General features: G+C 41.7%; 53 protein-coding genes (1 of these 53 cut by a window edge). 30 read left to right on the top strand and 23 right to left on the bottom strand.

All coding sequences use genetic code 11. The features are described 5' to 3' along the window. Positions 1 to 180 precede the first annotated feature (180 nt). Entirely contained in the window at positions 181 to 552 is a 372-nt protein-coding gene (locus PHAL_RS0117620; RefSeq protein WP_016709755.1) for a hypothetical protein, read from the bottom strand. 66 nt (positions 553 to 618) lie between these two features. Between PHAL_RS0117620 and PHAL_RS0117615 the strand changes: the two genes are divergently transcribed. The 21 genes from PHAL_RS0117615 to PHAL_RS0117515 all read left to right on the top strand — a co-directional run bounded on the left by PHAL_RS0117615 (position 619) and on the right by PHAL_RS0117515 (position 24,045). Next, positions 619 to 1,386 (top strand): hypothetical protein, encoded by a 768-nt coding sequence (locus PHAL_RS0117615; RefSeq protein ID WP_016709754.1) that lies wholly within the window; start codon positions 619 to 621, stop codon positions 1,384 to 1,386. A 143-nt stretch (positions 1,387 to 1,529) separates the two neighbouring features. Continuing rightward, positions 1,530 to 2,687, top strand: coding sequence for a hypothetical protein (locus PHAL_RS0117610; protein ID WP_016709753.1), 1,158 nt, complete (start codon positions 1,530 to 1,532; stop codon positions 2,685 to 2,687). 4 nt (positions 2,688 to 2,691) lie between these two features. Beyond that, entirely contained in the window at positions 2,692 to 3,087 is a 396-nt protein-coding gene (locus tag PHAL_RS0117605; protein ID WP_016709752.1) for a hypothetical protein, read from the top strand. A gap of 40 nt (positions 3,088 to 3,127) precedes the next feature. Then, positions 3,128 to 4,066 (top strand): hypothetical protein, encoded by a 939-nt coding sequence (locus PHAL_RS0117600; RefSeq protein WP_016709751.1) that lies wholly within the window; start codon positions 3,128 to 3,130, stop codon positions 4,064 to 4,066. 76 nt (positions 4,067 to 4,142) lie between these two features. Further along, on the top strand, positions 4,143 to 4,610 hold the full coding sequence (locus PHAL_RS0117595; RefSeq protein ID WP_016709750.1) for a hypothetical protein: 468 nt from the start codon (positions 4,143 to 4,145) through the stop codon (positions 4,608 to 4,610). Position 4,611: 1 nt separating this feature from the next. After that, on the top strand, positions 4,612 to 5,034 hold the full coding sequence (locus tag PHAL_RS0117590) for a phage virion morphogenesis protein (RefSeq protein WP_016709749.1): 423 nt from the start codon (positions 4,612 to 4,614) through the stop codon (positions 5,032 to 5,034). An 11-nt stretch (positions 5,035 to 5,045) separates the two neighbouring features. Continuing rightward, entirely contained in the window at positions 5,046 to 5,489 is a 444-nt protein-coding gene (locus PHAL_RS0117585; RefSeq protein WP_016709748.1) for a phage tail terminator protein, read from the top strand. After that, positions 5,486 to 5,686 (top strand): hypothetical protein, encoded by a 201-nt coding sequence (locus tag PHAL_RS0117580; protein ID WP_016709747.1) that lies wholly within the window; start codon positions 5,486 to 5,488, stop codon positions 5,684 to 5,686. Before PHAL_RS0117585 ends, PHAL_RS0117580 begins: the two co-directional genes overlap by 4 nt. Then, positions 5,686 to 6,585: a hypothetical protein gene (locus tag PHAL_RS0117575; RefSeq protein WP_016709746.1), complete on the top strand. Its 900-nt coding sequence runs from the start codon at positions 5,686 to 5,688 to the stop codon at positions 6,583 to 6,585. Before PHAL_RS0117580 ends, PHAL_RS0117575 begins: the two co-directional genes overlap by 1 nt. Positions 6,586 to 6,589: 4 nt before the next feature. Further along, positions 6,590 to 6,772, top strand: a complete 183-nt coding sequence (locus tag PHAL_RS24155; RefSeq protein ID WP_138973970.1) for a hypothetical protein — start codon at positions 6,590 to 6,592, stop codon at positions 6,770 to 6,772. Between the two features lie 8 nt (positions 6,773 to 6,780). Further along, positions 6,781 to 7,107: a hypothetical protein gene (locus PHAL_RS0117565; protein ID WP_029216221.1), complete on the top strand. Its 327-nt coding sequence runs from the start codon at positions 6,781 to 6,783 to the stop codon at positions 7,105 to 7,107. A gap of 20 nt (positions 7,108 to 7,127) precedes the next feature. After that, positions 7,128 to 7,472: a hypothetical protein gene (locus PHAL_RS0117560; RefSeq protein WP_016709743.1), complete on the top strand. Its 345-nt coding sequence runs from the start codon at positions 7,128 to 7,130 to the stop codon at positions 7,470 to 7,472. Next, positions 7,432 to 10,311, top strand: a complete 2,880-nt coding sequence (locus tag PHAL_RS0117555; RefSeq protein WP_016709742.1) for a tape measure protein — start codon at positions 7,432 to 7,434, stop codon at positions 10,309 to 10,311. The genes PHAL_RS0117560 and PHAL_RS0117555 overlap by 41 nt, the downstream gene beginning before the upstream one ends. A 54-nt stretch (positions 10,312 to 10,365) precedes the next feature. Then, on the top strand, positions 10,366 to 11,169 hold the full coding sequence (locus tag PHAL_RS0117550) for a hypothetical protein (protein ID WP_016709741.1): 804 nt from the start codon (positions 10,366 to 10,368) through the stop codon (positions 11,167 to 11,169). 75 nt (positions 11,170 to 11,244) lie between these two features. Further along, entirely contained in the window at positions 11,245 to 11,913 is a 669-nt protein-coding gene (locus tag PHAL_RS23185; protein WP_020465259.1) for a hypothetical protein, read from the top strand. Further along, a complete protein-coding gene (locus PHAL_RS0117540) occupies positions 11,834 to 12,424 on the top strand; it encodes a hypothetical protein (RefSeq protein WP_016709740.1) in 591 nt (196 codons plus the stop codon). Before PHAL_RS23185 ends, PHAL_RS0117540 begins: the two co-directional genes overlap by 80 nt. Next, positions 12,408 to 12,818 carry a DUF6950 family protein gene (locus PHAL_RS0117535; RefSeq protein WP_016709739.1) on the top strand — a complete coding sequence of 137 codons (411 nt, stop codon included), beginning with the start codon at positions 12,408 to 12,410 and terminating at the stop codon, positions 12,816 to 12,818. The genes PHAL_RS0117540 and PHAL_RS0117535 overlap by 17 nt, the downstream gene beginning before the upstream one ends. Continuing rightward, positions 12,811 to 17,310 (top strand): phage tail protein, encoded by a 4,500-nt coding sequence (locus PHAL_RS0117530; RefSeq protein WP_016709738.1) that lies wholly within the window; start codon positions 12,811 to 12,813, stop codon positions 17,308 to 17,310. Before PHAL_RS0117535 ends, PHAL_RS0117530 begins: the two co-directional genes overlap by 8 nt. Next, entirely contained in the window at positions 17,241 to 20,513 is a 3,273-nt protein-coding gene (locus PHAL_RS24430; protein WP_016709737.1) for a collagen-like protein, read from the top strand. Before PHAL_RS0117530 ends, PHAL_RS24430 begins: the two co-directional genes overlap by 70 nt. A gap of 3 nt (positions 20,514 to 20,516) precedes the next feature. Then, positions 20,517 to 23,420, top strand: a complete 2,904-nt coding sequence (locus PHAL_RS0117520; protein ID WP_016709736.1) for a hypothetical protein — start codon at positions 20,517 to 20,519, stop codon at positions 23,418 to 23,420. Next, positions 23,410 to 24,045, top strand: a complete 636-nt coding sequence (locus tag PHAL_RS0117515; protein ID WP_016709735.1) for a hypothetical protein — start codon at positions 23,410 to 23,412, stop codon at positions 24,043 to 24,045. Before PHAL_RS0117520 ends, PHAL_RS0117515 begins: the two co-directional genes overlap by 11 nt. 260 nt (positions 24,046 to 24,305) lie before the next feature. Here the strand turns inward: PHAL_RS0117515 and PHAL_RS0117510 are convergent, their stop codons facing one another. From PHAL_RS0117510 to PHAL_RS0117495, 4 genes are all read right to left on the bottom strand, one after another. Then, the gene (locus PHAL_RS0117510; protein ID WP_016709734.1) at positions 24,306 to 24,677 is read right to left on the bottom strand and encodes a hypothetical protein; all 372 of its coding nucleotides are present in this window, start codon (positions 24,675 to 24,677) and stop codon (positions 24,306 to 24,308) included. Positions 24,678 to 24,874: 197 nt separating this feature from the next. Next, positions 24,875 to 25,447, bottom strand: coding sequence for a tRNA-(ms[2]io[6]A)-hydroxylase (locus PHAL_RS0117505; RefSeq protein WP_016709733.1), 573 nt, complete (start codon positions 25,445 to 25,447; stop codon positions 24,875 to 24,877). 122 nt (positions 25,448 to 25,569) lie between these two features. After that, complete coding sequence (locus PHAL_RS0117500; protein WP_016709732.1) at positions 25,570 to 26,202, bottom strand: sulfotransferase family protein; 633 nt, start codon at positions 26,200 to 26,202, stop codon at positions 25,570 to 25,572. A gap of 123 nt (positions 26,203 to 26,325) precedes the next feature. Then, complete coding sequence (locus tag PHAL_RS0117495; protein ID WP_016709731.1) at positions 26,326 to 26,700, bottom strand: MAPEG family protein; 375 nt, start codon at positions 26,698 to 26,700, stop codon at positions 26,326 to 26,328. 145 nt (positions 26,701 to 26,845) lie between these two features. Here PHAL_RS0117495 and PHAL_RS0117490 point away from each other — a divergent pair, with 145 nt between their 5' ends. Beyond that, on the top strand, positions 26,846 to 28,204 hold the full coding sequence (locus PHAL_RS0117490; RefSeq protein WP_016709730.1) for a DUF2254 domain-containing protein: 1,359 nt from the start codon (positions 26,846 to 26,848) through the stop codon (positions 28,202 to 28,204). A 4-nt stretch (positions 28,205 to 28,208) separates the two neighbouring features. On the opposite strand, the gene PHAL_RS0117485 is transcribed toward PHAL_RS0117490, so the two are convergent. From PHAL_RS0117485 to ggt, 3 genes are all read right to left on the bottom strand, one after another. Further along, positions 28,209 to 28,922, bottom strand: a complete 714-nt coding sequence (locus PHAL_RS0117485; RefSeq protein WP_016709729.1) for an SIMPL domain-containing protein — start codon at positions 28,920 to 28,922, stop codon at positions 28,209 to 28,211. 107 nt (positions 28,923 to 29,029) lie between these two features. Then, a complete protein-coding gene (locus tag PHAL_RS0117480) occupies positions 29,030 to 30,724 on the bottom strand; it encodes an NAD-dependent malic enzyme (RefSeq protein ID WP_016709728.1) in 1,695 nt (564 codons plus the stop codon). A 161-nt stretch (positions 30,725 to 30,885) separates the two neighbouring features. Continuing rightward, positions 30,886 to 32,676, bottom strand: coding sequence for a gamma-glutamyltransferase (ggt, locus tag PHAL_RS23180; protein ID WP_016709727.1), 1,791 nt, complete (start codon positions 32,674 to 32,676; stop codon positions 30,886 to 30,888). A gap of 88 nt (positions 32,677 to 32,764) precedes the next feature. On the opposite strand from ggt, the gene rrtA reads away from it, so the two are divergent. Then, positions 32,765 to 33,352: a rhombosortase gene (gene rrtA / locus PHAL_RS0117470; RefSeq protein WP_016709726.1), complete on the top strand. Its 588-nt coding sequence runs from the start codon at positions 32,765 to 32,767 to the stop codon at positions 33,350 to 33,352. A gap of 23 nt (positions 33,353 to 33,375) precedes the next feature. Here rrtA and PHAL_RS0117465 read toward each other — a convergent pair whose 3' ends face one another. From PHAL_RS0117465 to PHAL_RS0117435, 6 genes are all read right to left on the bottom strand, one after another. Then, complete coding sequence (locus tag PHAL_RS0117465) at positions 33,376 to 35,868, bottom strand: prolyl oligopeptidase family serine peptidase (protein WP_016709725.1); 2,493 nt, start codon at positions 35,866 to 35,868, stop codon at positions 33,376 to 33,378. A gap of 105 nt (positions 35,869 to 35,973) precedes the next feature. Beyond that, positions 35,974 to 37,128 carry an endonuclease/exonuclease/phosphatase family protein gene (locus PHAL_RS0117460; protein ID WP_374954838.1) on the bottom strand — a complete coding sequence of 385 codons (1,155 nt, stop codon included), beginning with the start codon at positions 37,126 to 37,128 and terminating at the stop codon, positions 35,974 to 35,976. Positions 37,129 to 37,142: 14 nt separating this feature from the next. After that, the gene (locus tag PHAL_RS0117455) at positions 37,143 to 38,078 is read right to left on the bottom strand and encodes a YeiH family protein (protein WP_016709723.1); all 936 of its coding nucleotides are present in this window, start codon (positions 38,076 to 38,078) and stop codon (positions 37,143 to 37,145) included. A 205-nt stretch (positions 38,079 to 38,283) separates the two neighbouring features. Further along, on the bottom strand, positions 38,284 to 39,432 hold the full coding sequence (locus tag PHAL_RS0117450; protein ID WP_016709722.1) for a 5-(carboxyamino)imidazole ribonucleotide synthase: 1,149 nt from the start codon (positions 39,430 to 39,432) through the stop codon (positions 38,284 to 38,286). Between the two features lies 1 nt (position 39,433). Then, positions 39,434 to 39,916 carry a 5-(carboxyamino)imidazole ribonucleotide mutase gene (gene purE / locus PHAL_RS0117445; protein WP_016709721.1) on the bottom strand — a complete coding sequence of 161 codons (483 nt, stop codon included), beginning with the start codon at positions 39,914 to 39,916 and terminating at the stop codon, positions 39,434 to 39,436. A 199-nt stretch (positions 39,917 to 40,115) separates the two neighbouring features. Continuing rightward, positions 40,116 to 41,702, bottom strand: a complete 1,587-nt coding sequence (locus PHAL_RS0117435) for an ABC-F family ATPase (RefSeq protein ID WP_080571550.1) — start codon at positions 41,700 to 41,702, stop codon at positions 40,116 to 40,118. A 333-nt stretch (positions 41,703 to 42,035) separates the two neighbouring features. On the opposite strand from PHAL_RS0117435, the gene PHAL_RS0117430 reads away from it, so the two are divergent. Next, the gene (locus tag PHAL_RS0117430; protein WP_016709718.1) at positions 42,036 to 43,247 is read left to right on the top strand and encodes a porin; all 1,212 of its coding nucleotides are present in this window, start codon (positions 42,036 to 42,038) and stop codon (positions 43,245 to 43,247) included. Positions 43,248 to 43,303: 56 nt separating this feature from the next. On the opposite strand, the gene PHAL_RS0117425 is transcribed toward PHAL_RS0117430, so the two are convergent. After that, the gene (locus PHAL_RS0117425) at positions 43,304 to 43,501 is read right to left on the bottom strand and encodes a hypothetical protein (RefSeq protein WP_016709717.1); all 198 of its coding nucleotides are present in this window, start codon (positions 43,499 to 43,501) and stop codon (positions 43,304 to 43,306) included. 109 nt (positions 43,502 to 43,610) lie between these two features. On the opposite strand from PHAL_RS0117425, the gene PHAL_RS0117420 reads away from it, so the two are divergent. After that, positions 43,611 to 44,132 (top strand): TetR/AcrR family transcriptional regulator, encoded by a 522-nt coding sequence (locus PHAL_RS0117420; protein ID WP_016709716.1) that lies wholly within the window; start codon positions 43,611 to 43,613, stop codon positions 44,130 to 44,132. A 432-nt stretch (positions 44,133 to 44,564) separates the two neighbouring features. Here PHAL_RS0117420 and PHAL_RS0117415 read toward each other — a convergent pair whose 3' ends face one another. Next, on the bottom strand, positions 44,565 to 45,437 hold the full coding sequence (locus tag PHAL_RS0117415; protein ID WP_016709715.1) for an alpha/beta hydrolase: 873 nt from the start codon (positions 45,435 to 45,437) through the stop codon (positions 44,565 to 44,567). Positions 45,438 to 45,521: 84 nt separating this feature from the next. Then, positions 45,522 to 46,013: a GNAT family N-acetyltransferase gene (locus PHAL_RS23175; protein WP_158217510.1), complete on the bottom strand. Its 492-nt coding sequence runs from the start codon at positions 46,011 to 46,013 to the stop codon at positions 45,522 to 45,524. Positions 46,014 to 46,107: 94 nt separating this feature from the next. Between PHAL_RS23175 and PHAL_RS0117405 the strand changes: the two genes are divergently transcribed. Further along, entirely contained in the window at positions 46,108 to 46,320 is a 213-nt protein-coding gene (locus tag PHAL_RS0117405) for a hypothetical protein (protein ID WP_016709713.1), read from the top strand. A gap of 275 nt (positions 46,321 to 46,595) precedes the next feature. Beyond that, positions 46,596 to 48,113 carry a hypothetical protein gene (locus PHAL_RS0117400; RefSeq protein ID WP_016709712.1) on the top strand — a complete coding sequence of 506 codons (1,518 nt, stop codon included), beginning with the start codon at positions 46,596 to 46,598 and terminating at the stop codon, positions 48,111 to 48,113. Positions 48,114 to 48,182: 69 nt separating this feature from the next. On the opposite strand, the gene htpX is transcribed toward PHAL_RS0117400, so the two are convergent. The 5 genes from htpX to bioB form a co-directional block, all read right to left on the bottom strand. Continuing rightward, positions 48,183 to 49,043, bottom strand: coding sequence for a protease HtpX (gene htpX, locus PHAL_RS0117390; protein ID WP_016709710.1), 861 nt, complete (start codon positions 49,041 to 49,043; stop codon positions 48,183 to 48,185). 180 nt (positions 49,044 to 49,223) lie between these two features. Then, positions 49,224 to 49,907 carry a dethiobiotin synthase gene (gene bioD, locus PHAL_RS0117385; protein WP_016709709.1) on the bottom strand — a complete coding sequence of 228 codons (684 nt, stop codon included), beginning with the start codon at positions 49,905 to 49,907 and terminating at the stop codon, positions 49,224 to 49,226. After that, positions 49,904 to 50,707 (bottom strand): methyltransferase domain-containing protein, encoded by an 804-nt coding sequence (locus tag PHAL_RS0117380; protein ID WP_016709708.1) that lies wholly within the window; start codon positions 50,705 to 50,707, stop codon positions 49,904 to 49,906. The genes bioD and PHAL_RS0117380 overlap by 4 nt, the downstream gene beginning before the upstream one ends. Beyond that, complete coding sequence (locus tag PHAL_RS0117375; protein ID WP_016709707.1) at positions 50,704 to 51,846, bottom strand: 8-amino-7-oxononanoate synthase; 1,143 nt, start codon at positions 51,844 to 51,846, stop codon at positions 50,704 to 50,706. The genes PHAL_RS0117380 and PHAL_RS0117375 overlap by 4 nt, the downstream gene beginning before the upstream one ends. Then, positions 51,846 to 52,886 (bottom strand): biotin synthase BioB, encoded by a 1,041-nt coding sequence (gene bioB / locus PHAL_RS0117370; protein WP_016709706.1) that lies wholly within the window; start codon positions 52,884 to 52,886, stop codon positions 51,846 to 51,848. Before bioB ends, PHAL_RS0117375 begins: the two co-directional genes overlap by 1 nt. Before the next feature lie 95 nt (positions 52,887 to 52,981). On the opposite strand from bioB, the gene bioA reads away from it, so the two are divergent. Continuing rightward, positions 52,982 to 54,271 (top strand): adenosylmethionine--8-amino-7-oxononanoate transaminase, encoded by a 1,290-nt coding sequence (gene bioA / locus PHAL_RS0117365; RefSeq protein WP_016709705.1) that lies wholly within the window; start codon positions 52,982 to 52,984, stop codon positions 54,269 to 54,271. A 63-nt stretch (positions 54,272 to 54,334) separates the two neighbouring features. Here the strand turns inward: bioA and PHAL_RS0117360 are convergent, their stop codons facing one another. Further along, positions 54,335 to 54,769 carry an AAA family ATPase gene (locus tag PHAL_RS0117360; RefSeq protein WP_016709704.1) on the bottom strand — a complete coding sequence of 145 codons (435 nt, stop codon included), beginning with the start codon at positions 54,767 to 54,769 and terminating at the stop codon, positions 54,335 to 54,337. Between the two features lie 287 nt (positions 54,770 to 55,056). Here PHAL_RS0117360 and asnS point away from each other — a divergent pair, with 287 nt between their 5' ends. Further along, the gene (gene asnS / locus PHAL_RS0117355) at positions 55,057 to 56,454 is read left to right on the top strand and encodes an asparagine--tRNA ligase (protein WP_016709703.1); all 1,398 of its coding nucleotides are present in this window, start codon (positions 55,057 to 55,059) and stop codon (positions 56,452 to 56,454) included. A gap of 173 nt (positions 56,455 to 56,627) precedes the next feature. Continuing rightward, positions 56,628 to 57,671 carry the 5' portion of a methyl-accepting chemotaxis protein gene (locus PHAL_RS0117350; protein ID WP_016709702.1) on the top strand. The gene runs 498 nt beyond the window's last position, so the window shows 1,044 of its 1,542 coding nt (coding positions 1-1,044); the start codon lies at positions 56,628 to 56,630; its stop codon lies beyond the right edge, outside the window.

Raw genomic sequence — 57,671 nt, 5'->3', positions numbered from 1 at the left:
TAGATATGTACATTAATTGCAATCATAACGTGTGTAAAGTTGATTGTTTAAGAAAAATCCCTGTAAGCGATTTTAAGCGCCCCATTGATTTTTGTGGCTATGATGCTTAGCTCAAAACCGTTTAAACACACTCAATCAAATTTAAACGCTGTTTAAACATGGTTTGACTTGTATTTAAAGTTACTCTTTAGTGTTTTGGTGGTTAAGCCATGTTTTATGAAATTGTTGCTTGGTGGGCTTGAACTCTAAATATAGATCGTTAGACATAGTAAGCTCGTGATTAAGCGTTAGCCGAATGTATTCTTGCTCCGTTATGATTTGATCTTCATAAGCCTGATTAACGGCATCTAAAAAGTCTTTGCTTGGGTTTGATTCTAATTTATTGGTAAGTGCTGCATATAATTGCGGCATTGCCTCGGGGTTTGATGATAGGTATTTATCTGAGTTGTTGTAATAGACATAGGCAGCTATACCAATGCCGTACAAAACTAGGGCTGCTGCAATAACTAAAAGTAGTTTATTGAATTTTTTTAGATATGTTTGTTTGATCATAACCAGTCCTTGGCGATTCTGTATTTATTTAATATAGTAGTCTAAAAATTATGTACAAGGCATGAAGTGAAAACAATCTATAAGTTATTAAATTTTTTCGTTAAATGTTTTTCTATCGATGAAAGTAGAGCGTTACATAAGAACTATTCATTTTGGTTTGCGTTATTAACTCCAGCAATTATTGCTTTGCTACTTGGTCTAAATTTAACAAGAGAGTTAGTTATACATGAACGATTCGATTTTGGTTTTACAGCTGAGCACTTAGATTCTTTTATTAAGTATTACAAGTTCCCTATCGGACTTTTGCCTATATCTATATTACTGAGCGTTATGGTCGCTCGCTTTCATGCATCTAAGCAAACAGTTCAACAAACACACCTTAAAAATTATTTCGAGCATTATTCATTTTTTGAAGCATTTTGCACGGATCTGAAAAAAGAGCACTCTGTAGATATAGATATAAGAAAGCTCTACCTTACCTTTTATAAACGTTCTACTTTAACTAATTTTTTTCCTTATCCTGATCCTCACATTGCTGTTGACTACATTGATACACTGGCAAAAATAAACGCTGAATACAAAGCTAATATGAATGTTTGCATGCTGTCAAACATTGCAATGATGCATTACGTACCGATTTACGAGTCTTCTATTTATATAAAAACACTAGACGGTGATGATTTATTGATTTGGGCTAGAAATATGAAGGAAGTGGTTTACAAGCTTTATTCATTTCAAGGCAATAATTTAGATTTTTCTTCAATCCAAAAAATTAGCGAAGACTTAGATAGCGTACATTCAAAGTTTAAAAGCTTAATGAGTGATAGGCCATAAAATATTCCTTGCAGTGTGATTGATACCCGCTTAGCCTATATACGTTACCCCATTCTTAACGCTGTAAAGTCTTTTCCAGCGGTTCAATAGTTACTCCCCCCCTACACTGGGTGCCACTTAGTTAGTTTATTGGCACTTGGAACATGGCAGACAAAACAACCCCAAACACCCAATTTGATTGGTTTGAAGTATTTAAAGCAGGCACCCAAACCGACGCTAAAGGCGTTACTCATTCGTTTAGCGACGCTGATTTAAACAGCGTTGTAGCCAACTTTAAACCGAAGAGCGCACCGCTGGTTATTGGCCACCCAAAAATGGACGACCCTGCTTGGGGCTGGGCCAGTGAGCTAAAAGCCGAAGGTGGCTCGTTGTTTGCCAAAGCCGAAGACGTTTGCGCTGAGTTTGCCCAAGCCGTTGAGAGCAAGCGTTACCCTAACCGCTCTGTACGTTTAGAAAAAACTGATAACGGCTATAAGCTTGCCCACATTGGCTATTTGGGCGGCAAGCCCCCTGCTGTTGAAGGCCTAGCATGGCAGTTTAACCAAGCTGATGACGCCGAAACCCTTACCCTAGAATTTGCTGCCGGTGATATTGACAACATATCGCTGCGCACATCAAACACCCTTACCCGCCTAATGGGCAATTTACGCAGCTTTTTAACTGACCGTTTTGGTAGTGAAGCCGCCGACAAAGTTGTGCCACATTACGAAAGTGAATGGTTAAAAGAAGAAACCATTATTGCTGAGCATGAACGTGCTAAAGCCAATACGGGTGAAGGTGCCGAATTTAGTAAAGGCGACGCTATTGATAACAGCAATGCCACCCCACCCACCCAAGAGGACAATGCAATGGATGAAGAAGAAAGAAAAGCGCTGCAAGACCAAATTGATGCGGCTAACGCTAAAAACGCGCAACTAGAATACGCGCAGCGTGTTGCAGCGGCTAACACCTTTATTAATACCGAAGTGAACGGCGGCACAGCCCCACGCTTAACCAATACCGACGGTGTGGCTGAGTTTATGGCCAAACTGGATGACGGCGACACCACCTTTGAGTTTGCTGCCGCAGACGGTAAAAGCCAAGCGCTTAAACCCGCAGCGTGGTTTGAAGGTTTTTTAAAGGGCTTGCCTGAGCAAACGGGTTTAACTCACGAGTTTAATAAAGACGATAAAGACGGCGAAGTGACTGACGACAGTGCAGAAGCATTGGCAGCTAAGGCGCTGGAATTTCAACAATCACAATCTAGCAAAGGCATTGAAATTAGTATTACTGCCGCGTTAGACCACATTAAAAAGGCATAAAACCATGGCACAACCAGGATTTATTAGAAACTTTAGCGCAGAAGACGTAATACCACCAAACCGTTTAGTGGTTGTATCGGCTGCTGCTGACTTTCATGTGGCTTTGGCGGTTGATGCCAGTGCCATGTATGCCGGTGTTACCGAGCAAGGCACTGATGAACATTTACGTGTTGACGTTGTAATGACCCAAAGCGCACCGATTGAATTTGGTGAAGAGTTAATTGCTGGTACTCCAATTGTGGCTGATAGCGAAGGTAAAGCCGTTGAATTTGACCCTGCAAACTTTGTGGGTGAAAGCACAGTGTTCGTTGCAGGTTGGGTTATGGAAGACGGCGAAGCCGGTGTAATTGGCGACGTATTTTTAAACCCGCATGTGGTAGCAACAATTCCGAGCGCTTAACGCGCTTGGGTTAACTTAATTTATAAAGTGAGGATTTGCCATGAGTAATGGTATGCCATTTACCCCCGACGTTGAGCAAACGGCCATAGCCATTGCTTATCGTAATAGAGCCTTGGTTGCAGACATGCTTGCACCCTATTCACAAGTTGGTTTACGTAACTACAAATGGACTGAATATAAAAAAGGCGAAAAGTTTACGGTCGTTGATTCAAAAATCGGTCGTAAGTCAACGCCGAACCAAGTTGAGTTTAGTGTAGAAGAGAAAACCGGATCTGTTGTTGATCATGGTTTGTCTGATGTGGTGCCGAATGATGATGTAACCAATGCGCCAGCAAACTATAACCCTCGCACTCATGCGGCGGAGAGCTTAACTGATTTGGTATTGCTTAACCGTGAAATACGTGTGGCAACTATGTACAACAAAGCCGCTAACTTTGGAAGTACTCAATCATTAGCTGCAGCAGGCCAAAAGCGTTTAGATGACCCAACGCTTGATATTTTGCCTTTCTTTTTAGAAATGCTAGATGAGCCATTAATGCGCCCTAATGCAATGACAGTATCGCAAAGTGTGGCTACAAAATTACGTACTCACCCTAAATTGTTAAAAGCATTTAATGGTACCAGTGGCGACCAGGGCGTAGTGCCGTGGAGCTACATTAAAGAAGTGCTAGAGCTTGAGCATGTAACTGTTGGCCAAGCACGCCTAAACACCGCTAAAAAAGGCCAAGCAGTCAACTTGCAAAAGGTTTGGCAAGATACCTTGTCGTTTACATATCACGACCCGCTAGCCTCGTTTAACAACAACCGTATGACCTTTGCGTTAACCGCGCGTTATGGCTCGCGTACTTCGGGCAACCGTGACGTTGCTGCTGGTTTAAACGGTGGGGTTGAAATCATGGTAGGCGAAGCCGTACAAGAGCAAATTATTGCTAAAGACTGCGGTATTTTGCTGACCAATGTACTGACGCCAGCGGGTTAATTAATCATTGTTGTTCCCTGTGTAAAAGCCCCAGTACCGACTTGCTCGGGGCTTTTTTTTACTAACTGAGGTGTGCATGTTTACTACAGAACAAGCAGTTATAGACAAGATAGGCATTAATACGCTGTTGCAATTTGCGTCGAATAAATTTAACGAGCCAGGCACGCGCGTAACCCGTGATGATGTTGAAGCCGCGCTTTTAAGTGAGACGTACAGCGAGTTGCAAGAGCAAATTAACGCCTGGTATGTGCAAGCACAAAAAAATGTAAATGCGGTTATAGCGGGCTATGTATCGCGGTTTGCATTAAATCAAGATGATATTAATAACTCGGTATTACCTGGCATTGCTAACGATTTAATGCACTGTGAGCTTGCCCCTAACATTGCTGACGAAAACCTTAAAGCCCTAAAGAGTAACGCTATGGCGATGCTTGATAAGGTTAGTAAAGGTGTGATCCAAATTAAGGAAGATGCGCCTGCAGGCGTAAGAACTGGGATGCGAACTAAACCTGCAGGCTCTCAATTTAACTGGCCAGGTTATTAAATTGGCGGGTGTATTTATACACATAACGGGTAATGCACTGCCCCGCTTAACCCAAATTGCAAACGTAAGCGGTGAACCAGCTGATGTATTGGACGACATTGGTGCATTTTTAGACATGGACGTCACCACCCGATTTTTACGTGAAGTAACACCCGAAGGCCGAAAATGGGAGCAATCGCAAGCAGCAAAAGACCGTGGCGGTTTAACGCTTACGGATGACCGTAACCTTGCAGGCTCGGTTACGCATAATGTTAATGGTAATACGCTTGAGCATGGCTTTGGTGAAAAGTACGCAGCCATTCACCATTTTGGTGGCGAAACTGGCCGCAATAAAAGCGTGACGTTACCAGCTAGGCCAATACTGGGTATAGCGACTGTGCAAGAAATCGAGATTAACGACATCATCACCGATTGGTTAATTTAAAGAGCATTTAAATGGCATTTAACTTTGATTTAAACAACATAGAAACCCTGCTAACCAGCACTGTTTTTGATGCAACTGTGGGGTTTGCCAGCGATTTTAACCATGTGCGCGAGCATGCTGTACATAGTGCGCAGCTGTTTGTATTGCCATTGGCCGATGACAACACCAACACCAATGAAGTACACGGAGTTGATGAATACCAGGTTAAAGATGTGTTTGCGGTGATGATTGTGATCCCCTGCGCTACGGGTAACGCCCACAGTGATGCACAAGTAAAGCAATTGCGTAGTGATGTTAAGGCCGCAATTGCAGGATGCCAATACCCTGGGTGGAACCCAATTAAGCTTGATAAGGGCCGCACCATTGAGCTTAACAAAAAAACCAACAACCTAATTTACCAGTGCCAGTTTAGTGTTACTGGCCTACATACCGTAACTGTGAAGGTGATGCCATGAGCAAACAAACCGAGCCGCAATCAAGTAAACCCGCTGAGGAAACTGGCGTTGTGAGCACAACGCCTAAAAAGTCCCGCGCGATGACGATTGCCCAAAACGTTAACCAGGCGCTTGCAAGTGCTAAGGGTAACAGAGATGAAATAGCCGGCGCTTTTAACTTAAAAAGCGGTGAGCTAATTAAAGTGGAGGTTAAATAATGAGCAGTTGGCGATTTAAAGACAAACTCATTTTAGCGGATGCTCTGGGCACAACCTTAACGGGCTTACACGCTATTTATGCCAGTGAGGTTGAGCTGGCCCTTGAAAGTGAAAGCGAAAAAGACGAGCTAGAAACCAGCCACAGCGGTGCAAGCCTCGAAACGTTTTACGGTGAGCATATAAGCCTTAACTTTAAAACACCACTTGCCATGAGTGGCACGGTGGGTAATGAGCCTGCCTTTGCCCCGCTGTTATTAGCGTGTGGCATGGTGCAAGTGGCTGATGCCTCAAGCGTTACCTTTACTAAGGGCGCTGCGGTTGCTGTGACCTGCAAAGTACGCTTTGGTAAAAACACCCACAACATTAGCGAAATGAAAGGCAACGTGAGCTTTGCGCTTGAAAAAGGCAAGCCCATGCTGAATTGGCAGTTTAAAGGCTTGTTTAGTGCGCCGGTTGCAAGTACTGCCGCCCCTGCTGTTGATTGGGATCGTTGGGTGCGCCCCGAAGTACTTGGCGTAAGTAATAGCAGTGACTTTAAGCTTAACGACGTTAAACGCACGCTGCACAAGCTTACTGTCGACTTAGGTAATAACGTGGTGTTTGACCGTGCCATTAATCATGAAGAAATAATGATAACTGGTCACGAAAGCAGCGCTAACTTTACGCTAACAGCTGAAGAACTGGCAACCTTTAACCCGTTTGCTGATGTGGGCAAAGTACACATGTTTGAATTTACCCACGGCACCGCCGCAGGTAAAAAAGTAACCATTATTGGCCGCTACCAAATGCCTTGGCCTAAATACACCAGCCTGGAATCTGAATTAACTGGTTATGAGTTTGACGGCAAGCTAGTGCCAAGCGGCGCAGGCTATGACGAACTGACGATAGTGTTTGAGTAATGACATGCGATTTCAAGCAATCAATATGACACATGTTGATACAGGGAACGTTGAATTTTATACAGTCATTGTAAAGGTAAAAGGGAAAGCGCCAAGTTACTGCAAAGACAGTAACGGCATACTTAAATTTAATAGTCTTAAAGCCGCAAAGGATGAAGCTAAACGACTTACTAATGCATATAAGTGAGCTTTAAAATGAAATTAAAATTATTAAACCAGTTAAAAAATGCCGTTATAAGCGCCCCGCTCAACTTTGACTTTGGTGGGGTTATTTTTAAATTTACGGCAAAAATTAAGCTGGTACCTGAAAGTGAGCTTAAAACACTCACTGAAAAGCAAGGTGCTAACGATGCTGAGATAGTGCGCACATTGTTAGTGGGTTGGGATGACTTTTTTGATGACGGTAAAGAGGTGCCCTTTGATAAAAGCACCCTTGAAGAAATGTTGGCGTACAGCGGCATTACTGCCCGCTTAAGTGTTGAGTGCATTAACGCCCAGTACCGTATTACTGAAAAAAACTAGCCGATGTTGCTAGGTGGTTTTTGGGCGACCTAGCAGCAGACAGTAAAACCTTAGATGACGACGAAGCCCATTTTGGCGCACCTAAAAAGGTTGTGCCACACGAAGAGGAAACATTATTTGTATTACCCCCTAACCACATGGCTGTAGTGGCACTGACTACCGCCAGCAGCCAGTGGCAACGGGATAACAATGGGGTTGAAATTGCCCTTGATTATGCCAGGGCTGATATAGCCTGGCGCTATGCAAATATAACCCTTACCCCTGATGATTTTGCAAAACTGCAAACCCTAGAGCGCACCATAATTAGTTTAATAAGGCGACCCGATGAGCAACAACTTGAATTTGGCGTTACGCTTAAGTTATGACGGTAGAGCTGTTACCACTGGTGCGCGCCAAAACGTAAATGAATTAAACCGTATTCCGCAAGCGGTACAACGCCAAATAGCCGCTAATCAGCAATTAGGTGCCAGCCAAGCTCGCATTATGCAACAGCAAGGCGCAATGACGCGCCAACTGGGGCTAATGAATACCGCCTACGGGCAAATAGGTGCAACGCTCACTACCTTGGTAGGTATTGGCACCGCAACCATGTTTGTGCGTGATACGGGCGCTGCCCAGTTGCTAGATACCCGCTTAAAAGGGCTAACTGGCTCAGCTGAAAACTACGCCAAAGTACAAGAATATTTATTTGCTACCTCTGATCGTTTAAATACCGGTTACACCACCCTTGCAGATTCATACAGTAAAATTTTAACCCTACAAGAGGTTGGCGTTGTTACCCAAACCCAAGGTAAAGCCATTTTAGAGGGTATGGCTAACGCGGCCGCTAAAACAGGTGCGAGCAATGTGCAGCTTGCACAAAGCTTATTTGGTATGACGCAAGGGATGACTGCCGGCGTTTTACGTGCTGAAGAGTTAAACCAAGTAACCGAACCCATGCCAGGACTTTTACAAAAACTCGATAAAGCAGCAGGTAAAGCCGCCGGTGGTTTTAGACAAATGGTGAACGATGGCCAAGTAACAAGCCAGATGTTTAAAAACTACCTGATAAAAGCGCTAAACGATTATGCCGGTGCGGCCGAAGCTACCGAAGGTAAAATAAACGCCAGCTTTGCGGAAATGGGCAATGAATACCAACGTTTAATACGTAAATATGAAGAGCCAGTAAATTTTGCTGTTACTAGTGTGGTTGACTCAATCACCGATACCATGGCGTATTTACGCCAAAACGAAGACGCTGTAGATAATTTGGTATTTGCAACCGGTGCTTTGGCTACGGTATTAACGGGGCATTTAGTAGCTGGTTTAAGTGCCAGTGCGGCAGGCTATGTTGCTAATGTGGCCGCTAAGAACCGCGCGTTAATTGCTGATGCAGCGCTTGCAAAACAAAACCAGGCTAATGCTGTTTTAGAGCTACAACGTGCCGCACAAATGAAAGTATATGCCCAGCATACATTGGCTGTGGCTAATACAACCAATTTACGAACTGCAGCAGTAGCCCGCTTGGCTGCTGCGAATACGCGCTATACAGCAACTCAAGCAGCCGCTACTACTGCTACAAATATTTATACTGCCGCCGCTGGGCGGGCAACCTTAGCAGCCCGGGGTCTTAGCACTGTGATAGGATTGCTAGGTGGCCCTGTTGGATTACTGGTTACTGCTGGGCTTGGCCTTGCCTACTTTGCAAGCCAGGGCGATGACGCTACCGACTCAGTTAATAAACTTAAAGAAGCCAGTAAAGACCTAAACCCGTATGCCAATTTAACCGGTAGCCAAGCGCAAGGCTTACTATTAATGGCACAAGGGCGGATAAAAAATGCGATTCAACTTGTAGATGAAGCACGGGATCGTTTTAACAATCCGTTTTTAAAAGGTAAGTTCTCAGACGTTGAGGCTGCTGAAAAGCGCGTTACTGATTTAAAAAATGAAATTGTGGCACTGCAACAAGTACTCGCCATAAAAGAAACAGAAAAACCAAAACCTGCGCCTGTTAGCTCAAGTGCCCTGCCCGATAACATTAAGCGTTTAGAAGTCAGCTTAATGGGGGAAGAAGCCCGCTTAAAAGACAGCTACGAAAAACGTAAGCAAATGGTGATCGTTGCTCGTGAAAACGATGCAGCTAATAAAGTTAAGTACGACGCTATTTTAAAACAGCTTGATGTTAAATATGGTGAAGACTTAAAAACTATTGCACAAAAGCGTGAAACCGAGAAAACACGGATACAAAACCAAGCTGAAGAAAAGCGCAAAAACGATTTACAGGCCGACCTAGAAAACCGTATTGCTGTTGTTAAGGGCTTTGCTGGGCGTGAAGCGTTGGCCGCTTATAATAACGAACTGAGTGTTGAACAAGCTCGTCAACAAGCACGCATTGATGCCAAGCGCCGAGCGCAAATAGGCTTAGCCGCCAATGATGATGCGGGCGAACTTGAATACAACACAGATAATCAGATCCGTGATTTAGAACGCCAAACTGAACTAAACTCAGCGGCCGGCTATTACAGCCAACACGAGGCTGATGAAGCAGCACACCAAGAGCGGTTATTTCAAATAAAAAACCGCTATGCAGGTTCACTGCAAAGTAACATTGTGGCGTTTGCTAACTTTGAGAAACAAACCGAAGCGGACAAAGCCAGTGCTATTGTTGGTTTAGGTGCAGCCACGTTTAAAACCATGGCAGGCCAAAGCAAAACAGCATTTAAAGCCTATAAAGCCTTTGCCATTGCACAAGCGGTTATTAACACTTACCAAAGTGCTACAGCTGCGTTTAACTCATTGGCGGGTATTCCTATTGTAGGGCCTGTACTCGGTGGTGTTGCTGCAGCAGCGGCCGTTGGTTTGGGGATGCAGCAAGTTAGGCAAATTAAAGCCCAGCAACCAGCGGGCATTGCGCACGGTGGTTTAGATTATGTGCCGAATGAGTCTACTTATGTATTACAACGGGGGGAGCGCGTATTAAGCCCGAAACAAAACACTGAAATTAGCCAAATGGCACGACGTTACAATGCTGGCGGCGCGGCTAATGATGGTGGTAACAGTGGTGTAAATATTAGTATTACAAACCAAATTACCGTGCAAGGTGGCGCTGATGAACAAACCTCGCAAGCAGTTGGTCAAGACATAGCCCGCCAAGTTGTGGGGGTTGTGGTGGCTAATATTCAAGAAAATGGAGCGATTATTCGTGCAGTGCGTGGCGCAGCTTAGTTGTTAAGTAATTGAGATTGGTGTAAAAAGGAATTTTTAAGCGAGGGAATGTTGATGAAGTATATTAAAGAGTCGCTCTTTGTTGTTTTTCTGTTATTAATCTTAGGAGGTGTTTTTCTTCACTTTGGTAGATATTTTAATTACATGCCCTATGATACAACTTTAGATGATTGGGTGAAAACAGCGTCTTATTTTAATAATGTAATTACCCCTTTTCTAGTATTGATGTCAATAATTCTCCTTTATTTGACATGGAGAACAACTCGAGCAGAATTAAAATCGACCAACGATAGCCTTGAGCTTGACAAGGTGATAAAAGTTATAACGGTTATGCTGGACACTACAAATGGGCAGCTAAATAAAGAAGTCCCAACCTCACAGTTATCACAGGCTTTCGATAAAATAGTGAAAGAGTGGCAATTTGGTAGTTATAGCCACATCCCGATTTTTGAAAAAAATGAAGATGAATTCATTCAAAATAGAAAGCTTATTCTATTTCTAGAACTACCCAAATACTCACACTTTGATTTATTAACTAATTTCGGAGATATCAATGTAGCTAATTCTCTGAAGACTGATCCATATGAAGAAGATACCTTTTTAAATGACGCTGTTAAGCATCACATGATTAATGCTTACCTGCTGAATTTACCTAGTGAAGAGTTACCCTCAATAATAAATAGGTACGTTACTATTCTTGAGTTTATAAACAAGTACAAAGATGATTCACTAATCAAAAATATACTAATTGACTTGTTTATTTTTAGTATTGACGAGATAGTAATTAAAGCTTTAAATAGATGCCCCGCAATAAAAAGTCATTCCATTTTTGTAGAAGCAATTAAAACTAGACTGTAAACCCCTTTCCAGCCGAAAGCTTACCCGCTAAATTTTATACTCGTTACCAGTGTTTTATTACGAAACTTGGTAACGATGCAACCACTCCCCCTACCCAAACGGCCTAAGCTATCTAACTTTACGTTAGTGCCAAATAGCCAAATACATTTGAACAAAGCCAATAACGCGACCGAGGTTTACGACCTTGAAGGTGCGTATTGGGAGTTTGAAATAGAACTTGCCAATGTGCCTGAGCGCGATGCATTGGCCCTTGATGGTTTTATTGCCAGCCTGCGCGGCCAAGTGGGCACGTTTACCTTGGTTGATTACCGCCGTGAGCAGCTTGATAAAGATTTTGTGGGCTATGTACGGGGTGAATACCAAGACGGTAATATTTTAACTATTGATGGATTGCCGGCTAATCAAACCTTGCTTGTTGCTGGCGAACGTATGCAAGTAGGTGTTGGCCAAAACACCGAGCTTAAAGTATTAACCCAAGACTTAGTGACGGACTCACTTGGCCGCGCCACTGTAATATTTGAATCCCCACTGCGTAAAATACCTGCAGACAACACCCTAATTACCTTTAAACAACCGGTTGGGATAACAAGCAAGGGCTTGCCAGTGCCCAGTACAAAAACGGCATTGTTACCAGCTGGAAAATCAAAGGGCGGGAGGCGTTTTAATGGAAAGCTTAAACGCAGCCCTACTCGCCGATTTAGCCACCAGTGGCCGCGCCCGCTTTTTTGTACGCCTGGCGTTTAAAAGTGGCGATGTATTGCTGCATACTGGCGTGGGTGAGCGCCTATTTGCTAATTTAACCTGGCATGGTGTGGGCATGCTTGGCACTGTAAGCGAAATACCCGCCAGCGATAAAAACGACAGCACCAGCATACGTTTAACCCTGCACACCCAAGACCAAGCAGTATTAGCGGAGGTAGCCGAAAACGACCCCATTAGCCAGGGCTGTGAAATTTACTTGGTAACCGTTGATGAGCATTACCGCGTTAGCCAAAGTCAGCTACTTGAAAGCGGCTACATTGTGGCGTGTGACGTAGAGCGCGGCGATGTATCGCAAATTCAGCTTAGCGTTGCAGGTGAAAGCGAGCGCTGGAAAGAAGCCCGTTTAAATCAGCGTTGGAACGACGCCACCCAAAAATCACTTTACCCGGGTGATGTATTTTTTAGTGAACAAACCACCGCGAACAAACAAAACCTACCCGATACACAACCTGGTAACTACATAGGAGGCAACCGCAATGAACGTCGCCGCTAAGCTTGCTGCTTTTATAAACCAACGTAACTGTGAACCGTTTAAATGGGGCAAAAATGATTGTTGCCTTTTAGTCGCTGATTGGGTGTTGTTTGCAACCGGTAACGATGTAGCTGCCGATTTTAGGGGGAAATACCGCACTGAAAGTGGTGCGTTTAAACAACTATTTAAACGTGGTTTAAACGATGTTGAAAGCGTGTTTAAAGAGCGTTTAAACCCAGCGATAGCGCTTAGTTACGCCCGCCGAGGTGATTTGGCGTTAGTTGAATTTAAAGGTGAGCTTGTGGGCGGCATAGTCACTGTTAACGCAGTAGTGTGCGTGGGTGAATACGGTTTAGTTACTTTGCCCATGACTGCTGTAAAAGCGGTGTACCCTTTGGAGCCGCGTAATGTCTAAGGTTGTTGATGCTGTTGTTGATACGGGCGGCGATATATTTGGCCTAGGCCGCAGTGTATTTGATAAAACTGTGGGCGCTTTATGGGATTCACTCTCCCCTGACCTGCCCGAAAATGATTTAGCCACCCTTGGCCAAGGCTTACAAAAAGGCATAGACCAACCCCGCCGTATTACCTTTGGCCGCGACTTAGTAGGCGGTGTTATTGCCCACCAAGCGGAGGTTGAAAAGAACGATAAAAAATGGATGCAATTAATTGTACTCATTAATGGTGCACCTATTGATGCACTTGAAGAGATTTACATTGCTGATAAAAAGCTAAGCGAATACCCAAGTGAAAGCTGGGATTATGAGTTAAGCGATGGCCGCCAAACTACTGCCAACGCTAAAGCGGTGGCTAAAATGACGGGCTGGACGAGCGAACACGTTGGCTTTGGCCAAAGTTATATATTTATTGAAATTGAAAATAATCGCGAAGTGTTTGAAGACGGCATTGGCGATATGGGATTTTTAATACGCGGTGCTCGTGTGTGGGACCCACGCGATACAGCCCAAGACCCTGACGATGAAAGTACCTGGCTTTGGACACAAAACGCTGTGTTATGTGCCCTGCACTATGTGCGGTTTTATGGCGCGTATGAGGTCCCGTTTAGCCGTTTGCCAATGCAGTGGTGGATTGCAGCAATTAACGTATGTGATGAAGACGCCGAGTTTACCGACGCTGAGGGCGTTGTTACGACTGAGCCGCGCTACACAACCAATGGCAGCTTTACCTTTAGCACCAAACCAATAGAGGTGTTAAACCAGTTAGAAGCCTGCTTTGCGGGTAAAATTTTTAGGCAAATGGGGCAATGGTATGTGCGGGTGGGCGCATGGTATGGCAACCCGACGTACACAATTAACCAGGATGATGTTCACGGCAATCTTAAAATTAAATGGCACGCTGATTTACGCGACCGTGCCAATGTTGTTAGAGCCACATTTACTGACCCTGAGCAAAACTACGACCGTACAGATGCGCCGCCTGTCGTGTCTGCTGGGTATCAAACCATTGATAACCAGGTATTAGAAAAGTCTATTTCACTGCCGTTTGTACGCAGTAGCACCACAGCGCAGCGCTTAGCAACAATCCACTTAGAACAAACCCGCCTTGGTGAAATTGAATTACCGCTTAAGCACAAAGGCCTAGCTGCAGCCGTTGGCCGTACTGTGCTTTTAAACTTACCCCGCGAGTCGATTAACAATAAAATTTACCGTGTAACCGAGCGCCGCTTTAGATTAGACGGCGGCGTGACCTTGATGTGTGTTGAAGACGGCCCCGATTTATGGGCTGATAACATAATTCCTGGTGCGCAAGATTTAACCCCCAACAGTGACTATTTAGTGGGTAAACCTCAGCCTGTTTTTGATGTACGGGTAACAATAGACGGTGACGGTAACGGCATAATCAAATGGAACCACCCGACTCCGCTTGCTGTAAACGAATACGATGTTGAGTTTTTTAATACTGCAGCTAACGAGCCGGTATTTAAAACCTCTGTTACGTATACACAAGTAACTATTCCTAATTTGCAATTAGGCGAATACACAGCACGGATTAGTGCTAAAAATATATTTGGCCAACGCTCACAGCTTGTTGCTGTACAATTTAGCGTACTCACCCCTACTTTGCCGACTGTGTATGTAACAGCTGATTATAACCAAATTACGTTAACCGCTGAGATTGCCGCAGCTGGCATTGGCACCGCGTTTGAGTGGGAGTTTTTAGGCACTAACGCACAGCCACAAAGCGGCGAACGTGTGCTTGCACAGATTTATAATCGCATCGGTTTAAAAAGTGAGACTGAGTATAAATTTAGAGTGCGCAGCGTTAATCACTTGGGCGCAAGTGACTGGGTGAATGTAACGGCCACTACGACCACCGTTGATTTAACTGAGTACATTAATGAATTACCGCTCACTAAATTAAGCGAAGACGCCCAAACCCTTATTGCAGACATAAACGCTCAAGTTGATCGCCTGCGCCCTGAAACCGAAAACAACTTACCCAGCTTAATTGCTAAAAACCTTGATGCGATCACCGGCCTTGCTGAAAAAGTACAGCTGATTGACGCTGAGAACCCAAACAGCTTGCAGCAACAATTAGCCGACTCAAACAGCAAAATAACGGATTTAGAGCGCGTAACCGAGGTTTTAGACGAAACCAACCAAAACAGTTTACCTGCACTGATTAAAATCAATAACATTGCCATTGAGCAGCAACGGTTAGAACAGCAAAGCATTGGTTTAAGTCTTTTAAACGTGACTAGCGCGTATACAAACTGGCGTACTGAGTACGAGCGCCGCACGTTTAACAACGAACGTTTAATTGATGCGGCTGTGTATGTTGATCCGGATACTGGCACCATCGTTAACCGCGCCTATGCCATTGCCGAAGAAAGTTTTAATAGCGCCGCGCTGATGATTGATGGTGTGAACAGTAAAATTACGCTGGCGTCACAACAAATTGCTCAGTCTCAAAACCGTATAAGCCAAGCCGAGGCGCAGCTTATTGTACAAGCCGCACAAATCAACCAAAAGGCAACATTTACCGAGGTTGAGGGGCAAATAGCCAGTGCATTGGCTGCGCTACAGCCTGCGTATAGTTGGCAGTTTAATACAAGTAGTGAAGGGTTTGATCCTGATAGCCATAACGCGCTGGGCTACATCGTGGCCACCACCCAAATCAGCAGCCCCACCATTAGCTATAACGCTGATGAAAACCCCATGTTTCGCCTGCGCGTTCGTAAACACAACGGCGCAACGTGGCAAGGTGATATTAAGTTTAATGAAGACACCACTACCCTGCATTTACCTGAGCCTACAAGTAATGATTTTGAAACTTTAACGCTCGATGCCACAGGCACGACGGGCTATACAGGCACCATTACCAGCTTAGAGTTTGACTTAGGCGCGTGTGATATTGATTTTATCGAAGTGGGTAAACGCGGTGCTAATGACCTAGCACTTGCTGATATTACCGCCCGCACAACAGAGCTTGAGCAAGACATTAATGCTGCGACAGGCGTAATGGCCCAGTATGCAACAACGAGCTGGGTTAATGCACTGGGCTATCAAACGCAAAGTAATGTACAAACGCTGATTGACTCGTTTAATACTCAGTACAGCATTGCAGCTACTCTGCAAGAGTTTAACGACCAAGACATAATAGTTAAAGCCAATGCAGCGCAAACGTGGATCGACGGTGCAAACGCCACGATTCGCGACCAAGTTACCAGCATTTTAAACAGTGACGATGGCGTAAACCAACGTATTAGCACAGCTGAACAAACAATAGATGCCATTGCAGGTGAAATTAGCCAAAGCGTTACCCAAGTAAACGGCTTAGAGCTTGATGTAAAAGCCTTAGGGTTAAGTGAGGTGCTTGCAGCATACAACAAAATGCAGCAAGACAAAGAGCTGGCCGAGCAAAGCTTTAGCTTATCTGTAGCTAACCAAAAGCTTACTGCAGTAAGTAACGATATTGAATCACTGGCAACGCAAACGCTCGAACTTGCTGGCTTATACGGCCAAAACGCCGCGTTTTTAACAAGCCTAAATCAAGCATTTGCAAACGAGCGTACAGCGCGTTCAAGCTCTGAACGTGAATTAAGAGCTGAAATAACCCGCGAAGGTACGCGCTCTGTTGCTCAAGCCAACGAACGGGTTGATGCCATTGTTGGTTACTGCGTAGATGCAGAGGGTAATAAAGTTGATGAAGTTGACGCCCTAGCATGTATTGCCGCTGGCCATGAATGGGTTGATGGCCCCCTTGTACAGTTAATTAACGACTACACCACCGTTTTTGTTAATAGCAAAGCCTATCAAACAGCGGCAAATGTTCAGCAGTTCATTAGCACGTTTGACGGTGAATACAACATAACAGCGACTATCCAGCAGATTAACGATGAGGGCATAATCACCGCCGCCAAAGAGGCGCAGCAGTGGATTAACGCAGCGGATGGCACCATTGAAAACTTGATCACCCAGTTTGTTGATAAACCAAACGGTATTAACGACAACATTTCATTTGCGTATGATTTAATACAAGCCAATGCCGATGATCTAACTGTTACGGCTAACGCACAGCAGCAACTATCATTACGAATGGGCAGCGCTGAGGCTGATTTAAATCGCCTTGATGAATTGGTGATCACCGAGCAGCAAGCCCGTGCAACGCTAGGCAGTCAATTACGCATTGAATTTCAAACGCAAGATTTAGCCATGCTTGCCACAGCGAATGAATTTACTCGGGCAGTAACCGGCTATTGTGTTGATGAAAACGGCGAACGTGTCGATGAAGACGATGCCGTTGCATGTGAGGCGGCAGGACATACCTGGATTGACGGCCCAGCCGTGCAACGCGCCGTTGAAATTGGTGCTGCATGGGTAATGCTGCAGAGGGGTATATTGAAAACCAGATCACGTTATTTAATGATAAAGAAGACGGCGTAAACGCTACCTTTGCGAATGTAAAACAACGCTTAGATGCGGCCGAGGGCGCGGTAACCACCAACATTTTACAAATTCAGGGCTTGGAACTTGGCCAGCAAGCGCAGGGCTTAAATGACGTTGTTGCCGCGTATAACAAAATGATGCAAGACCAGGACTTGGCAACGCTCAATGTTAAAGCGTCACTCGCGAATGAAAAGCTGCAAGCACAAACAACAGAGCTTGAAAGTTTGGCACAGCAGCAGCTTGAGTTAGCAGCCATTTTTAACAACAGCAACGCAATTATTACGTCACTAAACAAGGCGGTAGCTAATCAATATCAATCAAGCGTAATACGTGATCAGCGTTATCAAGCCACGTTTGATAACGTAACCGCTCGTTTTAGTGATGTAACCACAGCTATTGCCACCATTAATGAAGCCAACACCCTGCGTGATGTTGAGTTTGAATCGTTTGTTGCAGACACAATCGCCAGCTTTGACGAAGTAAGCGAAACATTCGCAAGCCAAAACCAAGCGTTTAGCACGTTACAACAAACGCTTACCAGCAAAATCGAAACGGACACAGAGGCCGCTAAAACAGAGGCTATATCAAAAGCGCAAGAGTATACCCGTACTGCCGTGGGTTACTGCTTAGATGCCCAAGGCCAAATCACCAGCGAAAATGACGCCGTACAATGTGTGGCCGATGGTGGCTCTTGGGTCAATGGCCCACTTGCTGAATTTATCGCAAACATGCAGATCAGCGACGGTGAAAACAGCGCAAGCATTAAAGAGCTGCGCCAGTTATTTACCACGGTTGACGGTAAGTTGGTTGCTCGCGGTGGCTGGACGCTTGATAACAATGGCCGTGTAACGGGTATCGCCGGTTATAACGATGGTGAAATTGCGAGTTTAGACCTCGTTGGTGACATCATTCGCCAAGGCGCAATGGTCAATAATACGTTTGTTCCCACGTCCTATGTTGATAACAGCGACCCTCTCAACCCACAGCATGTTATACGTGGCCGCTTAGTGCTTGGTGATGGCCACCAAGTACAAACGCTCGATGATATTAAAGCGCAGGATGGTGAGGACGGTAAAGATGGTATTAATGGTCAAGACGGTGCCACTGGACCGCAAGGTATTCAGGGGCCAAAAGGTGCTGACGGGCTAACCACTTATACATGGTTAAAGTATGCTGATAATGCCAGTGGTGCTGGTCTTAGTAACTCCCCCACCAACAAAGAGTATATTGGCTTTGCTTACAATAAAACCACGGCCACAGAGTCAACCAACCCCGCTGACTACACATGGTCAAAAATAAAAGGCGAAGATGGCGCAAATGGTAACGATGGTGTCCCTGGTGCCAAAGGCGCGGACGGCCAAACGACCTACACTTGGATTGTATACAGCGACAACGCCAATGGTTCTGGCATGTATCAAACCCCTAACAGCAACACCAAGTACATTGGTATTGCTGTAAATAAAACCACTGCTACAGAGTCAACCAACCCAGCTAATTACACATGGTCATTATTTAAAGGGGCAGATGGTCAAGATGGAGCGAGTTCTTTTACCCTTAATGCTGTAAACGCCAATGCAGTAAAAACGGGTAACAGCGTTACTAAGGTTGCCGGATCATTAGGCTGGGATGCGGGTGCTCAGAGTGTGATGAAATACAAAGCATGCGTTGTATCTGCCACGTTAAATGATAGCCGCCATACTATTTTTGGACTAAGTAACACGGCCAACACCTCGGGTGGTTATGAGCACATTAACTACGCTCTGTATGGTGATCAAGGTTCAATTAGCATCTATGAATCCGGTACGTATATTGGCTTTTTTGGTAGTTACACAAGCTCAGACAATCTCGCTGTTGAGTGTGATGGCGAGTACGTACATTACTACAAAAACGGCGTAGTTTTTTATTCATCACTCACAGTACCAAGTGGTGTTTACGGGTTTGATTGTAGTATTTATCAAGTAGGTACAGAGCTTACTAACATTGCATTTACTCAATTGGGTTTGGCGGGCTATACCCCGATTAAGGGGGTGGATTATTTTGATGGAAATGACGGCAGCTTTGTTAGTTTCATTTACATTGCGGCTCAGTCAGTGCCAGCAAAACCAACCGGCGGCAGTTTTAATGGCACTGTAGAGCAAATACCGCAGTATTGGAGCGACACTCCTGTGTATGTGGCAGGTTATGTCACGTATGTATCTAAAGCGCGTTATGTATCAAACGGCAATGCATGGATTAATCAAGGGTGGAGCAACCCTGTACCCTATATTATAAAAGGCACAAACGGTAACAACGGCACAAACGGTAGCCGTGGCGCTGGCCGTTACACCATAGGTAATACAGAGGGCATTTGGTACAACAGTCTAGCGAATAGTGCGGTACCAAGCGGCACCCCCGTCATTGATGACATTGTTACTATTTATAAGCTTAGTGATCCTACGGTTGAAACCACCAAAAAATACAACGGTTCAACGTGGGTTGGTTATACGCTGCTAGTTAATGGTAATGCGTTGATAAAAGGCTCAGTGGAAGGTGATAGCTTTAAAGCAGGAACACGAATTGAGTCACCTCGTGTTGATATGATTGGTTCTGCTACGATGAAAATTGAATACATGGGGGGGTTTGGCCCTGATAATTTATGGTATTGGTATGGACCTCGAATTTTATCCGATGGATTGCCTAATTTAAACGCATTGACGAAAGCCAATGCAATAGAGTGGAAAGATGTTTCAGGTAATATTTACATTTCCGGATCTATTACCGCAGGAACACTGTCTACATCAAAACAAACAACCGACTTATCAGCTAGCGCAGCCGTAGCTATAGGCCCATTTGGTAGTAATGGTGGCATTATAACTATCAAACTTAGTTACTCCGTGTTTGCCCTGTCAACCGAAGCCGATAATGTCTGTCCTATCAACTTTACGTCCAATGTCTCCGTCGCACTGGAAAAGAAAAATCCATCGGGAACATGGAGTCTGGTAGATACCTTAACAGCATCGGCATCAACGCTCTGTGATTATGAGTCCGAGCATAATCAATCGTATACAACAACGTCTATGTTTGGGTCTTTAACCTACACAGATAACGACATGAACACAGCCAACAGAGAGTATCGCGCAAGAATATTGTCTCGCGGCACGTATCACACACAATCAAACTTTACTAGACAATCAATCAGCTTAATATCAAGCGAGGACTAAACCATGGCAGCATTTACAGCCAGTCAAGCCAGCGTGACCAACGGCTCTAAAGTGGTCACAATCAACAGCGGCGAGAGTATCGCCAACATTAGACAAGGTGACTTTTTATTCTTAGCGGGGTTTTTAGTTGAGATAAATCGCGGCTACGTGGGTGGCTCAAGTCAGCAATATATTGAGCTTGTTAAAAACTGGGCTAACAGTAACCAGTCAAGCCAACCCGCTGTTGTAATACCTACAACCGGCGATTTTAGAGCCGCCGTGGATGCTATTAACAACGCTAACAAAAACGTCTACGATAACTTTGTGGCCATGCAAAACTGGCAAACAAACATGGGTACTGTCGCGTTTACTAATCAAGACGGCACAACAACCACGGTTAAAACGTTAAAGCAAATTGAAGCTGACAACGAGGCACAAATGGACGCGTATCACCCCTACCCGTGGGCAATGCGCAAGGTTGAGTTTGAAGCTCGCCGCGCAGAGAACAATGAAAAGTTTGCGGCCAGTGGTTTTGTGCATTTTGGAAAACATTTGACCTCCGCCGGTGGTGCTATTAATCAGGGGCTTTGGGTTTTAAACTCACAAGGCCGAAATTTGGTTATGGGGCGTGGCACTAGCGCCCTAGGTTTGTCTAAGAAAGATTACCCTGTGGTCAATATAAGTGGAGTGCTAACTAACATTGAATATATGAATAGTGCTGTCCGAGATAATTATATACAGCTTCCCAACGTAGAAGATGGGCGCCGTACATACGATATCGCAACAGGTGTTTCTGCCCAACATGCCTCCATTTCTATAGCGTTCGCCAGTGAAACGGCTACCAACAAAGTAGTGACCGACCGCGTTGATATGTGGGGGGTTGAAGCGTTCTTGCGTGAAATCAACGATGCTGATCCTTTTGTTTATAAATATGGGTTAATTCAAAGTCAAGCGACCAATATTAATGGGGTTGCAACCGCCAGTGATAATGTTCGCTCAATCACCTATTTTGCATGGTATGAGGGTGACACAACGAGTCGTGGGAAAGGGGTAAACTGGCAAACCGCCAGTGAAGCCCAGCGCATGGTTATTGCAAGTGACCTTGAAAACAATATTTTCTTTGATGACGTAACCGGTAAGTTTTATCAGTGGACCCTTCGCGGGCGTTCGTTTGCGGGCGCAGGTAATGGTGATTGGTCAGAGCTATTTAGTATGCGTGGGGATGGCGGGTATTTAAAGTGGGATGCTAACTCGTTAGTGTTACCAAAGGGTACGCTGGATTATAGTCCGGAATATACCAAATCAGCAGCCATATACCTAGCGCACAACCAATCCACCATTTCTAATTTGAAAAAAGGGGATTTTGGACTGTTTAAAGTAAGGGATTTTTCCCATGAGGGCATAAACTACCCTGAGGATGTTTGCTCCGACGGTGAATGCTATTTTCTAGTGTTTGGCACAGTTAACCGATTAAACAAAGGCGCATATCATAAACAACTAAACCCCTTTGGTGCTAATCGATTTGTTAGACAGTCTTCACCCGAAGTGGGGGGCGATACTTGGTCTGTTACTGGGTATCCTTACGAGTCTGTTTTTGATTGTTTTGAGACCGAAGAAAACGGAGGCGCTAGAGCTAATAAAGATTTTGGAATAGTATACAATGGAGCCTCAGGTAGGCCTGATGGTCGTTACTACGATGTCATTTATACCAGCGGCCAAGGCGGTGTATGTCGTGATATGCGTTACTCAGCGTGGTGTTTAACTCAAGAAGATTTTGCAGAGGCCGATCTAGCTATTAAGGCTGGAAATTACCGAGGTACCGAACAGGTTCCAGTTATCAAAGCGGGTACAGTGACGACCATTGGCTCTGTTTTTAATGATGGTGTTACAAAATTGATAGTCTCAGGTCAACGCTTTAGTGATGACTTCGAAGGCTGGCAAGGATATACAAAATCATCACCAACAATTCATGTGGGTGTACCTGGTTGTTTTATAGTAGATAGTGAGGGGAATCTACAAAAAATAAAGCTTGTAACAATTCGAACAAACTCGGATTCAACATGTTATGTTGTCGGTAATGTCACGTCTAAATTCCCAAATGGAACGTATACCGTCATCATTTCAAGAGATGATTTAGGTAGTAAATATCCCTTTATGGCACATGAATTTAATTACACGGAAGTCCAAGGCCCACTTTCTGAGATTATACTCTGTGATGACCTTAGGGATGGTTGGATCGGGGGTTACTTACCAGATTTACCTGATGGCACAAAAGATGAGTTCCAACTTACCCGACCTTATACGGGAACAGGCACAGATATCACTCGCACACACACGTTAGATAGGGGTGCAACGTGGACTTACGCCGCAACGGCAATTGGTAATGCGGCTAAAAACACAGTTAACGTTACGGATATGCCCGCTAATCAAGTAACAATTTGGCAGTATAAAACTAAAGCGAATATGACTAAAAGTACTGTTAATTCTGCTACTAGAAATATAAACAACGTTATAGTTTCTGACTCAGCAACCCAAGCGCGTGATTTAGGTTTCTCACTGACGGATAATGTTAATACCTCAACAATCAATCAAGCAGTTGAACTAGGTTTAAACCAACTAGGAATTGAATTAGCCACAGGTAGACTCTCAGCAAGTAAAGAGACAAAACACGTTACTATTCCGCTTGTAACGCCAACAAATAATAGTCGGGCATTCAAAGCTCTCAACTACAACGTTGTTGAAAACCAGCAAGGTTTTATCAATTACGCTTACACAGAGTTAACACACAACGGCACAGATTGGGGTGACGATGGTAAAATTCACATTGTAGATAACCAAACCACTATGCTAGACGAAAACGGTAACACCAACTTAGTTGGCACATCACAATGCGTTGAACCACTTGGATGGATTAAAAATGACAAATAAACTCGATGCTATTTTAGATTTTATCGTTTTAGATGACGAGCAAGCCCCTGTTCTTAACGAACAGGGTTTACCAACCCTTAAGCAAGGGCCAATAGTAAAAGACTTGGCCCAGCTTATCGCTAAAGGCAAGGTTCAGCACATCGAACGTTTTGCTGAAATTGCAGCCCAAGGCGAACAATGGCAATGGGCGCGTGACTACTACGATTATTTGGTTGAGCTAAACCGAGTTAACGAGTACAACGCTAACGTGCCAGAGCCGGTGGCTAATGAAGATGGAACCCTGACAACGGTTGAGCCACTACCAGAACCAACTGTACCAGAGCGGCCAGCGCTTAAAACCGTTGAACAAGTCTTAGAGACTTATGCTAGGCAAATAGATAAATTGCGTGGCATTGAATTTAAAAACATTCATGTATCTTTGAGTGAAACAAATCAAAATGGTTTATCCGCTCTAAAAAGCGCATTGGAACTTGCAAAAGAGTTTAATGTTGAAGAGCAGTTCTTCCCAATAAACTTTAATGCAGAAACATGTAAAGGCGTTGAAGTTGTTGAACTGTTAAACGAAACCGAGTTCAAGCAATTTGGTTTAGATTTCATATTGGCGCGCAAGGCTTTCTTTAGCTAACGTTTAAATCGGGTTTAAACACTGTTTAAACACTGTTTAAACCCTACTCTTTCCAAACATCAATAAAGACCCATCTAAATAAAGTGAAATTCCACTGTAATGACTCAATCAAATAAAAAACAAAGCCTATTTAACATAATTTAATGCATTCTAAAATCTAGCGTCTTTTTTTCTAAATTTCTGCGGCGGCTTACAGTTAAGTTGTTTATATCGCTATTAATCAGTTTTCCACTTGTGGCATCACAGCAAAACACCTTACTTCACTGACTTGCGACCAATTGAAACTCTTCTCGATTCTCTAAGTACTTTTTAAAGGTAATGCGAGCATGCCAAAGCTGTTCTTCAGATTGTGTTAGGTAAATTAATGGCCCTGAGGTTTCTTTTGCTAAGTGCAGCAGCTTGCTGTATTCGCGGGCGTCTATTTTGCCATCGGCAAAATAAGATTCGGCAACATGAATAAACTCATGGTCGTTATAAACGTCCATGTGCCAAATAAGCGAACGATACATATTAGCTGTCACCTCGGCAGATGCTGTGGTTTTGTTAAACAGCTGAACTTCGCTGTAAATTGAATTTCCCGTGATTGCTATACCAACTAAAGATAAAGTTGTGAGTGTCATCATCCATTTCATGCTCAACGCCTCATCATTACGTATGAGTATAAGTATAGAAGATGAATATTACATTTGATGTTTATTTAATCAATTAAGCTGCTAACGGCTATTTTTATAATTAATGGGTCTTGTTTTTACAGGTAATATTTATGGAATGAGCTATTTATTGTTCCTGCGTAACTTTTTACAAGAAAAACAATAAATAGCTGATTTTACTAATGAAGTGCAGCGGTAAAGGGAATACTCTGGCAAATCTCGGCTTCCGCTATGAGTATTTCTTCTAAGCGGGTATCTACGTCATTTTTATCAAAATATTCGTAGGCTAATTCAACGAAGAGGTTTTTATGTTTTTCTTCTGATTTAGCAATAGCGACATAAAAATCTTTCTCTTTTCCAGCTGGCAGTGCTTGTGCAACTAAAGAGAAACGTTCATGTCCCCTCGCCTCTATCACTGCGCCAACGAGTAGCCTATCCATTAAAAACTCGTCACGGCCATTTCTAAAAACAGCACGTATTTGTTTTACGTAGGGATCTTTTTGGTCGTTACCTAGGTTAACGTCGCGGTCAAGGAGTAGTTTTAGCACTTGCTTGAAATGAATCATTTCTTCTAGTGCTAAATCGGTCATTGCTTTAACAAGCTTTCGGCGATCAGGGTAATGAGACAGCATAGACATAGCCATGCCAGATGCTTTTTTTTCTGCCGCGGCATGATCCTGTAAAAAGGTATCAAAATCCGCTAGCACGGCTTCGGTCCACGAAAACGGTGTATGGTATTTTAATTCAAACATAATTATTTTACCTAAAAACTAATGGCGCGATTTTAACGTAATTGAATTGCAAAATCTTGTAGTTGAGGCAATTTAACTAGCTATGATGCCTATTATCTACAATGGTTCTGCTACATTTAGTTTTATGGGTATAATTGTTTATCAATTTTACCATTTGCTGTTGATGAAATTTTCAGAGGGTGCTTTATTGCATTCCAAGCTGTGACCTTGCCACCTATATTCATTTTTTCAAACTGAGTGAGTGTTGTGCCTATTTGTAAGAATGCACAAAGTGCTGCAAAGCTATGCTTATCCGCGATATCAATAGACAAAAAGTCTTCCGGACGATTTGAAAAATAACGCTGGGCAGTATCTTTGTGTTCATCATAGCATCGTTGTAAGTAATCATCAGTTTCAAGATCATGGCTCGAAAAGTCACCAAAGGTATTTAAATAACAGCGCTTAATGTGTGGGTTGAACCCCCCATCCTCTCGCGTTAGGTTTTTATGCATGCGCTGCAATAGTTGGCGGATTGACGGCAACCATTTATCAAACGCTCGCTCTAGATAAATAAACTTTGCGTGTGGGTAAAGCTTATCAAGTTGTTGATAGTCATTAAAAATGGGCGTGTCAGCTATCACTTGTGCATCGGAGAAGGTTTTTTGAATGTATGCCGTATGCGCACATCTAAAACCTAACTGTAGAAAAGCATGACAAACACTGGTGGTTCCAGTTCGCGGCAAACCAATAATAAAAATTTTAGTTTTTGATTCCATAAGTGCTATTTATTGAGTCGGTTATCTTTTAAGTGTGAACCACAAAGCCAGTGTGAGTAACAACAGTGGATAGCAATTATTCTGCTCATGCTCTTGTTCTGGCTTAGGATAAATAATTTAGTATTAAAAAAATCGACCTAATAGTAAAGCAAGCGCGCTTAGCGCTAATGTCGCAAACGTAGCTAACATACCAATGACTCTCAGCTTTAGGGTGTTGTCGTAAATGGCAATGCTATGACAAACGCGACCAAACACCAGTAACATCCCTAAAATATGGCAGTAGTGACTGCTTAGCCCTTGAAACTCTGCTAAAAATATTAATATTAGTGCAAAAGGCACGTATTCAATAAAGTTCCCATGCGCGCGTGTAGCCCTTAGTAACTGCGGGTTATCGTCTGTGCCGAGTGAAATTTGATTAGATTTTCGCACTTTCACTACATTTATACTTAAATAAATATACATAAAAGCTAATACAGCTGCGTAGAAAGATATGATCACAAGAATAGTCCCCAATAGTTTTTACCATGATAACACAAGATTTATTCACGAATACCCAGCAGTCATGTTGATTTGTATGCTAACGTATTGTTTGCTTAACTTTCTAGGTTAACAGCCCTTAATTCACCAGATAAAAAGGATTGCCATGTTTACACCACGTAAAATTGCAGATAACTACCGAGAAATGATCAATAGTATTGGGTTTTACCCTTCAATGCTGGCTGTTGTATTTTTGTTGTTTGCGGTGTTCACTATGTCGATTGAATACACTGAAATAGTAAAAACGATAAAAAAATACTTGTCGGTTGTATTAGTGGATAGTGAAGAGAATGCGCGGACCATTTTAAGCACTTTGGCTGGCAGTATTATCTCGCTGACGGTGTTTAGCTTCTCTATGGTCATGATTGTATTAAATAGCGCCAGTGCAAGTTTGTCGCCTCGTGTTGTCCCTGGCCTTATTACTCGCAAGTCACATCAAATGGTGCTTGGGTTTTATTTGGGGAGTATAATTTATTCAATTATTATGCTGATCAACATCAAGCAACTTGACGATAATACAGTGGCTATTCCGGCCCTTGGGGTTTTATTTTCGTTAATTTTTGGGCTGATCTCACTGGCACTGTTTGTGTATTTTATCCACTCAATTTCTAAAGCAATTCAAGTAGATAATGTGTTAAATGATTTATTTAAGCACACTAAAAATGTCATACAGCAAATTATTACGCGCCAGCAGCAACATAAAATTGATAACTTCCCTGATTTTGAGCATTGGTATTCTATCGGCAGTAGTACCGAAGGTTATTTTAAAGGGGCGCACAGCGATAAGTTATGTGCCATTTTGGCGGAACATAAGATTGAGTTATATATTGTGGTTAACCAAGGTTTTTTTACCGTTAAAGGTTACCCATTTTTAAAATGTAATCATGATTTAAGCCAAGATCCTGAACTACTCGAAAAGCTACTTAACTGTTTTATATTTTATATAGAAGAGTATATTAGCGACCATTATCGCTATGGGTTGACACAAATATCTGAAATAGCAGTTAAGGCAATGAGCCCAGGTATTAACGATCCTGGTACTGCGGTTAAAGCAATTGATATGCTGAGTATTTTACTGATTGAACGGTTAAAAATTAGTGATACTAATTACTCACTAAAACACAGTGATGGCTCACCATTATTGTATTTACACGAGACTTCATTTGACGAGCTGCTGCATGATAATTTCACCCCGATTCGTAATTACGCTAAAACAGATGGCTATGTAATGACCAATGTCTTAGAGGCGTTTAAAAACATACTGTTTATTGCCCATACAAATGACTCTGCAACCAAGAGTTTATTTAATTACTTAACGGCAATTGTTGATGATATAAACGAGCATATTAGTAATCAATATGACCGAAAAGAAGTGACTAATATGCTCAAAGCAATCGCTAGGATCAGCCCTGAACAAGGAGAGCAGTTGCTGGTGCGGTTTAAGCACCAGCATGAAAATAGCTAGTCGCTTATTTATCCTCAATTAAGTAAATCGCATAACTCGAAGCACTAATTACTAACTCACCAGCATGGTAAGCGTCTGGCACAAAACTCCCCGATTCAGCGTCTACCATGTTGGCCATTTTGGCTCGCATATAAGGTTGTACATTCGTCTCTATTGGACTCATTGATGCACTGTATAGACCTTTAATTTTTACATCAAAGTCAGATGCAAACTCTTCGGCAGCACTTTTTGCATCTTTAATTGCCATTTTTTGTGCTTGCTGCTTTAATTCTTGAAATCTGCTAGATACAAATTGAGTTTGATTTATTTCGTTAATACCACCACTGACCAAGTTTTGTAACAGCTGTGGGTATTTATCAATTTCTTTTAACGTCAAAGATAAACTGCGTGAGACTCTAAAACCAACAAATTCTTGTTTATTGGTTTCGCGATTGTATTGGTTTTCTCGATGAATGCTTATTTGCCCAGCGTTAATATCTTTGTCTAATACACCGGCTTGTTTTGCAAGTTTAATTGCTTTAGCCATGGTTGTATCTGCTTGTTGTTTTGCGGCCATAAGATCTTTATTCACCTCAACAATACCAACATCAAGCATAACATTATCAGCAACGGTCGTAATTTTTGCTTGGCCTTGAATATAAATGTGTGGGGCATCTGGTGTACTGGCAGCAAATACATTGAAACTAAATGCTGCGGCTAACAATGGTAAATAACGCATAAATATCCTTAATAGTTTTAGTTTAGTTATTAGATACGGTACGCGGTTAATTTAAAATGAACAAGCCTAAAAAAACAGGCCGAAGCCTGTTTTTAATCATTCACATATTAAATGCTACAACGTTTGTAATTACGATATTTTGGTAACCAATAATTTTTATTGATTGCTGCCCATAACATGTCATCACTTATCTCTAGTGCAGCGCCCTCTTCGATGGCTTTTTTAGCAACGCCGAACGCAATGCGCTTACTCAATGTTTCAATTTCGGTCAGTGCTGGTAGCAAGCTACCTTTACCTGTGTTTGCGCGTGGCGACGACTCCGCTAATATTTCGCTCGATACCATGAGCATTGCATCGGTAATGCGCGTCGCTTTTGCTGCGATCACACCTAAGCCAATACCAGGGAAAATATAGCTGTTATTACACTGCGGAATGACAAATGTCTCACCATTGTATACAACAGGTGCAAATGGACTGCCGGTAGCAACAATAGCACAGCCCTGAGTCCAATTAATTACGTCTTCAGGCAATGCTTCAACTTGTTTAGATGGGTTACTTAATGGGAAAATGATCGGTTGCGCGCAACTTGCGTGCATAGCACGAATAACTTGCTCAGTGAATAAACCGGGTTGCCCTGACACACCTATTAAAATATCAGGCTCGCCGCAGTGCATTACATCAAGTAGTGAGGCGTATTCACCGCTGTATATCCAATCAGCTAACTTATCTGTTGGCTGTGCAAGTGCTTGTTGGAAATCACGTAATCCTTCCATGCCTTGGGTTAACAAGCCAAAACGGTCAACCATAAATACTTGACTGCGTGCTTGTTCATCTGAAATACCTTCTGAGATCATTTGCGTAATGATTTGTTCAGCAATACCACAACCTGCAGAACCTGCTCCAACAAAAACTACTTTCTGCTCAGACAGCTTTACGTTCTTCACTCGACATGCAGCAAGTAAAGACCCAACCGTCACTGCGGCAGTTCCTTGGATATCATCATTAAAGCTACAAATTTCATCGCGATAGCGTTTTAATAATGGCATTGCATTCGGTTGAGCAAAATCTTCAAATTGTAATAACACATTTGGCCAACGGCGCTTAACGGCTTTAATGAATAGATCTAAAAATTCATCGTATTCATCTTGTGCAATACGTTTATGACGTGCGCCCATATACATAGGATCATTGAGTAATTTTTCGTTATTCGTACCCACATCTAACATCACTGGCAGCGTATACGCAGGGCTGATACCACCACATGCGGTGTACAATGATAATTTACCAATTGGGATCCCCATACCACCAATACCTTGGTCGCCAAGGCCAAGAATACGTTCACCATCGGTAACAACAATCACTTTTACTTTACCTTTGGTGGCATTACGTAAAATATCGTCAATCTGATAGCGATCTTCGTATGAAATAAATAGACCACGGGCACTGCGGTAAATATCTGAGAATTTCTCACAGGCATCCCCCACCGTTGGGGTATATATAATTGGCAACATCTCTTCAAGATGATCGCGTACTAAGCGATAATAAAGCGTTTCATTATTATCTTGAATCGCACGTAGATAAATGTGTTTGTTTAAATTGTCCTGAAAGCTTGAATATTGTTGGTAACAACGTTCAACTTGTTCTTCAATTGTTTCATAGCGAGGAGGCAGTAATCCTGCTAGGTTGAAACTTTCACGCTCTTTTTGTGTAAATGCGCTGCCTTTATTAAGTAGTGGTGTTTCAATCAGGCCAGGGCCTGAATGGTGGATATAAAGATAATTTGGGTCTGTATTTGTAGTCATAAGTCCAAGCTTAACGATGTCTTTAAGTTGCGATCTGCCATTATTGCCGTTGCATATTAAAAAGCAATGACATTCAACCTTGTCAGACCATTAAAAGAAAACACTCGATGTGTGCTTAACACACGAATAAGTGGTAATTGTACATTAATTCACGACGTCTATTAAGGCTTATTAGCAGGCATTTCATGCTCTTTAAGCACAAAATTGTGCTCACTTAAAGCTACCCCTTCGCGACGCGGATCAGCAGCACCAAATAAGGTATCGTTAGTTACTTCAACGGCATGAAGTCCAGAGTTTAAATCAACTACTTTCACTGTGTGTCCACGTTTTTGTAGTTCAGGAACAATGGCTTCTAACGCAGTCCCTTTCTCTACGCTGGTGTAGCTATTACGGTTGGTTATTCTTGGTAAGTCGATTGCTTGTTGCGCAGTTAACTGCCAATCTAAGACGCCTATCACTACTTGCGCTACATAATTGATAATACGACTACCACCAGGAGAACCAACGACTAAGCGTAAGCTGCCATCTTGATTAAACACCATCACAGGTGACATGGAACTACGTGGGCGTTTTCCCGCTTCAACACGATTCGCTAATAATTTGCCATTTTTACGTGGTGATAATGCAAAATCGGTTAGTTGGTTATTTAGAATATAGCCGTTTACCATGACAGTTGAGCCAAATGCCATTTCTATTGAGCTGGTCATGGATACTGCATTACCTTCACTATCAACTATCGATACATGAGTGGTCGATGGTAATTCATAGGCATCATCTTGTGCGTAACTAAGCCGTGGACGAGGTTGACCTGCAACGGCTTTTTCATCCCGTTCAGTGATCAGTTTTGCTCGTTCCTCTACATAGCGTTTATCAAGTAACTCGTGAGTGGGAATATCAGCAAAGTCAGGATCGCCCATATACACATTACGATCAGCAAACGCTAACCGTGAAGCTTGGCTAAAGTAATGCAAAGCCTGCGCTGAATTAGGTTTAAACTGCCCCATGTTCTTATCTTCAAGTAGCGCTAGTATTTGTAAAACAGCGACACCACCGCTGCTAGGTGGTGCCATAGAGCACACTTTATAGGCATGATAAGGAGTGCACACGGCATCGCGTTGCTTACTTTGATAGTTGGCCAAATCAGTTAAGGCTAACGTGCCTGGTGCAACGGGTGAATGAGTAACAGCATTAACCATCTGCTTGGCGTTGTCGCCTTTATAAAAAGCATCAATTCCTTCAATGGCTATCCGTTTATATAAATCGGCTAGCGGTTGATTCTGCTTAATTGTACCTATCGCAAGTGGCTTGCCATCTGGAAAAAAATAATCACGGATCACCGGTAATTTAGTCACCCCTGGGTTTATTTGCTTGGCTAGTAACGCATGTAACCGTGGTGAAACTACAAACCCCTGTTCAGCAAGTTCAATGGCCGGTTTAAATAACTCAGCCCACGCAAGTTTGCCATATTGTTTATGAGCTTTAGCAAAGGCATGTAATAAACCAGGTACACCCACTGAGCGCCCCCCCACCACAGCTTCTATCCACGGTGCCGCGTTGCCATTTTTATCTAGAAATAATGTTTCATCAGCATGACTTGGGGCCGTTTCGCGACCATCGAAACTGGTCAGTCTATTGTCCTGTTTGTCATAATGCAGCATAAAAGTACCGCCACCAATTCCTGAGGATTGTGGCTCGACTAAAGTGAGTACAAGTTGCGTTGCTATTGCAGCATCTACAGCGCTACCACCTTGAGCAAGTATTGCTTGCCCTGCTTTTGCTGCATACGGATTTGCCGCAGCAACCATAAACTGTTTACCCGTTACCTGCTGTTTGTATTGATGACCGGTTGCCGCTTCTGGTTCGCGAATTTCTCTCGGGGATTGGCTGGCTAAAATGGGTAAAGCAAGCAGCGTTAAACTAAAGGCAACACTACGCTGAAAAGGTAAAGACATAAAAAAGCCTGATTTGCATTGAGATATTTGGCATCTTAAAGTTAAACGGGCACAATATGCAAAATTTTACTATGAAAATAAGAATAAAATGGTCAATTTACCACTGCAACCGCGTTATATTTTACCTCCTTTATGTTTAATGGCATTGAGTGCTTTATTAGCGGCATTGAATTTAAACGATGTTTTAGAGTTTAATCGCCAATTAATTGAGCAAGGCCAAGTTTGGCGCTTGTTGACCAGCCAATACGTTCATGCAAATTGGCCTCACCTAGGGCTAAATTGTGCGGGCATTATATTGATATGGGCGCTGCATGCCGAGCATACGAAACCGACGCAGTATGCACTACACACTGTGTTTTTGGCTGCTTGGTGCGGGATTGGTATTTATTACTTTTGCCCAGACATTCGCATTTATACCGGTTTGAGTGCGCTATTACATGGTGTTATTGTTTGGGGAGCAATTAAAGATATTGATGCGGGTATGAAAACGGGCATATTACTTTTTATTGGTATTTGGCTCAAAATTGCCTACGAACAATTGAATGGCCCAAGTGCGGAAGTTGGAAAACTAATCGCTTCACGGGTAGCCATTGATGCGCATCTGATCGGCGCAATAGGTGGAATTGTGTTAGCACTGCCTCTCGTTATGACTTATTTAAAAAAACGCCAAGCTTAAGCTTGGCGTTTTTATTTAACGGTTTATAAAGTTTCTTTAAATAACTTATAAATACGACGATATTCATCTAACCAACTTGAAGGCTGAACAAAACCATGGGGTTCAACTGGGAAGATAGCCGTTTCAAAGTTTTCTTTTTCAAGCTCAATCAAGCGTTGTACTAAGCGTACTGAGTCTTGGAAAAATACATTATCATCAACCATTGGTGCATTGATCAATAAGCGATTTTTAAGTCCCTCAGCATAATAAATTGGTGAGCTTTTTTCGTACGCAATAGGATCAACATCTGGATGGTTTAAGATGTTTGAAGTGTATGGGCCATTATAATGTGCCCAATCTGTAACAGGACGCAGTGCAGCACCTGATTGGAATAAATCCGGTTGAGTAAACAAGGCCATAAACGTCATAAAGCCACCGTACGACCCCCCATAAGTGCCAACTGAGCCGGTATCAACATTAGCATTCTCAGCCATCCAGCTGACACCATCGGCTAAATCTTGAATTTCCGGTGTGCCCATTTGACGGTAAATTGCAGTACGCCAGTCACGTCCATAGCCTTTTGAAGCGCGATAATCCATATCCATTACCACATAACCTTCAGAGGCTAATAGAGAATGAAACATAAACTCACGGAAGTAACCAGACCAACCCATGTGCGAGTTTTGCAAATAACCGGCGCCATGATTAAAAATAACGGCTTTTCGGTTTTTGCCGCTTTCTCCTTCTACGTAATCAGCAGGATAGTACACTTTCGCGTAGATTGGTTGTTCTGTATGACTTGATGGAACCGCAACAATTTTTGGCGCGATCAATTGCTTTGCTAAAAACTCATCAGATACGGTATGTGTAAGCTGGGTGACTGTTGTATTAGCTTTCGCATCTGCGACATATAACTCTGGAGGCGACATGACCTTTGAGTGCGTTAACAATAACTTACTTTGATCAGGGCTTAACTTATAATCAGTCATGCCGTCTAAATTAGTCACTTGCTCAGACGTTGCATTAGCAGGGTCTACACGATAGATCTCATAAAGGCCTGGATGCTCAACGTTCGCTTTATAATAAATTGCGCTATCATCAGCTGTTAGAGTAAGGTTAGAAACGACAAATTGACCTTTGGTAAGTTGCGTTGCTTTACCGTTTAGTGGCTTTTTATAAATGTGGCTATAACCCGTTTCTTCTGATAAATAATACAAAGTATCGGTGTTATTTAACCAACCAAAATCATTATACGCATAGTTAACCCATGCATCATCGTGTAAACGGTGTTGTGAAACTAGTTTTGAGTTTTCAATATCAACAGTAGCCAACCAACGATCTTTGTTGTCCCAAGCTTCGAGCATAATGGCAACTTGAGTTCCGGCTTTGTTCCAAACAATCGCACTTTGGTTCCACCCCCAATCCATCATCAAGTTAATAGCGCGTGGTGATTTTTTCGATTCGTAGGTTTTGCCTTCACGAGCGAAGTTTTCTTTTTTAACTGCCGCTAACACATCTTCATCAAAGCCAGGTAAAGTATCGTATGCCAGTGTAGATTGCTTTTTCTCAACTAAATCAATATAAATAACTTCCGATGAGATTGGTTTTTCATCAGCAACACGACGACGTACTTTTTCAGCTTTGACACCTGCATCACCGGCAATATAATTTGGCATTATATCGCTTTCATCTCGCCATGCGCGACTTTCTTTAACCACGGCAATTAAGGCTTTGCCATTAGGTGATAGTTGCACATCAGCCAGCTCATTACCTTTGCCTAAATAAAATTGTGCATTTGCAATCGATGAGTTTTGTGCATTAATTTGCTCTTTACGAGCTTGTTTATCTTTTTTGTTTTTGTGCGTCAGCGCAATGTAATCGATGAGTTTATGTTGCTCTTTGGCAATATAAGTTGCAGGCTCAGCAATACCTTGCGGCGCATCACTTAAGTGTAAATTAACAATTTCCGTTTGTTGCCCTGTTGCTAAATCCACTTTATAAAAAGTGTTACCTTGGCGGTACGCTAAATTACCATCGGTTAAAAATTGTGGCTTAGATTGTTTAGCGCTGTCGTGTGTAATTTGTGTAATAACACCCGAATTGATATTTTTAACAAATATGTTGCCTTCAAATACATAAGCTTGAATCGTGCGATCTGCCGAATAAACAGCATTTGCCGCGCCTAATGTATGTAATTTATTTAGCGCGACTTGGCTTGCAGCTTGGCTATTCACTGCTTGAGTGTATAAATCTCTTAGCTCATTACCCTGTTGTTTTTGCGCATACACAACCGTTTTTGAATCTGCGGCCCAAAAAGCACGTTCAGCTTGGCGACCTAACCAATCAGGGTGAGCCATTGCTTGCTCGAGCGTAATTGCTGCAGTGCCGGTATGAGCAGGTGTTGCCACAACCGTTGCGATTGCAGCCTGTGGCTGCTCAATTGGCGTAGATGCGGTTGATTGACAACCCGCTAAGATAAAGCTTGATGCAACACTTAATGCAACTAAGGTTTTTTTAGTAGAAGATTTAAAAATCATAGGGCTTCTGTAAGGTTATTGGAATTGCCTTAATTTAATCAGAAGCACCTATGTAATAGCAATTATTTCAGATAAATCGCCAAACTTTGCTGTTTAATAACAAGCTTACTGCAATGAAATATCTAACCACACCAGACGGTGATCTGATGAAGCATTACGATCTTTAATTAATCGGTATAACTCACTACTTCTAACAGGCCAAAATACCCCCCCGTCGTGCACATCTATTCCATATGTAGAAGGTAATACATAATCTACACGAGCTTGCCAATAAGCAGTATAAGCCGCTGCATATTTTTCACTGTAGCTGGTTTTAGCCCCCTTGCTGGTTGGCACGAATTGACTATTTATCAATGGGTTTTTTAACAATTGGTCTGTTGTATTAGGCCGCTTTTTATCCCCCTCCGGGGCTGCGTTTAAGTCCCCTACAACCACAAACCGTGATTGTGGAGCTAAGCCTCCTTTTACACCGTTGTCATCGTATAAGTAGTCTGCATTAGCAATATAATCTTTAATTAAGCGTACTTCATCATGATTACGTTTGCCGTTTCGGTCTTCATCACCATCAAATACTGGCGGCGTAGGATGTGAAGCCAGAACATGTAAGGTTTTTCCTTTAACTGTAATTGGTAAATCCCAAAATGATTTGGAGCTTAACCGTAATTCTTGCCATTGCTCTTGGTTATACCAATTTTCGCCTGTCTTAGGGTCAATAGGCATTTGGGCATTTGGCATATCTTTATATTTAAATGTTTGTAATGTCCTGACTTTATCGAAATCTATTGGATAACGAGAAAGTATCGCCATGCCATAATGGCCTTCAAAAAAGCCAAAACCAAAGGCATCCCCCTTAGTACCGCTGGCTTGGCCATCGTGGTCTAAATCAAATGGGGTTTTTAAGCCCGTATTTACAGGGGCAATATAGGTATACGGATAATTAATAGCGGGTTGTTTATTTTGGCTTACTGCTAGATAGTTGGCCTTAAAGTAATCAATACCTTGCGCTTTACTGATGTAATCAAACTCGTTTAATAGCAATATATCAGGGCGAATACGTTGAATGATCTCAGCAATGTTTTTAATTTGTGGATGCTTATTTTGTAGTGCATTTGTCAGTGCATCCGGCTCTACTGCTTGACCTTGCACGGTATAGTTTGTTGCATCCATACTGACATTGAATGTTGCCACTCTCAGTGTATTTGCGGCTTCTGCACTGTTTATCAAACCATTAAAAAGCATGACACTTGTCAGTGCAGCCATACAAAACTTACTGTTCATATTATGAATCCATCTACAATTAATAATAAAATCACACTACTGACCACTATCCATAAAATAATAGCCATTATAAAGGGCTTAAGTCCTGCTTGTTTCAATACCGAAATTGATAAACCACTGCCTATTAAGAATAACGTCATAACTAATAATTGTTTTGCCATAGTGTTAATAAGTTGCCATGTGTCGGTAAACTGTGGCAAATAGGTATTGATCAACGCAGCGGCTAAAAAGCCAATAATAAATAAAGGAATACTGGCTTTCTCTTCAGAGCGCCAAAACACCCCAGCAATGCTCGTGTAAGGAATGATCCACATCGCTCTGGTCAGTTTTACCGTTGTGGCAATACTTAGCGCTACTGCACCATACGCGGCTGACGCTCCGACTACACTACTGGTATCATGAATTGCCAATGCAGCCCATAAACCAAATTGTTCTTGGCTTAAATTAAAGTAATGGCCAATTGAAGGAAACAGCAATAAGCCCACGCCATTTAATAAGAACACCACGCCAAGTGCAACAGCCACTTCGTGATCTTTGGCTTTAATTACTGGGGCCATAGCCGCAATGGCACTGCCGCCACATATCGCAGTACCAAAAGAAATTAACACCCCAGTATTACGATTTAACTTAAATACTTGCGTTAATATTTCACCTAAGCCAATAATGGCTGTAATACTGACAATAGTTAATACCAAAGAACTGCGGCCAACTTCAATGACTTGATTAAAATCAACTGCAAAGCCGAGGCCGACAACAGCCGCTTTAAGCATCCATTTACTGGCTTTTTGTGATAATTCAGAAAAGGGGTTACCTAATATAATGGCAAACAAGGCACCAAGAATGAGCGCTGTACCACCGCCTATCATGGGTGTAATACATAAGCCCAATAAAATGAGATAAAAAGGTTTTTTAATGCTGTCTGAGAAAAGCATACTGTTCCCTAGAAACAAACTTTACTGTTAGTGTAACCAAAATGAAAAGCACAGGCTGAAATATAAACTACCAACTGCTAAAAATTGCAGTATCGAATGCGATGCAGCCTGACATAAATAACGCCATAAAAAAAGCAAATACGATAACATGACGATAACGCTGTGAAGATCAATAAAAAGCCGAGATAAACTCGGCTTTTTATGATTAATTTAAAATCAGCGCAGTACTAGCGGCTAATACTCCGGGGTACTTATCCTCAGGAAGGTACTCTGTAAGCTTCGCTAAACGCTCTCCAAGTTCATGGAGGTTATTTGCTGAGACATTAATATGCCCCATTTTGCGTCCCGGTTTAGCCGTTTTGCCATACCAGTGACTGGTGACACTAGGCACACTCAGTACTTGATCAGGGATAGCTGACTGCCCAAGCACATTGATCATCGCAGTGACCCGCTGAAGTTCAGTGCAACCTAGTGGTAGACCTGCAACTGCGCGCATGTGATTTTCAAACTGACTGCAATGTGCGCCCTGCTGTGTCCAATGACCTGAGTTATGTACGCGTGGTGCAATTTCGTTAACTAATAGCTGGCCGTCAACATCAAAAAACTCGATAGCTAACACGCCAACGTAATCAAGTTCGCTGGCAAGCTTATTAAATGCATCTTCAGCTTGTTGTTGAATTGCTGATTTTTCTTTACCAGCCACTGATAGCGTTAAAACACCATTGGTGTGCTGGTTTTCAGTGAGAGGATAAATTGCAGTATTACCACGTTTATCACGTACACCAATGATAGATACTTCACGGTCAAATGGGATCATCTGCTCAGCAATAATTGAGTGCGGAGCTTGCGGTGTTCCTGAGGCAATAAAATCAGCCATTTCAGACCAGATCTGTTCAATTTGATCGTCAGATTTTAAGCGCCACTGCCCTTTACCATCGTAACCTGCTTGACAGGTTTTGATCACTAGAGGCTTACCTAAGGTAGCAACTGCTTGCTCTAGATGCGCTTTTTCAGTAATTAACTGATATGGTGCGCATTGAACACCCGTTTTGCTAAGTAACGCTTTTTCCAGAGCGCGATCGCCTCCAGTTTTGATTGCCGCTTTACCAGGATAAAACTTATTACTGGCACAACATTGTGTAAGTACATCATCAGGAATATGTTCAAACTCAGCTGTGATTGCATCCGCGTCCACGATTGCTTGTGCCAAAGTTGTCTCAAACACCTGTCCAGTAAGTGGATGAACAATTTGTTCGCTGCCCACATCATAGGCAACTACATTTAAATTCAGTGGCGCACCAGCCAAGCTCATCATACGAGCTAATTGGCCAGCGCCTAAAATTAAGATAGTCATATTACTCTGCTGGATTAGTATTAGCTAAAATAGTCTCGGTTTGTTCTTTACGGAATGCTTCAACTTTGGCAAAAATTTCAGGTTGTTGACAACCTAAAATTTGTGCCGCAAGTAAACCTGCATTGGCAGCACCTGCATCACCTATTGCTAAAGTGCCAACAGCCACACCTTTTGGCATTTGGCAAATAGACAACAACGAATCAATGCCATTTAATGTTTTAGACTTCACAGGAACACCAAGAACAGGTAAAGAAGTAAATGCAGCAGCCATACCCGGTAAGTGCGCTGCACCACCGGCACCAGCAATAATCACTTTTATACCACGTTCTGCAGCTGAGCTTGCGTAATCAGCTAGAAGTTGAGGAGTACGGTGAGCTGAGACAACTTTAGTTTCGTATGCTATACCAAACTTTTCTAGCATGGTTGCTGCGTGTTCCATCGTTGGCCAATCTGATTTGGAACCCATAATAATGCCAACAGTCATAAATACTCCTCAGTAATAGTTTTAATACTTATAGCGGACTAATGTCCGCATTTATGGTCGGTATTATATACCCAAACCTTCTCAAGATGCGAGGTTCAGTTAGCATTAAAAACCACTTAGACAAGGCAATAATTATGAATTTGCAACCATTAGACAATAAAAAAGCCATGACATGCATGGCTTTATTAATAAATAACTCTTAAGCTTCTTTACTCGCTAAATACTCAGAGTAAGTACCTCGAAAATCGATGATTTTACCGTCTTTTATTTCCCAGATACGGGTGGCAATTGACGATACAAATTGACGATCATGAGAAACAAATAACAGAGTGCCTTCATAGGCTTCAAGTGCAAGATTGAGCGCTTCGATTGATTCCATATCCATGTGGTTAGTTGGTTCATCCATCAACAAGATATTTGGCTTATGCATCATGATCTTGCCAAACAACATACGACCTTGCTCACCACCAGAAATCACTTTTACAGACTTTTTAATATCATTTTGTGAAAACAACATACGGCCTAAGAAGCTACGAACAACTTGCTCATCATCACCTTCTTGTTGCCATTGTTCCATCCACTGGAATAAATTCATATCTGTTGCAAATTCATCAGCATGATCTTGTGCATAATAACCAATATTATGGTTTTCAGACCATTTATATTCACCTTGCTTTGGTGCTAAACGCCCAGCTAGCGTATTTAATAATGTGGTTTTACCAACACCATTTTCACCAATGATCGCAATGCGCTCACCAACTTCAACTAAGCCTTCAAGACCAGAGAAAAGCATGTCATCAAAGCCTTGTGCTAGATTGGTTAACTCTAGGGCATTACGGAATAATTGCTTTTCTTGTTCAAAACGAATAAACGGCGTTTGGCGAGAAGATGCTTTCACTTCATCCAACTGAATTTTATCAATCTGTTTAGCACGCGATGTCGCTTGTTTCGCTTTTGACGCATTGGCTGAGAAGCGTGATACAAATTGTTGTAGTTCAGCTATTTGGCTTTTCTTCTTCGCATTTTCGCTTAATAAACGTTCACGCGCTTGAGTTGCTGCAAACATATACTCATCGTAGTTTCCTGGGTAAATACGTAGCTCACCATAGTCAATATCTGCCATGTGCGTACAGACAGAGTTTAAAAAGTGACGGTCATGGGAAATGATGATCATAGTGCAATCACGTTGATTCAATACATCTTCAAGCCACTTGATGGTGTAAATATCCAAGTTATTGGTAGGCTCATCGAGTAACATGATGTCAGGATCTGAAAATAGTACCTGAGCAAGCAATACACGTAATTTAAAACCTGGAGCGATTTCAGACATTGGGCCATAATGCTGTGCCGTATCGATACCCACACCCATCAGTAACTCACCAGCTTTAGACTCGGCAGAGTAACCGTCCATTTCAGCAAATTCGGTTTCTAGATCAGCAACACGCATACCATCTTCTTCGCTCATTTCAGGTAAGCTATAGATGCGGTCACGCTCTTGTTTGATCGCCCACAATTCTTTGTGGCCCATGATCACAGTATCAACAACAGAATATTCCTCGTAAGCAAACTGATCTTGATTCAGCTTGGCAACGCGTTCATTAGGATCGGTACTGACATTACCTGCAGAAGGCTCAAGCTCACCGCTTAAGATCTTCATAAATGTTGACTTACCACATCCATTTGCACCAATTAAACCATAACGGTTACCTTCGCCAAATTTAGCAGAAATATTCTCAAATAATGGTTTAGCACCAAATTGCATGGTGATATTAGCTGTACTAATGATAGCGCTACCCTCCAACGGGGAAATCATAAAATAAAATTGGCCGAAGTCTATATGATTATGGTCAATTTTTCCATGTATTATTAGCTGGGCTACAAGTCCACTTCCCCTAACTTGTAATTAAAAAGTAAAGCACTAAACTGATGTCAACGCGCTTTAGTAATCATCATTTTAACCCTTAATTTGTTACACTTGCTTACAGAATAGTCGAAAAGTGGTTTTCAAATTTCCTCTATTGTTTTTTGATGATATTTTTTCACTTTACCCTAAATTTAGCTTTGTTAGGCTGCGCCCATACCTATAAAAGATACGAATTTTAGTACAAGGCAAAACGGAATGAAGAACAAGTTAGCACGGCTGATCCTCACCTCTAGCATCGTAGTAGCTCCAAATGTAAGTGCTGTTGAGCTATACGACGACGGCACAAATAACGTGACCATTGGCGGGTTTATCGACGCCCGAGTCATTCATACTCAGGGACAGACAGAAATAGTTAACGGTGCATCACGGATCAGTTTTGATTTTAGTCGCAAACTTAAAAATCAATGGACTGCACTGGCATTACTTGAATGGGGGGTAAACCCTGTTGGTAGTAGTGATATCCTGTATAACAATCGCTTTGAATCTATTCAAGATGAGTTCTTATACAACCGCTTAGGTTATGTGGGTATTGCCCATGAAAAATATGGTCAAGTAACCGTTGGAAAACAATGGGGCGCATGGTACGACGTTGTGTACAGCACCAATTACAGCTTAGTTTGGGATGGTAATGCCGCCGGTGTTTACACTTATAATAAAGATGATGGCGCAATTAACGGCACCGGACGAGGCGATAAGTTATTGCAGTATCGAAATAATTATGGCGATTTTAGCTTTGTAGCTCAGGTGCAGTTTAAAAATAATGACTTTTACACTTGTGATATTGAGGCTATTTCAGAGTCTGCTTGCCAAACATTGTGGGAAAATGGCAGCAATATTGCCCAACAAGTAGAGTTTAATTCTACCTATGGAGCTGCTGTTACCTACTCTGTAAACACAGACTTGAAACTCACCGCAGGGTTTAACCGCGGCGAGCTAAATGTTAACTACACAAGTGGTCGACTTCAATCAGTCAATGATTTTATTTATGGCGCAGGGGTAACCTGGGGAAACTTTGACAGTAAAGGTATCTATTTTTCGGCTAATATTAATAAAAACGAGAATCACGATACCGATAATTTAGGCCGATTGATCAAAGATGCAGTGGGTTTAGAGTCGTTACTTTCCTATCGATTTGAAAATGACATTCGTACATTTGTCGCTTATAACATATTTGATGCTGGTACAGATTACGTTATACAACCGAACTTTAATGCCGATCCTAATGACAATTTTAAACGTCAATTTAGTGTTTTTGGCATCCACTATTTATTTGATGCAGACACCATAGTGTACATAGAGGCACGTAAAGATTTTAGTGACTTCACAAGTGCAGATAAAGAGCAAGAGTATCAAATGGGTTTATCAGAAGACGATGGTATTGCGATCGGATTCCATTACACTTTATAAGCTTTAGCAGTTAGGCTGGCTATTATACTAAACCAGCCTAACTGTATAAAACGTGCCTATTTTTTTCGGTTATTTTGATTAAAAAATGCCTGTTTAAACGCCAAACACCCCGCTTTTGGACCAAGTATTAACCACAACAACAGCATGCCACCGGGCAATAAAATTGCTTTCAGTACAGGTCCTAACATGTAAGAATAAAAAATAATAAACGGAACAAATAACAGGTAACCTATGATGAGCTTAATAGTATTCATATGACATCCTTTTAAAATTGAGCGTGCTCACAAATATAATTGAGCGCAGTCATTTTTACAATATATAATCCATTACTATGCTGTATTAAATTTTAAGATGCTGAAATAAATGAATAAAAAAGAAAAGACTTACAATAAAATTTTAACGAGTGCGTGGTTGTTATTTTTAGAACAAGGTTATGAGCAAACATCAACACGAGAAATAGCCAAAGCAGCAAACGTTGCAGTAGGTACGGTATTTAGTCATTTTGAGAATAAGATTGACATACTTAAAGCGGGTATGCAGCAACAAATTAACGTTATTATTCATCAGTCAAGCCTAACAGATACCCAGCATGCCCCGCGTTTAAAACTGCGACATTATGCCTTAGCGTTGTTTGAATTTTATTGCAACAATAAAGAGTTTAGTAAGATATTAATAAGCGATATGATTTGGCAAACTACTTTTTTCGAGCAGCAACTAAATGAGTTCAAACAGCGTTTGTTCAGTGAACAACCTGAGTTTGATGATATTAAAGCAACCGTTATGTTGGATTGTTACTTTATGACGGTAATTTCAGGGTTAAATGAACAAAACCCACAACCGGAAAAAATGTTACGTCAGCTCACTAATAAGCTCTCTGTCATTTGATCAAATACGATGAGTTAGATTCAATAAAGTGATCGTTGCTAACTCTAACGCTACTACTCCTTTATAAATTGCGCGGCGCATAACGTCACACTAATCTACTTATAAATTATTTACCCTCGCCGTTCGCGCTTTTTTACGAAATAGGTTAGTTAATTACTCAGTATTACTTTCATTTCGTGAAGTAAGGGCTTGTTAGCGCAGGCTGTTGTAATTTTACAGTACTGCGCTGATAGTGAGTATAACTTAATCCGTATGCTGCATTTATAGTAGGAGTTTTGTCAGGGTTGCTGGAAACTTTTACTCTTCTTCCCCTACTCTGATCACTTTAATAATTTAATTACCTTCTTTTGATAACTAACGTCATTATTAGGTTTGTAGTTAAGATTTCAGGTTAGACTATAGGGTATGATGTGTTCTTTGAAATAATTCATATCATTGCGAATTATAAACAGCTAACGCTGGTCTTACACTATGTATTGGGTTGGTAGAATGATTCAGGCCTTTATTAACCTTACTATACCAGGAAATGTTCGAAGCATTCATAGTAAGTTTCTCTTGCAGCAAATTAAACGCACTCAACATTAAAGGGTGCTCATCACCACCTACAGTAAGATATAAAAATAAGGGCTGTGTACTAGCTTGTTGAGCTTTACGCTCTAATAAGAACTGGTTGAATTCTGTCACTACAGTCATATCGTCATACCAAGCCGCTGGGCTAAATGCAAAGTAACCATTAAACAACCAAGGCTTAGTGCTCATCGTGTATAAAACAAAACTGCCACCAGCTGAATAACCAGATAATACGCGATTATTAGTTAAATTGTAGTGAGACTCTAAATAAGGTAATAATTCACTATCTATAAAAGTTAAAAACTTATCAGCTTGACCAAATATTTCTGGCGCATTTTCATTTGCAGGTCTCGGCTGGGTATTTACATCTTGGCGTGCATACGGCGGGACTAAATCACGATTTCTCGTATCGGTCCAAAATTGATTAGGGATCGACACTAAAATTGTGTCTTGCTGAGCGGGTAACTCAGCCATTACAGAATCCCATTGCGCTAAATTAAAGTTACCGTCGGTTCTAATAATCAAGGAGTAACGTTTTTTTGGCTCAAAACTACTCGGTAAACGAATAAATACTTTTCTATTTTCGTTCAACACCTGCGAATAAATAGTCACATCTTTGAAATTTGAAGTGTAATGTGCCTTATATTTATAAATAACAACGGCAGCTGCAGTCAGGGTTACTATACACAAAACACGACTAATTAAAGTTCGATTAAATTTTTCCAATAAAGTCATCATAACGCTTAGGTGTAGATTGATTTAAAAAATGTACCCTTTCTGTACTCTGACTTAAACAAAAGTTATGTAACAAAATATGATTTAAAATGTATACATCCAATGCTTACTCTCTATATGTGTGAATTTAAAGCGACGCAGTAATTGCTGACTTTGGCTATTTTCCAGTGCCACCTTTGCATGTAGATTCATGATATTTAAGTTATCGTTGTTTAACAGCCCTGTCACGGTTTTCATATTTGTTAGCATAAATGCTAATGCTTCAGACATAAAGCCATTTCCCCAATATTCTGGAGATAATTCAAAACCTAACCAAGCACTCTCCTGCTCAATATCATATAAACCAATACAGCCAATTAAAGTGGAGGTATTTATTAAATACAATGCAAACCGTAAAGAGCGCCCTTCATACATACCTGTAATATCATCTTGGATCAATTGCTTTACCTCATTTCGTGTAATTGGTACACAATAGTCATTATATTGAGCAACTAGCGGATCAGATAAAATCCCCCAAAGCGCACTACAATCTTTGTGAGTAATTGGCTTTAATGTAATTCGGGATAGTGCAAACACAGGGTTCATAAATAAAATTAAGTTACAGCTTTAAAGCACACTATTATTGCCTTAAGATACCGTGCATACAAGTTAATAACACAGCAATCAATTTATGAGCGATGAATTTAAAGTAATACAACCTACAACAACTGTTTATTGCCCTGAACGTGGTGAAGGGTGGACTTTAACGGGTATCACCAGCATTGATGAGTTTACATCTGTTATGTTTGATGGTGTGCGTTACACATTATCAGCACGTGAAATAATAGAGCAACTCCTACCTAATCAACTTGCACGCGAACAACACACCACAAAAAACACCTAAATCAGAAACAAAAGCAATTCTTTAGTCTTAATATCGGTTGCATTTTTGCCAGCATTTTGTGTCTAAATTGCAACTCATTGAGCGCATCTGTTGATTTTGCAGCCAAGCATTAGGATAATTACTCCATACCTTGAGGTTAATAACGGATGCGCTCGGCTTATAGGAATTAAGCAATACAGTTTTGGGATTAAGGATAGACCAGCTATAAACCATACTGTAATTACCTCAAACTAACTATAGCTGTATCGATGGACGTTAGTTTAAGGCTACACACTATGAAATCAGCACTAAAAATGACGACAGTTGCTGTCGCTCTCCTTTCATCTTTGCAAGTTGCGCAAGCAAATCAATGTACAGGACAACTCTATGGTATAAATGCAGGCCGTGGTGACACCGGTATTGTATTTAAACTCGATGAGTACACACAACAAACTCAAGCACATTCGCGAGCAAAGTACAGTTCTTCTGCACTTGCCCATGTAACAGACACGAATCGCTTGTATTATATTTCTGCTCCACGTCCAATGGAATACCAAGTTGACGTAGAACACCTAAACTTTAACTCTACTGAATTAAAATCATTACCTATTAGTGGCAGTAAATTTAAATATATTAAATTAGCCTATGTTGATTTAGACACCAACGAACATGTTGAAGTTGGTAGAACTAGCAACATGTATCGTTTAGTGTTTGATCAACAAAATAATCGCTTACTCGGTTCGTATAAAAACAAGTTGTATAGCATTGCTCCTGATACCGCAGAAACGGTATTACTAGGCGAAATATCAGGCCTTGAAAATGACCAAGGTATTTGGCGTGGCGATATGGTGTTTAAAAATGGCGAACTAATTTTAGTAACCAGCACGTCTTTATACTCTGTTGATGTTAATAATTTAGCTGCAACAAAATTGTCTGATCACAACTTAACAACCGTAACAGGTGCTGCACTTGATCAACAAGGCGATATTTTATTAAGCCGTACGATCTTAACTGATCTTGGGCACTCTAATAAATCTCAGGTATATAAAGTAAATAAAAACACCGGTAATACCTGCCATGTTGCTGATTTTCCAGTGCGTATCAACGACCTTGCCACAAACTTTAATGAGTCAGTAGCATGTTATGCCGCTCCTGTTTGTACTGTATCTGATATCCCAAGTTTTACTTTAACAGCCATTGCAGACTCAGTTGATGAAGGTAACGCACTATCTTATCAACTTAAACTGAGTAATAGTTATGAGCAAGACAGTGAAATCTATGTATCAACAACGGTTGGAACGGCCACTCACAGCGATTACAGTTTTTCAGATCAAACCGTGACTATCCCCGCGGGTGAAACAACAGCCACGATAACAATTCCAACAGTCGATAACGATGAATACAGTGAAACTAAAACATTTACTATCAACACCGTTGCACAGCTTAATGTTACCGGTTCTAACTCATTACCTGCTGAGATTTTAAATGATGACGCTCAATGTGTGCCTGAAGATTACACACGCATCCAGTATACATTTATATCTGAAAATTCAGCTTATAATAATGACTGGGGTATTAAGGTAAACAACCAATATATTAAGCTATTAGATGAACGTGGCGCTGCCGGCTATTACGATGTTAAGGCAAGTGACTCAATCACTTATGTGTTAGCCGTTGATGGCAAATCCAACAATCTTAAAACTTCCTATAAAAAATATGGTAATAAACAATATTGGGAAGATCAAAATGGCAAAGACTACAATGACTTTGTTGTGAATGTAACAACACAACCAATTCAAAAAGGCTGTAACTAGATAATAATTAGTAAATTTACATCACAAAAAAAGCCAGCATTTTGCTGGCTTTTTACTACTTTAAGCTGATTAACGTAGCGCGTTAATTCTCTCATCCAGTGGTGGATGCGATGAAAATAACTCAGCAACCCCTTTACCGCTTGCAATACCAAACGCCATCATTGATCCCTCTAACTGTGAAGGGTGATTCTGTTTAAGTCGTTCAAGTGCGGAACGCATTTTTTGTGCACCCACTAAATGTGCGGCACCTGCATCAGCTGCAAATTCACGTTTACGACTATAATAAGCAACAATAACGCTTGCTAATACACCAAATAGAACTTGGAATATCATATCAAACAAGAAATAAGTCCAACTGCTGCCACCCTCTTCTTCGTCACTATTGATAAAATTGTCAACGATTCCGGCAAGTACTTTTGCGATAAAAATGACAAAGGTGTTCACTACACCTTGGATCAATGTAAGCGTCACCATATCACCATTAGCAACATGTGAAACCTCATGGGCCAGCACCGCTTCAGCTTGATCTTGATCCATGTGTTGTAATAAACCAGAGCTTACTGCAACTAATGAATTATTTTTACTTGGCCCTGTTGCAAACGCATTCATTTCAGGGCTGTCGTAGATCGCCACTTCTGGCATGGCAATACCAGCTTTTTTAGCCTGCGCAGCAACTGTATTTACTAACCAATGTTCCGTTTCGTTACGCGGTTGCTCGATAACATACGCACCCGTGGATTTTTTCGCCATCCATTTTGACATAAATAAAGATATAAAAGAGCCACCAAAACCAAATACTGTGGCAATCATTAATATCCCGCCTAAACTGCGATTACTAATGCCAAACACACTCATTAAAATAGATAACACTATGCCTAAAACAAGCATAACGGCTAAGTTAGTAAGTAAAAACAACACAACACGTTTCATAATTTCCTCAGTGTAACTTCAATTGTATTAAGTAACGACCTAGTTAAAAAATAATATTTAAAACCGTTACTTAATAAAATTATAAATCTGAGAATAGTCAGATAGTAAACTGAGCCATTTAAAAAGCAATCATTTTTAGTGAAATAATGACAAACTATGTCAACTATCCATTTTCAATAACTATGGGCGCAGCTTTAAAATATCAAGCAAAGTTTGATAAATTTTTAGTTTAGGTGTGCCAGTACTGTATGGGCTTATCGCTAATAGCGGAAAAGGCAGGCGTTGTTGCAATGATTTAAGATTAGCGTCGTACTCAGCCATGTTAGGATCAACTTCGTTAGCAACCCAGCCTACACAATTAACGCCTAAAGCACGCATATGTGCCGCGGTTAAGAATGCATGGTTTAAGCAACCCAATTTCATACCCACCACTAATATTACAGGTAACTGCTGTGCTTTTACCCAATCATACAAATACTCATCGTCGTTTATTGGTAGTGCCCAGCCACCAGCGCCTTCGGTAAGTATATAGTCAGTGTCTTTTTGCTTTAACTGACTATATGCTTGGCTAATTTTTTCAACTGAAAGTAGCTCATTTACCTTTGCTGCGGCAATATGAGGGGCAATTGGTGGGGCAAAAACAAACGGATTAACTTCTTTATAGAACGCAGAAACACTGGCACTTTCCATTAACGCCAATGCATCCTCATTAACCAATTCGCCAAAGGCATATTCTGCACCTGCGGCTAGGGGCTTAAAGCCTAACGCGCGTTTTTTATGTTGCGCTAATAATTTTAATAATAAACAACTAACGTGAGTTTTACCGGCATCGGTATCAGTGCCTGTGACAAAAAATTCATTCATACTTTGGTTAATTCCATTAAAACAACCTGATAACTCACCATGGCTTGCTTATCTGTTAATGGGTAAGTTGCACACACTTGCTGTAACGCATGACGCGTTAATAACCCTTGACGTTTCTGTGTTCCCAATTGATTAGTTGCTCCAATCGCTTTTAATGAACGCAGTGCAGCCATTGGCGATTGATACGCATCTTGATAACACACCTGATCACAACTATTAATTATGAACCCAGCTTTTGCACTGTATTTTTTTAACTGAGCAACGCTATGAAACGAGTTAACATGACTTTGTTGATCTACTTTTGCAAATGCAGTGGCTATTTCAGCCAGTGAACCATCAACCACGCAACTTAAGTAAACCCGCCCTTTTTGTTTGAGCACTCGGTTAAGCTCTTGTAACAGCACAGCTAAATTACTCGACCATTGTACGGCAAAATTACTGAATATGACATCGACACTGTTGCTTAGTAATGGTAACGCATCCATATCAGCACATAATGACGCAGTTGAGTTATTCGCTAGTTTGAGCATTTCAAAACTGAGGTCAACAGCATAAACCTGAGCAAAATGTTGCTTAAGTTGGCTGATATTAACACCTGGTCCTGCCCCAATATCTATGCACACTTCACCCATCGTGTGATTACTTTCAACATTAGCTATTTTTTTTAACAGCGCCGTAGCAGCACGTTTTTGCACATTCGCATGTTCTGCGTAAGCAACCACTGCTTTCGAAAATTTATCTGCAGTGTGCTTTTTTTGTTGCTGTTGATTAACAACAACAGGTATCGATACAGCCATCATAGTGCATTCACCAAAGCAGCGATCAAGCACTCAATATCCGCTTTAGTATGTGCTGCAGTTAAGGTGATACGTAAACGCGAGGTGTTAAATGGCACGGTTGGTGGGCGGATCGCCGTAAGCCAAATTCCCGCCTCCTTAAGTGTGTTTGCAACAGCTAAAGTGTGCTCAGCACAACCTAGCACAATTGGCTGGATAGCACTGGTTGAAGGCATCACAGTAAGACTATGCTGAGTTGCCAATAATTTAAAGTAGCTAATGTTATCGGCTAATTGTTGGCGCTTCTGCGATCCTGTTTCTGATCTTATTTGCTGTAGCCGCGTTAATGTCAGCTCGGCTACTAATGGCGACATCCCCGTTGAATAAATATAATCACGATTAAATTGTAAAAGGTAATCAATCACCTCTTTGCTGGCTAATACACACGCCCCACTACTTGCAACAGCCTTACCAAAGGTGATCACCAGAAGCTCTGGTTTAATTTGCTCACAACTTCCCAGACCGTTTTCACCTAATACGCCAAAGCCATGCGCATCGTCTATCATAAGCCAGGCATTATAACTGTTCGCTATATCGCGCAGTGTTGCAATGGGTGCATGATCGCCATCCATCGAAAATACCCCTTCGCTGATGATCAACTTATTTTTCGCTGTTGATTTTTCTAAACGTGAGGTTAAATGCCGAGTATCATTATGGTTAAAGCGAACCATGGCGGCCTGAGAGTGTAAAGCACCATCAATTAAACTGGCATGGTTGAGTTTATCTTGAAAAATAGCACTATTTTGTGCTGTCGCCTTATCTTGAAACAACGCTTTCAGCACGCTGCTATTAGCACTAAAACCACTATTAAACAGCAAGGCACTTTGATAGCCAAGCTGCTCACATAGATAACGCTCTAATTGATGTTGACTCTGTTGATAACCTGTTACAAGCGGCGAACTATGACTTCCCAATGCTTGTGTATGTAGCAAACTAGACGGTTGTTCAGCAAACCCTAAATAATCATTACTGGCAAAATTTAGATAGTGTTTACCCGCAACCGTGATTTCACGAGCCGTAGCGTGAGTAATTAAATGGCGCTGACGCAATAACGCATCTTCGCGGCGAGTTTGAAGATGCGCTTGTAAATATGAAAATGCCATTATGCTTCGTAAAACAGCCCTGAAGTTGCTTTATCAGCTACCGCTGATGATAACGATGCTTCATAGGCTTCATCTGAGTAGTCATGACGTTTTTCAGGATTCATGCCTAACTTTTTAATTAAGTTCATATCAGCATCAGCTTCTGGGTTTTCAGTGGTTAGCAATTTATCACCATAGAAAATTGAATTAGCACCAGCAAAAAAACACATTGATTGCATTTGTTCATTCATTGCAGTTCGTCCTGCTGATAAACGAACATAGCTATGTGGCATCATAATACGCGCAACGGCTATAGTACGAATAAACTCAAAGTGATCTAAGTCATCGACATTTTCCAGTGGCGTGCCTTTAACTTTCACTAACATATTTATTGGCACACTTTCAGGTTGTTGCGGTAAATTAGCCAATTGCATTAATAAACCAAAACGGTCGGCTGCTTGCTCACCCATACCAACAATACCGCCCGAGCATACTTTCATACCCGCATCACGTACATTACCAATGGTGTCTAAACGATCTTGAAAGGTACGAGTTGTGATGATTTGTTGATAATATTCTGGCGAGGTATCAAGGTTATGGTTGTAATAGTCAAGCCCGGCCTCTCGAAGTGCATGGGCTTTTTGATTATCTAGCATGCCTAATGTCATACAGGTTTCAAGACCCAGCTCTTTAACTTCTTTAACCATCTGCGAAATATATGGCATATCTCTGTCTTTAGGATCTGACCACGCAGCCCCCATACAAAAGCGAGTTGCGCCTTTTTGTTTTGCTAAACGCGCTTGTTCAACCACTTTTTCTACTTCAAGGAGACGCTCACGCTCTAGATCTGTTTTATAATGGCCTGATTGCGGACAGTATTTACAGTCTTCAGGGCAAGCGCCTGTTTTAATTGATAGTAACGTAGATATTTGCACTTCGTTAGGATTAAAGTTAGCACGATGCACAGATGCCGCTTTAAACAATAAATCGTTAAACGGCATTTCAAATAAGGCTTTTACTTCTTTATGTGTCCAATCGTGGCGAACAGCTGCAAACTCCATAATTCTCTCTTTTTATTTTTCATGACGGTGATATTGGCTTAGTCTACGACTTGGCGTAACATTGTCAACGAACTCAAACGACATTAAGTTTACCAATGAATAAAAAACACCCAGTAGACCTTGATTTTGATCGCCAACACATCTGGCACCCCTACACATCAATGACTCAGCCTTTGCCTGTGTACCCTGTTAGTCACACACAAGACAATCGTATTTTCTTAGCTACAGGCGAAATACTAATTGATGGAATGGCTTCTTGGTGGAGTGCCATTCATGGCTACGGCCACCCGGTATTAAAAAATGCCGCGATTGAGCAAGTAGATAAAATGAGTCATGTAATGTTTGGCGGACTCACCCACGCACCTGCTGTAGAGCTGTGTAAAAAGCTTATTGCAATCACACCAAGTCAACTTCAAAAAGTGTTTTTAGCAGATAGCGGTTCAGTGTGTGTTGAGGTGGCAATCAAAATGGCGTTGCAGTATTGGCTTAGCCAAGGGATCACGACTAAGCAAAAACTAATGACGCCGTTAAAGGGCTACCATGGTGATACTTTTGCGGCCATGAGTGTTTGTGACCCTATTAACTCAATGCACTCGCTATACCAAGGCTTTTTACCAGAGCATGTGTTTGTGCCCGCGCCGCAAAGCCAGTTTGGTGACACGTTTGATCAACATGAAGCAGATGAGCTTGCTCAGCGCTTTGCGCAGCACCATCAACACATCGCCGCGTTTATTATTGAGCCAATTGTGCAAAATGCTGGTGGCATGAATTTTTATCACCCCGAATATTTAAAAACCGTGCGAGCATTGTGTACGCAATATGATGTTTTATTAATTTGTGACGAAATAGCCACAGGCTTTGGCCGTACTGGTAAATTATTTGCTGTTGAACACGCAGAGATAGAGCCTGATATTTTATGTATAGGCAAAGCGCTGACAGGCGGAATGATGACCTTATCTGCCACCTTAACCACAGATAAAATAGCCATTGGTATTAGTGAAGGTGAAGCCGGTGTATTAATGCATGGCCCGACTTTTATGGGGAACCCTCTCGCCTGTGCAGTGGCCTGTGCAAGTATAGACCTATTAATTGCACAAGATTGGCAAGCGCAAATAGCCCATTTAAATGATGCTCTGCAAGTATTACACCGTTGTAATGAGCTGGAACAGGTTGTTAATGTCAGAACACTTGGTGCAATTGCCGTGGTAGAGCTTGATAGTGTCATCGATGTTGCCAAAATCCAAGCTTTCTTCATTAGTCAAAATGCCTGGATCCGTCCATTTGGTCGGCTTATCTATTTAATGCCACCCTATATTAGCAGCAAAGCGGATATAACCTTGTTGGCAGATGCGATTTATACCGCAATCGCCGCTAAGCATTACTAAAGATGAGTAATATAGCGCGCTTTCAAACTTTGCTGGTTTTTAGCCTACGAGAGTGTGAGCGTGTTACCACTCAAACATGTAAGCCATTTTGCTGATCATTTTGAGTGGTATGTTGTGGCTATTACGTTTGGCGTACAAATGCTGCATTGATTTATCTTTAACCTCACCCACTATTACCTCTTTAACTTGGTAACCCAGAGCTATCGCAGCTTGGCTATAAGCTATGAATTCCCATTTTTTTATATTGGTGTTATCAACAATGACCAGTGGGATATCTTGCGCCAACGCATTTATAAAACGAGCTAAATTCAAGTTGTGGTATTGCGACAATTTAAACTTATCAAATTGATAGTCACCTTGTTCATTATAAAAATAATCATCAGTCGAACAAATTAAGTATTGGCTTTGATCGCCTGCGACCATTTCATCCGCTAGGCTTTGCGCATAATAAGACTTACCGCACCCTGGTAAACCACGTAAAATAAAGACTTGTTTCATAATACCTATATATTTAGCAAGTTAATTTAAATACCGTAATTTGACATAATGCCACAAAATCCATTTTGATCGCAGTGAAAATCACCTTTAAATTATGATCTCAGTGATTTTTTATCACGAAAATTTAAAGTTACAGGTTTTAAACGACAAAAAATCACAAAAATGCAAAAGAATAAGCAAAGAGTTACCTTTGAATGTTTTTTTATTTTACATTCAAAGGTAAGATACACCGTTCAAGTGCAATGGCGCACATATTAATGTAGGCAACTTATATCATTGGAGTGAAGATGAGCCACTTAGCGATTTCAGAGCTATTAAAAGGCAAGGTTGCGGTAGACAGCCAAGTAACAATTAAAGGCTGGATCCGTACACGCCGCGATTCAAAAGCAGGAATTTCATTTTTAGCCGTTCATGACGGTTCGTGTTTTGATCCTATTCAGGCGGTAGTCCCTAATTCACTTAATAATTATGATGAAGTTACTCGCCTAACCGCTGGTTGCTCGGTGTCAGTTACTGGTGTTTTAGTACAATCAGCAGGTCAAGGTCAATCATATGAAATTCAAGCAAACAGCGTACAAGTGCTTGGCTGGGTAGAAAACCCAGATTCATACCCAATGTCGGCTAAGCGCCACAGCATTGAGTATTTACGTGAACACGCTCACCTTCGCCCACGTACTAACATGATTGGTGCAGTAACACGTGTACGTAACTGTTTAGCGCAAGCTATTCACCGCTTTTACCATGAGCAAGGTTATTACTGGATCAGTACCCCTATTATCACTGCAAGTGACTGTGAAGGTGCAGGTGAAATGTTCCGCGTATCAACGTTAGATATGCAAAACCTACCACGTACAGATAAAGGCGAGATTGATTACAGCGAAGATTTCTTCGGTAAAGAAGCGTTCCTTACTGTATCAGGTCAGTTAAACGGTGAAACTTACGCTTCAGCGATGTCAAAAATTTATACTTTTGGTCCAACTTTCCGTGCTGAAAACTCAAACACATCACGCCACCTAGCTGAATTTTGGATGGTAGAGCCTGAAGTGGCTTTCGCTGATCTAGAAGATATCGCCAAATTAGCTGAAAACATGCTTAAGTACGTATTCAAAGCGGTACTTGAAGAACGCCGTGATGATATGGAATTTTTTGCGCAACGCGTTGAAAAAACGGCTATTACCCGCCTTGAAGAATTTGTTGAGAAAGATTTTGCCCAAGTTGATTACACAGACGCGGTTGAAATTCTTAAAAGCTGTGGTAAGAAATTTGAATACGCCGTTGAATGGGGTGTAGATTTACAATCTGAGCACGAGCGCTATTTAGCTGAAGAACACTTTAAAGCACCAGTAGTTATTAAAAACTATCCGCGCGATATTAAAGCATTCTACATGCGCCAGAATGAAGACGGTAAAACCGTTGCTGCAATGGATGTTGTAGCACCAGGTATTGGCGAAATCATTGGTGGTTCGCAACGTGAAGAACGCCTTGATGTACTTGATGCGCGTTTAGACGAAATGGGCTTAAACAAAGAAGACTACAGCTGGTACCGCGACCTACGTAAATATGGTTCAGTGCCTCATTCTGGTTTTGGCCTAGGTTTCGAACGTTTAGTTGCTTATGTTACTGGTATGGGCAACGTACGTGACGTAATCGCCTTTCCACGTACTAAAGGCAGTGCAACTTACTAAAATGAGTTGATGCTCATTACTAATATAGATTATTGCTATAGAGATTACTAAAAAAGCCAGCCCTAGGGTTGGCTTTTTTAATAGGAATTTGTGCCCATATAAGACCTTTTAATAATTGATTTAGTTTGTTTTATATTCAAAACTAAAAATTACAATAAAAAAAGGCCAATGGCATGAATTTAAACTTACTGTTTTATACATTAATCTATTTCATTATTGCTGTACTGTACTTTCTTGCACAGCTGACCCTAGTTAGCGCGCTACTGTTAACCGCACTAAGCGCACTGATGTTTTTTAGGGAGAAAGTTTTTGCTAAAAAAGCTCAAGTTAAGCCTGAACCTGATCAGCATGCAGTTATTACTAAGGTTGCTGATAATATCACTAAGGCAACGTCGAAAAACGCCATCGGTGCGGCAGAAGTTGCATTCTATGTTGACAGTTTAGCCAAAGAAATTGATGGCTGTTATAGCGAAAGTGAATCTGTAAACCAAGCAACACAAGCCTTATCTCACAACAGTAGCGAGCTGACAAACAATATAACCACCGTTAACCAAGCAATGATCCAAACGGCAAAAGCCTCGACCTCTGCAGATCAACGCCTGCAATTGGCCACAGAGCAAATAGACTCGTTATCAAGCTCCATTGATAAAGTTGCAAACCAACTTGACCTACTTTTACAAAGTGCCACAGATATTCAAAGTATTACCCAAGTAATTCAAACCATTGCCGAGCAAACTAACCTACTCGCTCTTAATGCAGCAATTGAGGCGGCTCGCGCTGGCGAGCAAGGCAGAGGTTTTGCTGTTGTTGCTGATGAAGTTAGGAATCTTGCCAATAAAACCAATCAAGCAACGAAACAAATTGCTGATATGCTAACTGAAATAAATACCAATAGCCTGCAAACAAATGACGATATGAAGCAAGTATCAACACGCAGTGAGTCAGTTAAACAAGAACTCGAAAACGTCACTCAATCATTTTTAGCAATCAACCATGATATTAGTGAATCATCTTCAACACTTGAAAACATGCAGCACGCGGTCAGTGCTTTTCAACAAGCAACCGCACAAATCAACACCTCGGTTGGGAGCATTAGCCACCTACTCGCAGAAGTGGCGACAAAAAGTACCTCAATCTCAGATCAAGCGTCTAACTTATCACTCGGATCTGAAACTATTTTTAGAGAGCTTAATAAAGTTGACCACGATGCATTCTTT

The sequence above is a fragment of the Pseudoalteromonas haloplanktis ATCC 14393 genome (assembly GCF_000238355.1).
Lineage (GTDB): Bacteria > Pseudomonadota > Gammaproteobacteria > Enterobacterales > Alteromonadaceae > Pseudoalteromonas > Pseudoalteromonas haloplanktis.
The sequence above is the reverse complement of the archived record's forward strand: the minus strand, read 5'-3'. Positions and strand labels throughout refer to the sequence as shown.

Coding starts and splice junctions, on each gene's coding strand:
- PHAL_RS0117620 (WP_016709755.1), bottom strand. CDS start 552: ATGATCAAACAAACATATCTAAAAAAATTCAATAAACTACTTTTAGTT.
- PHAL_RS0117610 (WP_016709753.1), top strand. CDS start 1,530: ATGGCAGACAAAACAACCCCAAACACCCAATTTGATTGGTTTGAAGTA.
- PHAL_RS0117605 (WP_016709752.1), top strand. CDS start 2,692: ATGGCACAACCAGGATTTATTAGAAACTTTAGCGCAGAAGACGTAATA.
- PHAL_RS0117600 (WP_016709751.1), top strand. CDS start 3,128: ATGAGTAATGGTATGCCATTTACCCCCGACGTTGAGCAAACGGCCATA.
- PHAL_RS0117595 (WP_016709750.1), top strand. CDS start 4,143: ATGTTTACTACAGAACAAGCAGTTATAGACAAGATAGGCATTAATACG.
- PHAL_RS0117585 (WP_016709748.1), top strand. CDS start 5,046: ATGGCATTTAACTTTGATTTAAACAACATAGAAACCCTGCTAACCAGC.
- PHAL_RS0117580 (WP_016709747.1), top strand. CDS start 5,486: ATGAGCAAACAAACCGAGCCGCAATCAAGTAAACCCGCTGAGGAAACT.
- PHAL_RS0117575 (WP_016709746.1), top strand. CDS start 5,686: ATGAGCAGTTGGCGATTTAAAGACAAACTCATTTTAGCGGATGCTCTG.
- PHAL_RS24155 (WP_138973970.1), top strand. CDS start 6,590: ATGCGATTTCAAGCAATCAATATGACACATGTTGATACAGGGAACGTT.
- PHAL_RS0117565 (WP_029216221.1), top strand. CDS start 6,781: ATGAAATTAAAATTATTAAACCAGTTAAAAAATGCCGTTATAAGCGCC.
- PHAL_RS0117555 (WP_016709742.1), top strand. CDS start 7,432: ATGAGCAACAACTTGAATTTGGCGTTACGCTTAAGTTATGACGGTAGA.
- PHAL_RS0117550 (WP_016709741.1), top strand. CDS start 10,366: ATGAAGTATATTAAAGAGTCGCTCTTTGTTGTTTTTCTGTTATTAATC.
- PHAL_RS23185 (WP_020465259.1), top strand. CDS start 11,245: ATGCAACCACTCCCCCTACCCAAACGGCCTAAGCTATCTAACTTTACG.
- PHAL_RS0117540 (WP_016709740.1), top strand. CDS start 11,834: ATGGAAAGCTTAAACGCAGCCCTACTCGCCGATTTAGCCACCAGTGGC.
- PHAL_RS0117535 (WP_016709739.1), top strand. CDS start 12,408: ATGAACGTCGCCGCTAAGCTTGCTGCTTTTATAAACCAACGTAACTGT.
- PHAL_RS0117530 (WP_016709738.1), top strand. CDS start 12,811: ATGTCTAAGGTTGTTGATGCTGTTGTTGATACGGGCGGCGATATATTT.
- PHAL_RS24430 (WP_016709737.1), top strand. CDS start 17,241: ATGGGTAATGCTGCAGAGGGGTATATTGAAAACCAGATCACGTTATTT.
- PHAL_RS0117520 (WP_016709736.1), top strand. CDS start 20,517: ATGGCAGCATTTACAGCCAGTCAAGCCAGCGTGACCAACGGCTCTAAA.
- PHAL_RS0117515 (WP_016709735.1), top strand. CDS start 23,410: ATGACAAATAAACTCGATGCTATTTTAGATTTTATCGTTTTAGATGAC.
- PHAL_RS0117510 (WP_016709734.1), bottom strand. CDS start 24,677: ATGAAATGGATGATGACACTCACAACTTTATCTTTAGTTGGTATAGCA.
- PHAL_RS0117505 (WP_016709733.1), bottom strand. CDS start 25,447: ATGTTTGAATTAAAATACCATACACCGTTTTCGTGGACCGAAGCCGTG.
- PHAL_RS0117500 (WP_016709732.1), bottom strand. CDS start 26,202: ATGGAATCAAAAACTAAAATTTTTATTATTGGTTTGCCGCGAACTGGA.
- PHAL_RS0117490 (WP_016709730.1), top strand. CDS start 26,846: ATGTTTACACCACGTAAAATTGCAGATAACTACCGAGAAATGATCAAT.
- PHAL_RS0117485 (WP_016709729.1), bottom strand. CDS start 28,922: ATGCGTTATTTACCATTGTTAGCCGCAGCATTTAGTTTCAATGTATTT.
- PHAL_RS0117480 (WP_016709728.1), bottom strand. CDS start 30,724: ATGACTACAAATACAGACCCAAATTATCTTTATATCCACCATTCAGGC.
- ggt (WP_016709727.1), bottom strand. CDS start 32,676: ATGTCTTTACCTTTTCAGCGTAGTGTTGCCTTTAGTTTAACGCTGCTT.
- rrtA (WP_016709726.1), top strand. CDS start 32,765: ATGGTCAATTTACCACTGCAACCGCGTTATATTTTACCTCCTTTATGT.
- PHAL_RS0117465 (WP_016709725.1), bottom strand. CDS start 35,868: ATGATTTTTAAATCTTCTACTAAAAAAACCTTAGTTGCATTAAGTGTT.
- PHAL_RS0117460 (WP_374954838.1), bottom strand. CDS start 37,128: ATGGCTGCACTGACAAGTGTCATGCTTTTTAATGGTTTGATAAACAGT.
- PHAL_RS0117455 (WP_016709723.1), bottom strand. CDS start 38,078: ATGCTTTTCTCAGACAGCATTAAAAAACCTTTTTATCTCATTTTATTG.
- PHAL_RS0117450 (WP_016709722.1), bottom strand. CDS start 39,432: ATGACTATCTTAATTTTAGGCGCTGGCCAATTAGCTCGTATGATGAGC.
- purE (WP_016709721.1), bottom strand. CDS start 39,916: ATGACTGTTGGCATTATTATGGGTTCCAAATCAGATTGGCCAACGATG.
- PHAL_RS0117430 (WP_016709718.1), top strand. CDS start 42,036: ATGAAGAACAAGTTAGCACGGCTGATCCTCACCTCTAGCATCGTAGTA.
- PHAL_RS0117425 (WP_016709717.1), bottom strand. CDS start 43,501: ATGAATACTATTAAGCTCATCATAGGTTACCTGTTATTTGTTCCGTTT.
- PHAL_RS0117420 (WP_016709716.1), top strand. CDS start 43,611: ATGAATAAAAAAGAAAAGACTTACAATAAAATTTTAACGAGTGCGTGG.
- PHAL_RS0117415 (WP_016709715.1), bottom strand. CDS start 45,437: ATGACTTTATTGGAAAAATTTAATCGAACTTTAATTAGTCGTGTTTTG.
- PHAL_RS0117405 (WP_016709713.1), top strand. CDS start 46,108: ATGAGCGATGAATTTAAAGTAATACAACCTACAACAACTGTTTATTGC.
- PHAL_RS0117400 (WP_016709712.1), top strand. CDS start 46,596: ATGAAATCAGCACTAAAAATGACGACAGTTGCTGTCGCTCTCCTTTCA.
- htpX (WP_016709710.1), bottom strand. CDS start 49,043: ATGAAACGTGTTGTGTTGTTTTTACTTACTAACTTAGCCGTTATGCTT.
- bioD (WP_016709709.1), bottom strand. CDS start 49,907: ATGAATGAATTTTTTGTCACAGGCACTGATACCGATGCCGGTAAAACT.
- PHAL_RS0117380 (WP_016709708.1), bottom strand. CDS start 50,707: ATGATGGCTGTATCGATACCTGTTGTTGTTAATCAACAGCAACAAAAA.
- PHAL_RS0117375 (WP_016709707.1), bottom strand. CDS start 51,846: ATGGCATTTTCATATTTACAAGCGCATCTTCAAACTCGCCGCGAAGAT.
- bioB (WP_016709706.1), bottom strand. CDS start 52,886: ATGGAGTTTGCAGCTGTTCGCCACGATTGGACACATAAAGAAGTAAAA.
- bioA (WP_016709705.1), top strand. CDS start 52,982: ATGAATAAAAAACACCCAGTAGACCTTGATTTTGATCGCCAACACATC.
- PHAL_RS0117360 (WP_016709704.1), bottom strand. CDS start 54,769: ATGAAACAAGTCTTTATTTTACGTGGTTTACCAGGGTGCGGTAAGTCT.
- asnS (WP_016709703.1), top strand. CDS start 55,057: ATGAGCCACTTAGCGATTTCAGAGCTATTAAAAGGCAAGGTTGCGGTA.